The 56,137-nt window shown below is 72.0% G+C and carries 51 protein-coding genes (2 of these 51 cut by a window edge); 31 read left to right on the forward strand and 20 right to left on the reverse strand.

The features are described 5' to 3' along the window. The 3 genes in view from ACPXBU_RS27760 to ACPXBU_RS27770 are tightly spaced (at most 60 nt apart) and all read right to left on the reverse strand, a layout consistent with a single transcriptional unit that may run on beyond the window. Positions 1-274, reverse strand: partial view of a carbohydrate ABC transporter permease gene (locus tag ACPXBU_RS27760; protein ID WP_393369990.1) — the 5' portion only. 692 nt of this gene lie to the left of the window's left edge; the window shows 274 of its 966 coding nt (coding positions 1-274); it begins with the start codon at positions 272-274; its stop codon lies off the left edge, out of view. 6 nt (positions 275-280) lie between these two features. Then, a complete protein-coding gene (locus tag ACPXBU_RS27765) occupies positions 281-1,612 on the reverse strand; it encodes an ABC transporter substrate-binding protein (protein WP_393369993.1) in 1,332 nt (443 codons plus the stop codon). A gap of 60 nt (positions 1,613-1,672) precedes the next feature. Then, the gene (locus ACPXBU_RS27770; protein WP_425760322.1) at positions 1,673-3,187 is read right to left on the reverse strand and encodes an alpha-N-arabinofuranosidase; all 1,515 of its coding nucleotides are present in this window, start codon (positions 3,185-3,187) and stop codon (positions 1,673-1,675) included. A 147-nt stretch (positions 3,188-3,334) separates the two neighbouring features. On the opposite strand from ACPXBU_RS27770, the gene ACPXBU_RS27775 reads away from it, so the two are divergent. Next, complete coding sequence (locus ACPXBU_RS27775) at positions 3,335-4,342, forward strand: LacI family DNA-binding transcriptional regulator (protein WP_393369998.1); 1,008 nt, start codon at positions 3,335-3,337, stop codon at positions 4,340-4,342. A 163-nt stretch (positions 4,343-4,505) separates the two neighbouring features. Here the strand turns inward: ACPXBU_RS27775 and ACPXBU_RS27780 are convergent, their stop codons facing one another. From ACPXBU_RS27780 to ACPXBU_RS27790, 3 genes are all read right to left on the reverse strand, one after another. Further along, on the reverse strand, positions 4,506-5,231 hold the full coding sequence (locus ACPXBU_RS27780) for a methyltransferase domain-containing protein (RefSeq protein ID WP_425760323.1): 726 nt from the start codon (positions 5,229-5,231) through the stop codon (positions 4,506-4,508). A gap of 187 nt (positions 5,232-5,418) precedes the next feature. Next, a complete protein-coding gene (locus ACPXBU_RS27785) occupies positions 5,419-5,727 on the reverse strand; it encodes a hypothetical protein (RefSeq protein WP_347664392.1) in 309 nt (102 codons plus the stop codon). A gap of 38 nt (positions 5,728-5,765) precedes the next feature. After that, positions 5,766-7,403 (reverse strand): ABC-F family ATP-binding cassette domain-containing protein, encoded by a 1,638-nt coding sequence (locus ACPXBU_RS27790; protein ID WP_393370004.1) that lies wholly within the window; start codon positions 7,401-7,403, stop codon positions 5,766-5,768. A 62-nt stretch (positions 7,404-7,465) separates the two neighbouring features. Here ACPXBU_RS27790 and ACPXBU_RS27795 point away from each other — a divergent pair, with 62 nt between their 5' ends. The 3 genes from ACPXBU_RS27795 to ACPXBU_RS27805 all read left to right on the forward strand — a co-directional run bounded on the left by ACPXBU_RS27795 (position 7,466) and on the right by ACPXBU_RS27805 (position 9,168). Next, positions 7,466-8,236 (forward strand): ROK family protein, encoded by a 771-nt coding sequence (locus tag ACPXBU_RS27795; protein WP_425760325.1) that lies wholly within the window; start codon positions 7,466-7,468, stop codon positions 8,234-8,236. A gap of 131 nt (positions 8,237-8,367) precedes the next feature. After that, the gene (locus tag ACPXBU_RS27800; RefSeq protein ID WP_393370008.1) at positions 8,368-8,736 is read left to right on the forward strand and encodes a tetratricopeptide repeat protein; all 369 of its coding nucleotides are present in this window, start codon (positions 8,368-8,370) and stop codon (positions 8,734-8,736) included. 177 nt (positions 8,737-8,913) lie between these two features. Further along, entirely contained in the window at positions 8,914-9,168 is a 255-nt protein-coding gene (locus ACPXBU_RS27805; RefSeq protein WP_007465523.1) for a Smr/MutS family protein, read from the forward strand. A gap of 39 nt (positions 9,169-9,207) precedes the next feature. On the opposite strand, the gene ACPXBU_RS27810 is transcribed toward ACPXBU_RS27805, so the two are convergent. Continuing rightward, entirely contained in the window at positions 9,208-10,377 is a 1,170-nt protein-coding gene (locus tag ACPXBU_RS27810; protein WP_425760327.1) for a helix-turn-helix domain-containing protein, read from the reverse strand. Positions 10,378-10,517: 140 nt separating this feature from the next. On the opposite strand from ACPXBU_RS27810, the gene ACPXBU_RS27815 reads away from it, so the two are divergent. The 4 genes from ACPXBU_RS27815 to ACPXBU_RS27830 all read left to right on the forward strand — a co-directional run bounded on the left by ACPXBU_RS27815 (position 10,518) and on the right by ACPXBU_RS27830 (position 11,873). Beyond that, positions 10,518-10,661: a hypothetical protein gene (locus ACPXBU_RS27815; RefSeq protein WP_425760329.1), complete on the forward strand. Its 144-nt coding sequence runs from the start codon at positions 10,518-10,520 to the stop codon at positions 10,659-10,661. Continuing rightward, the gene (locus ACPXBU_RS27820) at positions 10,658-10,954 is read left to right on the forward strand and encodes a hypothetical protein (protein ID WP_425760330.1); all 297 of its coding nucleotides are present in this window, start codon (positions 10,658-10,660) and stop codon (positions 10,952-10,954) included. Before ACPXBU_RS27815 ends, ACPXBU_RS27820 begins: the two co-directional genes overlap by 4 nt. Continuing rightward, entirely contained in the window at positions 10,954-11,253 is a 300-nt protein-coding gene (locus ACPXBU_RS27825; RefSeq protein ID WP_425760331.1) for a flavin reductase, read from the forward strand. Before ACPXBU_RS27820 ends, ACPXBU_RS27825 begins: the two co-directional genes overlap by 1 nt. 98 nt (positions 11,254-11,351) lie before the next feature. Further along, a complete protein-coding gene (locus tag ACPXBU_RS27830; RefSeq protein ID WP_425760400.1) occupies positions 11,352-11,873 on the forward strand; it encodes a hypothetical protein in 522 nt (173 codons plus the stop codon). 900 nt (positions 11,874-12,773) lie between these two features. Here the strand turns inward: ACPXBU_RS27830 and ACPXBU_RS27835 are convergent. The 4 genes from ACPXBU_RS27835 to ACPXBU_RS27850 form a co-directional block, all read right to left on the reverse strand. After that, positions 12,774-13,274 carry a hypothetical protein gene (locus tag ACPXBU_RS27835; protein WP_425760332.1) on the reverse strand — a complete coding sequence of 167 codons (501 nt, stop codon included), beginning with the start codon at positions 13,272-13,274 and terminating at the stop codon, positions 12,774-12,776. Positions 13,275-13,399: 125 nt separating this feature from the next. After that, on the reverse strand, positions 13,400-13,891 hold the full coding sequence (locus tag ACPXBU_RS27840) for a hypothetical protein (protein WP_425760333.1): 492 nt from the start codon (positions 13,889-13,891) through the stop codon (positions 13,400-13,402). Positions 13,892-13,987: 96 nt separating this feature from the next. After that, positions 13,988-14,983 carry an aldo/keto reductase gene (locus tag ACPXBU_RS27845; RefSeq protein WP_425760334.1) on the reverse strand — a complete coding sequence of 332 codons (996 nt, stop codon included), beginning with the start codon at positions 14,981-14,983 and terminating at the stop codon, positions 13,988-13,990. Further along, positions 14,980-15,411 carry a VOC family protein gene (locus ACPXBU_RS27850; RefSeq protein ID WP_425760335.1) on the reverse strand — a complete coding sequence of 144 codons (432 nt, stop codon included), beginning with the start codon at positions 15,409-15,411 and terminating at the stop codon, positions 14,980-14,982. Before ACPXBU_RS27850 ends, ACPXBU_RS27845 begins: the two co-directional genes overlap by 4 nt. A gap of 66 nt (positions 15,412-15,477) precedes the next feature. Here ACPXBU_RS27850 and ACPXBU_RS27855 point away from each other — a divergent pair, with 66 nt between their 5' ends. Then, positions 15,478-16,092 (forward strand): TetR/AcrR family transcriptional regulator, encoded by a 615-nt coding sequence (locus tag ACPXBU_RS27855; RefSeq protein WP_425760402.1) that lies wholly within the window; start codon positions 15,478-15,480, stop codon positions 16,090-16,092. A 49-nt stretch (positions 16,093-16,141) separates the two neighbouring features. Here ACPXBU_RS27855 and ACPXBU_RS27860 read toward each other — a convergent pair whose 3' ends face one another. Beyond that, positions 16,142-18,589 (reverse strand): M28 family peptidase, encoded by a 2,448-nt coding sequence (locus ACPXBU_RS27860; protein WP_425760336.1) that lies wholly within the window; start codon positions 18,587-18,589, stop codon positions 16,142-16,144. A gap of 290 nt (positions 18,590-18,879) precedes the next feature. Here ACPXBU_RS27860 and ACPXBU_RS27865 point away from each other — a divergent pair, with 290 nt between their 5' ends. The 7 genes from ACPXBU_RS27865 (at position 18,880) to ACPXBU_RS27895 (ending at position 27,648) form a co-directional block, all read left to right on the forward strand. Further along, on the forward strand, positions 18,880-20,079 hold the full coding sequence (locus ACPXBU_RS27865) for a PP2C family protein-serine/threonine phosphatase (RefSeq protein ID WP_425760337.1): 1,200 nt from the start codon (positions 18,880-18,882) through the stop codon (positions 20,077-20,079). Continuing rightward, on the forward strand, positions 20,076-21,809 hold the full coding sequence (locus ACPXBU_RS27870) for a sensor histidine kinase (RefSeq protein WP_425760338.1): 1,734 nt from the start codon (positions 20,076-20,078) through the stop codon (positions 21,807-21,809). Before ACPXBU_RS27865 ends, ACPXBU_RS27870 begins: the two co-directional genes overlap by 4 nt. Continuing rightward, a complete protein-coding gene (locus ACPXBU_RS27875) occupies positions 21,806-22,258 on the forward strand; it encodes a response regulator (RefSeq protein ID WP_425760339.1) in 453 nt (150 codons plus the stop codon). The genes ACPXBU_RS27870 and ACPXBU_RS27875 overlap by 4 nt, the downstream gene beginning before the upstream one ends. Beyond that, the gene (locus ACPXBU_RS27880) at positions 22,251-23,060 is read left to right on the forward strand and encodes an inositol monophosphatase family protein (protein ID WP_425760340.1); all 810 of its coding nucleotides are present in this window, start codon (positions 22,251-22,253) and stop codon (positions 23,058-23,060) included. Before ACPXBU_RS27875 ends, ACPXBU_RS27880 begins: the two co-directional genes overlap by 8 nt. Positions 23,061-23,308: 248 nt before the next feature. Further along, positions 23,309-24,325, forward strand: a complete 1,017-nt coding sequence (locus ACPXBU_RS27885) for a coiled-coil domain-containing protein (RefSeq protein WP_425760341.1) — start codon at positions 23,309-23,311, stop codon at positions 24,323-24,325. A gap of 36 nt (positions 24,326-24,361) precedes the next feature. Further along, positions 24,362-25,924: a fused MFS/spermidine synthase gene (locus tag ACPXBU_RS27890; RefSeq protein WP_425760342.1), complete on the forward strand. Its 1,563-nt coding sequence runs from the start codon at positions 24,362-24,364 to the stop codon at positions 25,922-25,924. A 71-nt stretch (positions 25,925-25,995) separates the two neighbouring features. Then, a complete protein-coding gene (locus tag ACPXBU_RS27895) occupies positions 25,996-27,648 on the forward strand; it encodes a protein kinase domain-containing protein (RefSeq protein ID WP_425760343.1) in 1,653 nt (550 codons plus the stop codon). A 41-nt stretch (positions 27,649-27,689) separates the two neighbouring features. Here ACPXBU_RS27895 and ACPXBU_RS27900 read toward each other — a convergent pair whose 3' ends face one another. Further along, entirely contained in the window at positions 27,690-28,358 is a 669-nt protein-coding gene (locus ACPXBU_RS27900) for a potassium channel family protein (RefSeq protein ID WP_425760345.1), read from the reverse strand. Between the two features lie 18 nt (positions 28,359-28,376). After that, complete coding sequence (locus ACPXBU_RS27905) at positions 28,377-29,711, reverse strand: TrkH family potassium uptake protein (RefSeq protein ID WP_425760346.1); 1,335 nt, start codon at positions 29,709-29,711, stop codon at positions 28,377-28,379. 141 nt (positions 29,712-29,852) lie between these two features. Between ACPXBU_RS27905 and ACPXBU_RS27910 the strand changes: the two genes are divergently transcribed. The 7 genes from ACPXBU_RS27910 to ACPXBU_RS27940 all read left to right on the forward strand — a co-directional run bounded on the left by ACPXBU_RS27910 (position 29,853) and on the right by ACPXBU_RS27940 (position 37,700). Continuing rightward, entirely contained in the window at positions 29,853-30,965 is a 1,113-nt protein-coding gene (locus tag ACPXBU_RS27910; protein WP_425760348.1) for a glycerophosphodiester phosphodiesterase, read from the forward strand. A 1,233-nt stretch (positions 30,966-32,198) separates the two neighbouring features. Continuing rightward, positions 32,199-33,398 (forward strand): substrate-binding domain-containing protein, encoded by a 1,200-nt coding sequence (locus tag ACPXBU_RS27915; RefSeq protein WP_425760349.1) that lies wholly within the window; start codon positions 32,199-32,201, stop codon positions 33,396-33,398. 3 nt (positions 33,399-33,401) lie between these two features. Beyond that, positions 33,402-34,145, forward strand: coding sequence for an ABC transporter ATP-binding protein (locus tag ACPXBU_RS27920; RefSeq protein WP_425760350.1), 744 nt, complete (start codon positions 33,402-33,404; stop codon positions 34,143-34,145). Next, positions 34,145-34,870, forward strand: coding sequence for an ABC transporter ATP-binding protein (locus ACPXBU_RS27925; protein ID WP_393370065.1), 726 nt, complete (start codon positions 34,145-34,147; stop codon positions 34,868-34,870). Before ACPXBU_RS27920 ends, ACPXBU_RS27925 begins: the two co-directional genes overlap by 1 nt. Further along, positions 34,870-35,760 (forward strand): branched-chain amino acid ABC transporter permease, encoded by an 891-nt coding sequence (locus ACPXBU_RS27930; protein WP_088950297.1) that lies wholly within the window; start codon positions 34,870-34,872, stop codon positions 35,758-35,760. The genes ACPXBU_RS27925 and ACPXBU_RS27930 overlap by 1 nt, the downstream gene beginning before the upstream one ends. Then, positions 35,757-36,848, forward strand: a complete 1,092-nt coding sequence (locus ACPXBU_RS27935; protein ID WP_425760351.1) for a branched-chain amino acid ABC transporter permease — start codon at positions 35,757-35,759, stop codon at positions 36,846-36,848. The genes ACPXBU_RS27930 and ACPXBU_RS27935 overlap by 4 nt, the downstream gene beginning before the upstream one ends. A 105-nt stretch (positions 36,849-36,953) precedes the next feature. Further along, on the forward strand, positions 36,954-37,700 hold the full coding sequence (locus tag ACPXBU_RS27940) for an SDR family NAD(P)-dependent oxidoreductase (RefSeq protein ID WP_425760353.1): 747 nt from the start codon (positions 36,954-36,956) through the stop codon (positions 37,698-37,700). A gap of 69 nt (positions 37,701-37,769) precedes the next feature. Here the strand turns inward: ACPXBU_RS27940 and ACPXBU_RS27945 are convergent, their stop codons facing one another. After that, positions 37,770-38,591 carry a hypothetical protein gene (locus tag ACPXBU_RS27945; RefSeq protein WP_393370071.1) on the reverse strand — a complete coding sequence of 274 codons (822 nt, stop codon included), beginning with the start codon at positions 38,589-38,591 and terminating at the stop codon, positions 37,770-37,772. 142 nt (positions 38,592-38,733) lie between these two features. Here ACPXBU_RS27945 and ACPXBU_RS27950 point away from each other — a divergent pair, with 142 nt between their 5' ends. From ACPXBU_RS27950 to ACPXBU_RS27960, 3 genes are all read left to right on the forward strand, one after another. Then, positions 38,734-40,569, forward strand: coding sequence for a BTAD domain-containing putative transcriptional regulator (locus ACPXBU_RS27950; RefSeq protein ID WP_425760354.1), 1,836 nt, complete (start codon positions 38,734-38,736; stop codon positions 40,567-40,569). A 123-nt stretch (positions 40,570-40,692) separates the two neighbouring features. Continuing rightward, on the forward strand, positions 40,693-42,813 hold the full coding sequence (locus ACPXBU_RS27955; protein ID WP_425760355.1) for a RecQ family ATP-dependent DNA helicase: 2,121 nt from the start codon (positions 40,693-40,695) through the stop codon (positions 42,811-42,813). A 133-nt stretch (positions 42,814-42,946) separates the two neighbouring features. Next, the gene (locus tag ACPXBU_RS27960) at positions 42,947-44,140 is read left to right on the forward strand and encodes a hypothetical protein (protein WP_425760356.1); all 1,194 of its coding nucleotides are present in this window, start codon (positions 42,947-42,949) and stop codon (positions 44,138-44,140) included. A gap of 138 nt (positions 44,141-44,278) precedes the next feature. Here the strand turns inward: ACPXBU_RS27960 and ACPXBU_RS27965 are convergent, their stop codons facing one another. Further along, positions 44,279-44,695: a helix-turn-helix domain-containing protein gene (locus tag ACPXBU_RS27965; RefSeq protein WP_393370080.1), complete on the reverse strand. Its 417-nt coding sequence runs from the start codon at positions 44,693-44,695 to the stop codon at positions 44,279-44,281. 246 nt (positions 44,696-44,941) lie between these two features. On the opposite strand from ACPXBU_RS27965, the gene ACPXBU_RS27970 reads away from it, so the two are divergent. Beyond that, entirely contained in the window at positions 44,942-45,397 is a 456-nt protein-coding gene (locus ACPXBU_RS27970) for a hypothetical protein (RefSeq protein ID WP_425760357.1), read from the forward strand. A gap of 132 nt (positions 45,398-45,529) precedes the next feature. Here ACPXBU_RS27970 and ACPXBU_RS27975 read toward each other — a convergent pair whose 3' ends face one another. From ACPXBU_RS27975 to ACPXBU_RS27990, 4 genes are all read right to left on the reverse strand, one after another. After that, positions 45,530-46,705 (reverse strand): class I SAM-dependent methyltransferase, encoded by a 1,176-nt coding sequence (locus ACPXBU_RS27975; RefSeq protein ID WP_425760358.1) that lies wholly within the window; start codon positions 46,703-46,705, stop codon positions 45,530-45,532. An 88-nt stretch (positions 46,706-46,793) separates the two neighbouring features. After that, positions 46,794-48,497: a DEAD/DEAH box helicase gene (locus ACPXBU_RS27980; RefSeq protein WP_425760359.1), complete on the reverse strand. Its 1,704-nt coding sequence runs from the start codon at positions 48,495-48,497 to the stop codon at positions 46,794-46,796. 500 nt (positions 48,498-48,997) lie between these two features. Beyond that, the gene (locus ACPXBU_RS27985; RefSeq protein ID WP_393370091.1) at positions 48,998-49,225 is read right to left on the reverse strand and encodes a DUF3107 domain-containing protein; all 228 of its coding nucleotides are present in this window, start codon (positions 49,223-49,225) and stop codon (positions 48,998-49,000) included. A 64-nt stretch (positions 49,226-49,289) separates the two neighbouring features. Continuing rightward, the gene (locus ACPXBU_RS27990) at positions 49,290-49,928 is read right to left on the reverse strand and encodes a TetR/AcrR family transcriptional regulator (protein ID WP_110563158.1); all 639 of its coding nucleotides are present in this window, start codon (positions 49,926-49,928) and stop codon (positions 49,290-49,292) included. A gap of 149 nt (positions 49,929-50,077) precedes the next feature. Between ACPXBU_RS27990 and ACPXBU_RS27995 the strand changes: the two genes are divergently transcribed. The 4 genes from ACPXBU_RS27995 to ACPXBU_RS28010 all read left to right on the forward strand — a co-directional run. After that, a complete protein-coding gene (locus ACPXBU_RS27995) occupies positions 50,078-53,506 on the forward strand; it encodes a hypothetical protein (protein ID WP_425760360.1) in 3,429 nt (1,142 codons plus the stop codon). Between the two features lie 23 nt (positions 53,507-53,529). After that, complete coding sequence (locus ACPXBU_RS28000) at positions 53,530-54,504, forward strand: alpha/beta fold hydrolase (RefSeq protein WP_393370096.1); 975 nt, start codon at positions 53,530-53,532, stop codon at positions 54,502-54,504. A 5-nt stretch (positions 54,505-54,509) separates the two neighbouring features. Further along, complete coding sequence (locus tag ACPXBU_RS28005) at positions 54,510-55,364, forward strand: DUF3152 domain-containing protein (protein WP_393370099.1); 855 nt, start codon at positions 54,510-54,512, stop codon at positions 55,362-55,364. A gap of 89 nt (positions 55,365-55,453) precedes the next feature. After that, positions 55,454-56,137, forward strand: partial view of a DUF3152 domain-containing protein gene (locus tag ACPXBU_RS28010; RefSeq protein ID WP_425760362.1) — the 5' portion only. The gene runs 150 nt beyond the window's last position; the window shows 684 of its 834 coding nt (coding positions 1-684); its start codon is at positions 55,454-55,456; its stop codon lies beyond the right edge, outside the window.

Genomic DNA, 56,137 nt, shown 5'->3' on the forward strand with positions numbered 1-56,137 from the left:
ACACGGCGGAGTCGCTGGAGAAGAGCTGCTTGTAGTTGTCCAACCCGACGAACGGCCGGTTGGGTAGCTGGAAGTCCCACTGGTGCACGCTCAGCCAGAGCCCGAGGACGATCGGCAACAGGCCGAAGACCCCGAACAGGATCAGGTACGGGGCAAGGAACAGGTATGGCGTCGCCCGTCTGGTCCGACCCGCCGAAGCGGTCCGGCGGGCTGCGTTGGCCGCCGGGGGCGGCGCGTCACCGCGCGCCGCCCCGACCTCGATCACGTCCGCCACTGGTGATCAGCTCCCGTACTTCTTGCGGTTTTCCTCGAGCTGCTTGTTGGCCTTGGCCACGCCCTCGTCGAGCGCCTGCTGGGGCGTCTTCTTGCCGAGCGCGGCCACGTTGAACGAGTCGTAGAAGGTCTTGATGACCTCGCCGAGGCCCGGAGTCGCCGGCGGGAACGCCGCGTACTCCAGCTCGGGGGCGAGCGCCGAGATCTCCGGCAGCGCCTTGAACTCGGCGCTCTCCCGGACGTCCTTACGGGCCGGGATCTGGCCGCCCTTGGCCCAGTCCAGCGAGTGCTGGCTCAGCCAGTTGATGAAGACCTTCGCGCCGGAGACCTTGTTGGCGTTGTTGGCCCGCTGCTTCACGATCGTGAAGTTGTGCGAGTTGGCCCAGGCCGCCGGCTTGCTGCCGAGCTGGGGGAGCGGGGCGACACCCCACTGCACCTCGGGGCTCTTCTTCAGATCGTTGATCTGCCAGATGCCGTTGAAGGTGAAGGCGTTCTTGCCGCTCTTGAACGCCAGGTACTCGGCGTCCTGACCGACGTTCGCCGGCGAGTGGCCCTGCTTGATCATGTCGACGAGCCAGGTGCACGCCTCGACCGCCGGGCCGGAGTTGAACGTGGCCTTGGCCACCTCGGCGTCGAAGAGGCTGCCACCCCACTGGTTGAGCAGGGAGTAGAACGTCATGCCGCCGGTGAACTGGAACGGGCTGATCCAGAAGCCCTGCACGCCCGACTTCTTGAACTCGGCGAGTGCCGCCGTGAAGTCGTCCTTGGTGGTCGGCGGCTTGTTCGGGTCCAGGCCGGCCTTCTGCATGACGGCCTTGTTGTAGTAGAAGCCCAGCGGGTGCATGTCCAGCGGGATGCCGTACCGCTTGTTGTTGTAGAGCCCGCCCTGCCACACCGTGGGCGCGAAGTCCGCCTCGGAGAGTTCCAGGTTCTTGGCCACGTCGTCCAGCTCGCTGATCACGCCGCGGGCGGCGAAGGTGGCGAGCTGGTCCATGTGCATGACCGCGATGTCCGGGCCGTTGCCGCTGGAGGCCGCACCGGGGAGCTTGTTGTAGTAGTCCTCCCACTGGTACGTGGCCACCGACACGGCGATGTTCGGGTGCTCGGTGTTGAACTGGTTGACGAGCGCCTTGAAGATGTCCCCGTCGCCGCCGGTGAAGCCGTTCCACAGCTTCAGGTCGACCTTGGGACCGGTGTACTCCTTGCCGCCGTTGCCGGTGGCCGGCCCGGAGGCGTTGTCATCGCCGCCGCCGCAACCCGCGAGGGTCAGCGAGGCCGCGGCGCCGAGTCCGAGACCGAGGCCGAGCAGGCGCCGCCGGCTCATGTCGTTCTGGATCATGCTTTATCTCTCCTTGAGGGGGGACGGTATGAATTGTGCCTGCTCAGCCCGGTGCGACAGCTAGGCGCTGGCCGGGCCGAAGCGGAGCACGCTCCAGGACACGGCGGGCAGGAGCACGGAGCACCGGCCGCCGTCGGGGGTGGGGATCGGTAGGTTCCGAGGCGTCACCCGGTCGGGCTCGGCCTCGGTGTTCGTCGCTGACGGGTCGGAGCCGGCAGCGATGCATTCGAACGACAGGCCGGACATACCCGGCATGCCGCGCAGGTCGATCTCCAGCGGGAGATCGGTGGAGTCCCGGTTGACCGCGAACACGGTCAGCTCGCCGGTCTCCTCGTCGTGCACGGCGACGGTGTCGAGCACCGGCACGTCCCCGTACTTCTTCGTGTCGTAGCGCGGCGACACCGGCTCGGTGCGCAGCACGGTGCCCCGCGCGTAGCGGGCGGTGAGCGCGAACGGGTGGAAGATGCTCTGCCGCCACGCCGGGCCCCCGTTGCGGGTGCGGATCGGCGCGATCACGTTCGCCAGTTGCGCCTGCGCGGCCACCCCGACTCGGTCGGCGTGCCGGAGCAGGGTGATCAGCAGGTCGCCGACGACCACCGCGTCGACGGCGGTGAAGTCGTCCTCGATCAGCGCCGGGGCCTCGACCCAGCCGCGCCGGTCCAGGTCGGCCTGGAGGCGGGACTCGTACCAGACGTTCCACTCGTCGAAGGAGATCTTCAGCTTGCGCTTGTGCCGCTGCCTGGCGGCCACGTGGTCGGCGGTCGCGACGACCTCGGTGATGAAGTTGTCCATGTCGACGGCCGAGGCCAGGATGCTTGCCTGGTCGCCGTCGGACGGGTCGTAGTAGGTGTGCGCCGAGATGTAGTCGACGTGTTCGTAGGTGTGCTCCAGCACCGTCGCCTCCCAGGAGGCGAAGGTGGGCATCCGCCGGTTGGAGCTGCCGCAGGCGATCAGGCTGATCGACGGGTCGATCATCTTCATCGCGCGGGCGGCCTCGGCGGCGACGCGACCGTACTCGTCGGCGGTCTTGTGGCCGACCTGCCACGGGCCGTCCATCTCGTTGCCGAGGCACCACAGTCGCACCCCGTACGGATCCTCGGCGCCGTGCTTGCGCCGCAGGTCGGAGAGCTCCGTGCCGCCCGGGTGGTTGGCGTACTCCAGCAGGTCCAGGGCCTCCTGCACCCCGCGGGTGCCGAGGTTGACCGCCATCATCGGCTCGACCCCGGCCTCGGCGGCCCAGGTCATGAACTCGTCCAGCCCGAACGCGTTGGTCTCGATCGTCTTCCAGGCCAGGTCCAGCCGGCGCGGCCGGTTGCCGACCGGGCCGACCCCGTCCTCCCAGCGGTAGCCGGAGACGAAGTTGCCGCCCGGGTAGCGGACCACCGAGACGCCCAGTTCGCGGGTCAGGTCCAGCACGTCGCGACGCAGGCCACGGGAGTCGGCGCTGGGGTGGCCGGGCTCGTAGATGCCGCCGTAGACGCACCGCCCCATGTGCTCGACGAAGGAGCCGAAGAGGCGTCGGTCGGCCGGGCCGATGGAGAAGGCCGGGTCGACCGTCAGCTGCGCGGTCCGCAAGGGGGTGCCACCTTTCCTCGTGCTGTCGCCCGGGTGAGCGCAGTCACCGTTCACCCGGTGTCCACCGTTTCTACAACGTTGTAGGCAACGTTGTAAAGAGCAGGTGACAAGGTATGGTGCGCTGGGTTACCTCGGGGAGGTTGCGGAGTGCGACACAGGCTCAAAGACGTGGCCGAACGGGCCGGGGTGTCGGTGAAGACCGTCTCCAACGTCGTCAACGGCTACGTACACGTTCGGCCGGACACCCGTGCCCGCGTCGAGGAGGCGATCGCCGAACTCAACTACCGGCCCAACCTCTCGGCCCGCCACCTGCGCAAGGGCCGCACCGGCGTGATCGCGCTGGCCGTTCCGGAACTGGACATCCCCTACTTCGCCGAGCTGGCCCGCTACGTGGTCACCGCCGCCGCCGCGTACGGCTGGACGGTGCTCATCGACCAGACCGGCGGTCGGCGTGAACAGGAACGGGTGGTCGCCTCCGGCATCACCGACCACCTGATCGACGGGCTCATCTTCAGCCCGTTGGCGCTCACCGCCGAGGACCTGGCCAGCCTGGACGGCACCCCGATGGTGCTCCTCGGTGAACGGGTCGAGCACGGCCCCGCGGATCGCGTGGTGATCGACAACGTGGCCGCCGCCCGGGAGATCACCGAACACCTGATCAAACTCGGCCACCGCCGGATCGCGGCCATCGGCTCCCAGCGCACCGACGAGGGCGCCAGCGCCCGGCTGCGCCTGGCCGGCTACCGCGACGCGCTGCTCGCCGCCGGGCTCGCCTACGACGAAACCCTTGTCGCGCCCGCGCCGGCCTGGCATCGCGCCGACGGCGCCGCCGCCATGCGGGGCCTGCTCACCTCCGGCGTACGCCCCGACGCCGTCTTCTGCTTCAACGACACGCTTGCCCTGGGTGCCCTGCGCGCTCTGCACGAGGCCGGCCTGCGGGCGCCCGAGGACGTGGCGGTGGTCGGCTTCGACGACATCGAGGACGGCCGGTTCTCCATCCCCACGCTCAGCACCGTCGCCCCGGACAAGGAGCGGATCGCCCAACTGGCCGTCGAACTCCTGGCCAACCGCCTGGACGGCGACCGAACCGCCCCCACAAGAGAACTCTCCGCCCCCTACCGCCTAGAACTACGCGAATCAACCCAAACCCCCTAGCTCCCCCTACCCCCTACCCCCTCCCCCTCCCGGCCCCACCCACCCCCTTCCCGCGTTGATCATGGAGTTATTGCCATCCACGCCGGCGTGTCGCCGCTATAACCTCATGATCAACGCGGGGCCCGGGGGGTGGGACACGGGGGGTCCGGTGGGGTGGGGGGGGTTAGTCGAAGAAGCGGGCTAGGTGGGTTTGGGGGGCTGGGTCGGTGTTTGGGGGGAGGGGGGTTAGGTCGGCGAAGATCGAGGCGCCGTCGCAGCCCGCGTGTAGCGGGTACCACCGTGGCGCGCCCGGCGGTCGGAGCTGGCAGATCCCCTTGAACGTCTGGACGTCCATCAGCCGGACGTGAGTCGGGTCGGCCACCGCGTTCACATGCCCCCACCAGGGGCTTATCACGTGCAGCACGCCGCCCGGACGCAGTACCCGGTGGCACTCGTCCACCAGCGGCAGAAAGTCGATCAGGTGCTCCAGGATGTGCACCGCGAAGAGGACATCCACCGAGTCGTCGGCGAGCGGTAGCGCGCCGGACAGGTCCGCGACCGCGTCCACCCCCGGCGCGGGGTAGATGTCCAGCCCCAGGTTGCCCGACCACTGCTTGGTCGGACCGCACCCGAGGTCCACGACCACGGGTGCGCGCCCGCCGACGCCGACGCGGCACCAGACGCCGTAGACGCCGGCCAGCCGTCCCACCAGGTCGCGTACCAGCCGCAGTTCGGCGGGCTCGGCGACGTCCCCGCTGAGGTGGGCCACCCCCCGGTCGAACCGCACCTCGACGGCCAGGCCCCGCAGCCGGTCGTCGTGCCGAGCCTGGTCCGCCCATGCCTGGGTGAGGGATTCGTCGATTGCCCGCAGCCGGTCGGCCGAGGGTGGAGTCTGTGCCAAAGCGACCATTCGGGCCACCTCCCGCCGCGCGTTACCCGCATTCGCGCCCGGTATGCCCCGATCGTCGGCTCGGCTCGGCTCGGCTCGGCTCGGCGCGGCTCGGCTCCGCGCGGCTCGGCTCGGCTCGTCCGGGTCCGCACGCCGCCGACGGGCGTGTCGTAGCCACGAAGGCCAGGTCGACCCCGCGCGGCGAGGGTCAGCCCGAGAGGGTGCGCCGGCCTCCGCGCATCCGCTGGCGAGGCGGCGGGTCGGCGGGCTTCGGCCGCTTGAGGTGGTAGCGGTGCAACTCGTGGTGGCCGGGCAGGGACGGGTCCTCGCTCATCGCGACCAACTCCCAGCCCTGGTCACCGGCCCGGTTCAGGTGGGCCAGCGAGGTGTCGCCGTACGGCGTCACGTCGACCATCGAGCCGTCCGGGCCGTACCAGACGAAGACGACCTCCCAGCCGAGGTCGTTCGTCGCCGCCTGGCGGCGGCGAACCAGCAGGGCGTACTCCCACTTGAGCATGGCGTCATTCTCACCCCGCGCCGGCGCGCTGGCACGGATCAATCCTCGGCGATCCGCCCGCCGTCCACCCGCAGGCGCCGGTTGGTCTCGATGGCGGCCAGCATCCGTCGGTCGTGGGTGACGAGCAGCAGCGTTCCGGGGTAGCTGGCCAGCGCCGACTCAAGCTGCTCGATGGCGGGCAGGTCCAGGTGGTTCGTGGGTTCGTCGAGCACCAGCAGGTTGACCCCACGACCCTGGAGCAGCGCCAGCGCCGCCCGGGTCCGCTCACCGGGGGACAGGGTGGCCGCCGGTCGCGGCACGTGCGCCGACCGGAGCCCGAACTTGGCCAGCAGGGTCCGCGCGTCCGCCGGCGACATGTGCGGTACGGCCGCGTGGAACGCGTCGATCAGCGGCGCGTCACCGAGGAACAGCCCTCGTGCCTGGTCGACCTCACCCACCACCACCCCGGGTCCGAGCGAGGCGCTGCCGGCGTCCAACGGCAGCCGCCCGAGCAGCGCGGCCAGCAGGGTGGACTTGCCCGAGCCGTTCGCCCCGGTCACCGCCACCCGGTCCGCCCAGTCGATCTGGAGGTCGATCGGGCCGAGGGTGAACCCTCCCCGGCGTACCACCGCACCTCGCAGCGTGGCCACGACGGCGCCGGCGCGGGGCGCGGCGGCGATCTCCATCCGCAGCTCCCACTCCTTGCGGGGCTCCTCGACCACGTCGAGCCGTTCGATCAGCCGATCGGTCTGCTTGGCCTTGGCGGCCTGCTTTTCGCTCGCCTCGGCGCGGAACTTGCGGCCGATCTTGTCGTTGTCGGTGGCCTTGCGCCGGGCGTTCTTCACGCCCTTCTCCATCCACCCGCGCTGGGTGCGGGCCCGCGCCTCCAACCCAGCCTTGGTCTCGGCGTACTCCTCGAAGTCCGCGCGGGCGTGCCGGCGGGCCACCTCGCGCTCCTCCAGGTAGGCCGCGTAGCCGCCGCCGTAGTGGTTGACCTGCTGCTGCGCCAGGTCCAACTCCAGCACCCGGGTCACCGTGCGGAGGAGGAACTCGCGGTCGTGGCTGACCAGCACCGTGCCGGCCCGCAGCCCGGTGACGAACTCCTCCAGCCGCTCCAGACCGGCCAGGTCCAGGTCGTTCGTCGGCTCGTCGAGCAGGAACACGTCGTACCGGCTGAGCAGCAACGACGCCAGCCCGGCGCGGGCCGCCTGGCCGCCGGAGAGCCCGGTCGTCGGGTGGTCCAGGTCGACCGCGAGCCCCAGGTCCGCGCTCACCTGCTCGGCGCGTTCGTCCAGGTCCGCGCCGCCGAGGGCGAGCCAGCGCTCCAGCGCGTCGCCGTACGCGTCGTCGGCGCCCACCGCCCCGGCCGTCAGCGCCTCGGTCGCCGCGTCCAACGCCGCCTGCGCGGCGGTCACCCCGGTCCGGCGGGCCAGGAAGTCCCGCACGGTCTCGCCCGGCCGCCGTTCCGGCTCCTGCGGCAGGTGCCCGACGCTCGCCGTGGGCGGGCTCAGTCGCACGCTGCCGGCCTCGACCGGCAACAACCCGGCGAGGGTACGCAGCAGCGTCGACTTGCCGGCCCCGTTCGGCCCCACCAGGCCGACCACGTCACCGGGGGCCACCACCAGGTCCAGCCCGGCGAAGAGGGGGCGGTCACCGTGCCCGGCGGCCAGGTCCTTCACGATCATCGTGGCGCTCATCAGTTCGGGAGCCTATCCGGCCGCCCGCATACGACCAGCCCCCAGCGGGCAGACTCAACGGCGTGGTGACCACACTGGCGATCGACTGCGGCGGCGGAGGCATCAAGGCGTCCGTGCTCGACGAGGCGGGGACGATGCGGGCCCGGCCGCTGCGGGTGCCGACCCCGTACCCGCTGCCGCCCTCGCTCTTCGTCCGGACCCTGCTGGATCTGGGCGGGCGCCTGCCAGCGGCGGACCGGCTCACGGTCGGCGTACCCGGGATGATCCGGCACGGGGTGGTGGTGACCACACCGCACTACGTGACCCGCAGCGGCCCGCGCGGCCGGGTCGACCCGGACCTGGTCGCCGAGTGGTCCGGCTGGGACGCGCGCGGCGCGCTGGCCGACGCGTTCGGGGTGCCGGCGCTGGTGCTCAACGACGCCGAGGTACACGGCGCCGGCGTGGTCGCCGGCACCGGTTGCGAACTGGTGTTGACCCTGGGGACGGGGCTGGGCAGCGCGCTCTACGACGGCGGGGTGCTCGCACCGCACCTGGAGCTGTCGCACGCGCCGGTGCGGTGGGGCACCACCTACGACACGTACGTGGGTGAGCCGGAACGGCGGCGGCTCGGCGACGCCTTCTGGTCCCGGCGGATCCGGCAGGTGGTCGACGGGCTTCGCCCGGTGTTCCGCTGGGACCGGCTCTATCTGGGCGGGGGCAACTCCCGACTGATCCGGCCCGAACAGTTGGCCCGGATGGGCGACGACGTGGTGGTGGTGCCGAACACGGCGGGGATCGTCGGTGGCGTCCGCGCCTGGGAGTTGGCCGCCAGCCGCCGCGACGCGCGAACCTGACCCTGCTGCGGATCGCGCGCGGGCAGGGCGTCCAGCACCCTGCGCAGTTTCGACAGCGGGAACAGTCGCCAAACGCCAGGCGTTGTGCCAGCGTCGGAACAGGTGACGGTGCGACCCGAGGAGGTGGGCAGATGGATCTTCTGGCGGACTACCGGCGGGCGACCATGTTCTTCGAAACCGGTGACCCGAGCGGCGCGGCCCGACTGCTGGAGCCGATCGTCGACGCCGAACCCGGCAACGCGGCGGTCCGGCAGTTGCTGGCTCGGGCGTACTTCCAGTCGGCCCAGCTCAACCGGGCCGAGGAGCACCTGCGCGAGCTTGTCGAACGGGACCCGAGCGACCACTACGCGCACCACGTGCTCGGTCGGACGCTGGAACGGCTCAACCGGCACACCGACGCGCTGCGGCACCTACGGATCGCCGCCGCCATGTACGCGACCAACGACGACTACCGGATCGCGCTGCAGCGGGTGGAAACCCGGGTGGGCGGCACGCGCTGAGCGTGGACCGGTGACGATGCGAGGGGCGGTCCTTCGGGGCCGCCCCTTCGTCGTCCGGCTCGTCGTCCTTTCGTGCCCTTTGTCGTCCGACGGCCGGGCTCTTCCTCGCCCGGCGGGTGGGCCACCCGGCGTGCCTAGGATGGCGGGCATGGGACCTGACCGGGCGGGGGCCGTGGCATGAAGCTCAAGCTGGACCTGCACGAGATCTTCAACAAGGGGCAGGACATCGACCGCGCGTTGCGCGGGATCATGGACGAGGCGGTGGCGAAGAAGGCCACCCTCGTCGAGATCATCCCCGGCAAGGGGTCGGGTCAGCTCAAGAAGCGGGTGCTGCGGTTCCTCGACCAGAAGGACGTCAAGCAGCTCTACCACCGCGTGGAAAAGGACTCGAAGAACTTCGGCCGTCTCTTCGTGCACTTTCGGTGGAAGTAGTGACGACGCGGCCCGCTTCGCAGGCCGCGTGGGAGAGTCCTACCTGAGCGCGTTCAACGCTTCCCGGAAGTCTTGGGTGGGGTGTTCCCGTGGATACCGGCTGTGCAACTCGGCGTCGACCTCACCAGCGACCAGCAGCAGGGACGGCAGGGACCGTCGAGCCGCGGTGAATGCGGCCAGCCCCGAGTCGACGGCGCGTTCCAGGTCGCCGGAACGCACGGCGGTGGCGGCGAGGGTGAGGCGGGCCTCGGCTACCCGCATCGGTGACCGCTCGACGCCGTTGGGGCTGGTGCCGGCGCGGATGACTTCAGTGGCGTAGTGCTCTGCGAGGGCGTCGTCGCCGGCGAGCCGGTAGGCGTCCATGGCGTAGAACAGCCACTTGTCGGGATCGACTTCGAAGTGGTTGTCGGGCCGGTCCGGTGCCGGCAGGGCGTCGAGTAACTGGAGGCCACGGTCTAGCGCCTCGCGTACTGCGGAAGCGTCGCCGAGTCGAGCCAGCGCTTTGGCTTCCTGGGCGATCAGTTGCACCGTCACCCCTTGCCGTCCGGCGGCCCGTTGCCCGGCACGAGAGGCGGCCAGCACCGCGCCGTGGCGTGACTGGGTGAGGGCAAACCATGCGGCCATCTCCCACGACCAGCCGGTGATGCCGGTGTGGCCGGCTTCGTCGCCGAGCTGACGGGCGGCAGTGCGGGTGGCTTCCGCTCCGGCTCGCATCCCGAGGTCGTACTCGACGCAGCCAACCAGAAGCGCCAGCCATCCGGCGCAGACTAGTAGCTCTTGGTGCTGCCGCAGCCCGGTCGGGCGGTGTAGCAGCCGGACGACCTCGCGGATCCAGCCCTGGCCTTCGGCGCGGAGTTCCCGGGCATCTCGCCACCCGTACTGGCAGGACAGCTCTGTGACGGTCGCCTGCAAGGTTTCAATGGTGGCGGGAGAGGCGTCGTTGGCGCGCATCCGGTGCAGTAGGTCGGCGGTTTCCCAAGGTCGGGCATCCAGGGCGGCGGACACGTCCAGGGCGGCGCACGTGATCAGCTCGCCGCGGGTGCCGAGGACTTCGTCGACTCGACGGGCCAGGTCTTCACCGGGGCGACGGTGGCCATTCTCGATCCGGGACAGGTGACCCTTGTCGGCGGGAAGCAGCTCGGCGAGGCCGGCCAGGCTGAGTCCTCGGGCTTCCCGTGCTGCCCGCATCTGGGTGCCGAACGATGGCATGTCTCGGCCTTCCGCCGGGGTTGCCGGGTTGCTGATGCTCCCCGGCAACGCGCAACCCATCGACTCCACTGAGCGTACCGCCGCAGGGTAGATCGCATGGATACGAGCAGTAACGAGAATGCCGCGTGGAGGTTGTCGTGATGATCCGACCGTTCCGCTGGCGCCGCCAGCCAGTGCAACTCGACCGGGGCGAGCCCGGTGACACCCACCCCAAACCCGAGTGCGCCGACCTGCCCACGCTGCCGCCGGGCTCGATTCCTCGCACCTGCGGGGACATGCGGTGAGCCAGAGCCAGGCCATCATCCGGTGGGAGACTCCGCCGCCGGTGACCCGTCGACCGGCCACCCGCGACGGGATGACCCCGGTGGAGCGGGTCCGGCGGATGGCCGCCGAGCTGCGTGCGCGGCCCGGTGAGTGGGGTGTCGTCGCCGAGGGCGCCAACACCCGCGCCCACTGCACGCGCATCCGCGAGGGCGCCGAGCTGGCGTGGCGGCCGGCTGGTGCGTTCGAGGCGGCAGCCCGCACCGTCGACGGGCGGATCACCATCTACGCCCGCTACGTCGGAGCAGCCCAGTGATGGGCGAGGAACCCACGACGGTCCGGGCGGCCCGCGCCGACCTGGCGCAGCGGTCGGCCAGAGCGCTCGGCGACCGACTGCAGGGTCAGCACCTGCCCGGCCGGCCGACGTGGGACTGCGGAACCTGCGAGACCCCGTGGCCCTGCGATCCCGCGCGCGTTCGTCTCGCCGAGACGTACGGCGAGAACCGGGTCAGCCTGTCCATGTACCTGGCGTCGCTGCTGGACGCCGCCCTCGTCGAGATGCCGGACACCCCGGCCGCGGAGTTGCACGAGCGGTTCGTGTCCTGGACCCGATGACCGCCACCACGTCCAGGAACAGAGGGCCGCCCACTGCCGCGGCTAGACTGACCCGGCCCGTGAGCTGGCCAGATCCCGCCATCAGATCGGAAAGCACCGTGCAGGTATCCCAGGCACTGGACGTGATGGAGGCCCTACTGCGGGCCTCTGAACATCCGGACATCACCGCGATCGAGCGGTACGGACGGGACGCTCAGGTAGGGGGCCAGTCCCCTCCCGGAATCTCGGTGCTGCACAAGTCATCGGACACGCGGGCGTTGCTCACGGCCCTCCCCGCACCGCGTGACGCCACGCCGGTGCAGCTGCCCACGGAGCCGCTGTCGATGCAGCATCGGGCAGCTCGAATGCTCGCGTTCGCGCACCAACTGCTGGACGCCACGCGCCCCGAGGTCTTCGCGTCGTGGGAACTCTGCGGTGAGCCAGGCACGAAGGGGCCGGTCGCTGCGGCGATCCGGATCGCCGCACGTGATGGCTCGGTGATCTACCTGCGGGGCCTCGCGGCGTCGGGCTCGATGCGCGAACCCGAGACCGATCCTCACCCGGACTACCAAATCCCCCAGGGAGTCCAGTCATGGCACCGCAGTCCCAGTGCGGCACGTGCGGAGCCCGTGTCGGCGTAGCTCCCTGCAAGAGGTGGCACCGCTGACCTTCGTGTGCGACCAGGGCGGGGCAGCCAGGTGGGAGCACAACGGCGTCGGCCAGTCCGAGGAACGTGACGAGCATGTCGAGAACGGCGCCGCCAGAGAACCCGCTGATCATCAGACTGCGGAGCGTGTCGTCGGCAGGGGTGGCGTAGACGTCTGCGGTGCTGCCGTCGTCTGCGCTGATGTGCCAGTAGCTGTACTGAGGTTCCGATGGTCGGCCCTGGGCGCGAAGACGGCCAGGAAGGCATCACCCGGCATCGGGGCGGCATCGCCCTGCTCGAACCGCTGAACGACCATGTCGTAGCTCACCGCAGGAAGTTAGCGCCTCGACCAGAACGAGCCGGCCTTAGCGGTGGCAGATCCGCGGCTTCGATCCTGTGCTGGGCGTGGTTAACCACATAGCTGCTGGTCGCTTAATCTCAGGCGATGGAGGACGTCATTGGTGGAATCGGCACGTGGGTCTGCAGCGGCATGGCTGTGCTGGCCACCACGTGGGGCGTGGTCGTGCTCGTTACCGGTCGGGCTCCACGGCGAGAACTGAGCAATTTCCAATCCGTCGCGCAGTATGGATGGTTTTGTGTAGGCCTTGGCGTGGCATCTGGGCTTCTGGCGCTGAGCGGTCTCGGCGGGTGGTTCGGAGCGCTGGCCATCGTCGGCCTCGGCTTGCTCGGTTGGATAACCCTTCGCACTTATCGTCTACAGCGAAGGGCCCCTCGCCAGTGAGGCACTACCACCGACATGCCTTGAGGACTCTCCGCCGACCCCGCCGGTGGAGAGCCAGCCGCCCCTGCCCTGGAGCAATGCCGCCGAGAGTAGCGCCAGCGGGGTTTAGGTAGATGGAGCCGAAGTTAGATTGCATCTAGCTTCGCCCCGACGTCACTGCGGTGCCCGGGTGGCCGGAACCCCGGATGGGCTCTCGATCACCACGGGAGTGATCTCGCGGGGCCCACTGGTTCGCCGGCGGACGTCGAACCGTACGCAGATGTTGTAGGACGTGTCCTCGTCGGCCAGCCAGCCCTCGGATGCAAGGCCCACCATCACGACCTCCACCCTGGACAGCAGGCCAACCCCATGCTCGTCCGGATCGTGGACCGAGGAGGTGAGCAGTTCGCCTCCGGTTTCGGCGACGAGCCGATCGAGTACGGACTGGTTGCTCTTCCAGCCCTTCAGGCTGAGCGAGTCGGTTGCCCACGCCTCGGTTTCGTGGGCGATCTGTTTCGCCTCCTTCAAGACCTGGTCCCCAGCCCTGTCGTGAGCGGAAAAGGAGCACCCAGCGGACGGCAGCACGACGAGGCAGGCCATCAGCGCGCCGAGGGCGGTCCGCCCCCAGCGCGCCGGATCGAGTGCCCGTCGACTGCCGATGGTGTGTCGCGACATGCTGCTAGAACATCGTCGATCCCGTCGGCGCGCATCCGTCCCGGTACTCAGGAAAGGGACGGCCTGCCGGGGCACCCCAGGGGCAGCGAGAAGGCAGCACCGGGGTCGGTCTGCGGCGGTCTGGTCTAGGTGAGGAGTTGGAGGCGAGGCGCGTCGTGGCTGTGCGCGATGGGCGCTGCGCAGTGCTCGCAGGTGTGGGTCTGAGGGCGGACCAGGTTGGTCTGCGTGGAGAAGGTGCCCGACTGGACCGGTTCCGGGCAGAGATAGCCAAGATGCAGCCGGACCCAGGGGTCGCCGGTCAGCGCGAGCGAGGGCCGGTCCCGTTTGGCGTCGTGGAATGGCGCCCACCAATATTCCACCACCGCGCGCAGGATCGTCAGTTCCCGTTCGGAGGTGCTGTCGAACGCGGAGATCCGCGCGGCCGCCGGGTGCCGGCCGGTCTTGCTGTCACCGGAGCAGGTGCCGTGTTCCGCGCCGTGCGTCAAGCCGGTGGTGCGGCCGGTCCTCTGGCAGATGAAGCAGTCCAGGCTGAGTTCCACATCGCTCTTCCAGTGCAGGTTGTGGAAGGACGATCCGCCGAGGGTCAGGGCGGCCGTTATCTCGACGGATCGCAGCATGGCCCGATCCTCGCAGGGGTGACGCTCAGCCGCACAGGGCGTACGGCTGAGCCGCGCCTCTCCTCGTCTCGATCCGGCCCGGTGCGTTGCGGAGGGTCAGAGTGCGCCCGCGCCGAACACCCAGGGTGTGGTCTGGGCGATGAAGTCGGCCGGGAAACCGAGGTCGAAGCCGGTCGCCGATTCCAGCCGCGTAACCAGTTCCGGCGGCAGCGTGACCGTCGTACAGCCCAGGTTGTCCTGTAGCTGGTCGAGGGTCCGCGCTCCGATGATCGGCAGCACGCCGTCTCGTCGGCGGGTCCAGGCGAGGGCAACCTGAGCGGGGGTGACGCCCAGTTCGTCAGCTACCTCCTGCACGACCCGGGCCACACCGAGGTCCCGGTCACTTATCGCGTCCCGGTCGAGGCGCGTCTTCCCGGTCGACGGCGCGGCGGTGTACTTCCCGGACAGCACGCCGCCGCCGAGCGGGCTCCAGGCGGTCACCGTGAGGCCGTACGCCTCGGCCATCGGCAGCAGCTCCCGCTCGGCGTCGCGGTTGATCAGGCTGTACGGCACCTGTAGTCCGGCGAACGGAGTCCAGCCACGCCACTCGGCCAACGTGTTCGCACGGGAGACGACCCAGGCCGGTGTGTCCGACACACCGATGTAGAGAACCTTTCCGGCGGTGACGGCGTCGTCGAGCGCCCGCATGGTCTCCTCGATCGGCGTGTGCCGGTCCCAGATGTGCACCCAGTAGATGTCGACGTGGTCGGTGCGCAGGCGGCGCAGGCTGGTTTCCAGCGACAGCCGGAGATTCTTGCGGTGGTTGCCGCCACCGTTGGGGTCAGCCGGGTCACGGGTCACCGTGTACTTCGTGCCCACGACGAACCGGTCGCGCCGGCCGGCCAGCAGCTCGCCGAGGATCTCCTCGCTAGTGTCGCCGCGGTAGTTGATGGCGGTGTCGACGACATTTCCGCCGGCCTCGGCGTAGGCGTCGAGGATGCGCCGGCACTCCTCGATCGGCGCGCCGACGCCACCCTGCTCACCGAACGTCATGGCGCCGAGCACCAGCTCGGACACCCGCAGACCGGTACGCCCCAAGGTCGTGTACCTCATGCGAACATCGCCGCCACGTGCTCGGCCATCTCGTCGGCGGGGACGTCGCGCAGGTGCCGGTTGATCGCCCAGCGGTGCCCGGACGGGTCGAGGAACTGTGCGGTGCGGTCGCCCCAGAACGCGTCGTGCGGCGGCTCGAACGCGGTGGCTCCGGCGGCGATCGCGCGGTCGTAGGCGGCATCGACGTCGGAGACCGGCAGGTGGAAGGCGGTCGGGCTGCCGCCCAGAGCCGCCGGCGTACGGAGGCCACGGTCCGGCCATTCGCCCGCCACGGCGAGCACTGTGTCACCGACCCGCAGCTCCACAGTGAGCGGGCGGCCGTCGGGCAGCGGCACACGACTGGTCTCCTGCGCGCCGAGCACCTGCGCGTACCAGGCGGCCGCAGCGTCGGGATCGTTCACCACGATATGGACGGCGATCTGTGTCATGCATCGACCATACATGCTGTCTGGTCAAGTCGTCCAGATGCTTCGTACGCTATGCTCGGGACTGTGATGGCCCGACGTGACGAACCTCCGCGCGGTGACGTCGAGCTGCGCGAGCGCATCCTCGACGCCCTGCGTGAGCTGCTGCGTGAGCGCACCTTCGACACGCTCAGCGTCGCCGAGATCATTGCTGCGGCAGGGGTTTCCCGGGCGAGCTTCTACTTCTACTTCGCGGGCAAGCAGGCGGCGCTGGCCGAGCTGGTGCGTCGGGCGGTCGGCGCCGGCCACGCGGCCGCGCAGCCGTGGGTGCGGGGGAGCGCCAGCCCTGGTGACGCTCTGCGGGCTGGCATCGACGCGGGCGCCGACCTGTGGCTGTCCAACGCGGCGGTGTTGCGCGCCATCGTGGAGAGCTGGGCGTCCGACCCGCAGCTACGCGAGCTGTGGCTGGCCCAGATGGCGACGTTCACCGATGCGGCGGTCACCCGGATCGAGGCCGAGCGCCAGGCCAAGCCGGCCGTCGCGGCTCGGCTCGACGGCGTCGACGTCGACGCGCTCGCCGCATCGCTGACGTGGACCGGCGAGCGGCTCTACTACCTGGCCGCGTGCGGCGTGCCGCCGTTCGACGACCGGAAACTGTTGGTCGACACGATGACCCACCTGTGGGTGTCGGCCCTCTACGACTAGTGCGGTGGTCCGGCGGGAAGCGGTCTCCGCCGGACCACCGTCCGACCCGTCAGAAGGGATACGTGCGGGCGACCGCCAGCATCTCGGAGCTGTGCGACCCGACGACACCCACGCCCGGCGGTCGGGGGCGGAAACCGGGCAGCGCGTCCAACCCGTCACTGGCGTCCATCGCCCGCAGCGACACCAGAGGTGCCCGCGGCAGCACGGTCAGCGTCACCTCGATCCCCTCGGGCGGCGGAGCGTGGAAGACCACCCCGAAGCCCCACCGGTCCAGACCCGCCTCCTCGACTGTGGGCTGCCGCTCCACCGGAACGGCCCGACCGGAGACCTCCGCCCGCTTCACCTCGGCGGTCTTCGCGTCCACGTGTAGCGACACGAGGCGTACCTGTCGCTGCGGCACGACCTTCACCCGCAGCGTGCGCTCACCGCCGACGGTGCTGTCCGACAGCAGTTGCACGGTCGGCGCTGGCAGGTTGGCGTTCGGAGCCGTGCCGACCCGCAGCGACTCGTCGCCCAGGGTGGGGAACCGCCAGCGCAGCGACTCCCGCGCGACCGGGTCGATGTGCTGGGCCGTCCACGGTTGCAGTTCGTCCTCGTGGCTGACCCACTGCGCCTGGCCCGTGTCGGTGTCCAGGGCGTACATCAGGTGGGTCGGCGCGGGATGGGCGGCGTCGAACCGGTCGACGCCCAGCCCGACCCCGGCGAGCACCACGGTCGCCACGGCGGCGGCTGCCGCCGGCAGCACACCGAGCCGGCGGGCCCGCAACGCCCGTAGGCCGCGCTGGCCGCCGGCCTGCGGGTGCAGCAGGTCGACCACCGGCAGGGCGGTCAGGCCGAGCAGCACCGCGACAAGCGCCGCCACCCCGCCCATGCCCATCCCCAGCGCGGGGAACAGCAGCACCACGGTGGGCAGCAGGATGACCACACCGACCGCTGCCCCGGCGGTCACCGCCACCACCGGCCACGGCCCGGTCTGCCGGGTACGCAGCGCGACCAGCCCGCTGAGGGCGCCGGCCAGCGCCGGCACTGTGGTGAGGTACGCCCCGCCCGGCACCGCCACGGCGAGCAGCACCCCGAGCAGGGCCAGCCAGGCCAGCCCGCCCACGGCCAGCGCGGCCGGGCCGATCCGGCGGCGCAGCAGCGCGTACCAGGTGAACAGGGTGGCGGCGGCGAGCGCCACGACGGCCAACCGGTACCAGATCGGCCGGTACGGGTCGAGCAGTTCCGCGTACCCCGGTCGGATCTTGGTGATCGCCAGCCAGAGCAGTTGCGCGGCGACCGGCGCGACCACGATCGGCACCAGGGCCAGCCCGAAGCCGGCGGCCAACCGGCCGGTGCTGGCCCGGCCCCGCCGACGGACCAGCCAGCCCAGCGCGGCCACCGCCGCCACCGCGAGCAGGGCCAGCGGCAGGGTGAGCGTGCCCGGGTAGCGGACCAGGCCGCCGGGGACCGGGAAGTAGGTCGCGTCGTGCCCCGAGCGCAGGTCGGTCAGGTCGGTGCGGCCGAACTCCCGGGCCAGGCCCAGGGCGTTGTCCCCGTGCTGCTGGAGGCTGCTCCGGTCCATGGCCGCCGGCGTGTCGAGCGGCGTGTGGTAGATCGCGCCGCCGTCGATGTACGCCGAGTTCAACCCGACGAACTTCCGGTCCAGGAACGCGGTGAAGTCGGTGTCGTTGGGCAGCGCCCGGTAGATCTCCACCGCGAACGAGGTGCCGACCGGATGCGGGGCGGCCCGACCGAAGACGTCCACCAGTTTCGCGTTGTTCCGGGACGTCTCGAACATGATCACCGGGCCGGTGGAGCCGCGCGCCTCCAGGTTGAGCACCACCCCGCCGTCGGCGGCCAGCGGGTGGCTGGCGGCGAACGCGGACGCGCCGCAGAGGCACGCCTCCTCCGCGTCGGTCAACACGAAGACGATGTCGTTGCGGGGCCGCGGGCCGGTGGTCAGCGCGCGGGCCACCTCCAGGATGGTCGACGTGCCGGCCGCGTCGTCGTTGCCGCCCGGCCCGGTCTGCACCGAGTCGTAGTGGGCGACCAGGAAGACCCGGCCGGTCGAGTCGGTGCCGGGCAGCCGGGCCACCACGTTGCGGACGCGGGCCAGGGTCGCCCCGCCCGCCGCGCCGCTGAGCTGCCCGGCCTCCGGGGCCACGGTGTCCTGCACCTCGGTCTCCAGGCCCAACCCGCGCAACTCCTGCTCGAGGTGCGCGCGGACCTGGTCGTTGGCCGGGCTGCCGGCGACGTGCGACCGGGCGGCGATCACCCGCACGTCCTCGTACGCCCGAGCGGCGCTGAACTCGCCCACCGGGGCGTCTGCCGGTTTCGGCGTCGGCGTGCGCAGGTCGAGCAGGCTGCCGGCGCCGACGGCGACCAGCGCCACGAGCGCCGCGGCGGCGGCCACGAGCCGGCGGTGCGGCCTGGTCAGCGCACGATCCGCAGGGGGTACGCCCGGAGTCGGACGAGCCGGTGTGCCCGTCGTGGCCGGGGTGGGGGGTGCGCCCACGGAAACTCCTCGGGGGGTGGTGGGGCCTGGGGTGGCACCATCCTGCCCTCCGGCGCTCCCGGATGGCATGGCCGGTCGGCCGGGCACCGATCACCCGCGTGGTTTGTCCGTCGGCGGGCAGTGATGCGGCCCATCCCCGCCCGTGCCACGGGCATCGTGTTGTGTGCGACCGTTGTCTAATACAGGATCAGCAGGGCACTCGGAAGGAGCCCGACATCACCAGCGAACTCCCGCGTCTCGCGGCGGTGACCCGGCCGCACCGGGGGTCCGGCTCGGCCGGGTCCCCAGTTGTGCCGTACCCGCACGGTGGCCTGGCGCGGCACGCGAACCTGCCGCCGGGCGAACGGCTGCGGGTGCTGCTGGTGGAGGACGACGAGGGCGACGCCTTCCTCGTCGGGGAACTGCTCGCCGAGACCAACTCGATGATCGACCTGATGGTCGCCACCAGCCTGCGCGAGGCGCGGCAGCGGATCAACGACGTCGACTGCGTCCTGCTCGACCTGGGCCTGCCCGACGCGCAGGGGCTGGACGGGCTGCGTCAGGTGCTGGAGATGTCCAGCGGCGCCGCGGTCTGCGTGCTGACCGGCCGCTCGGACGAGCACCTCGGCGTCGTGGCGGTCGCCGAGGGCGCACAGGACTACCTGGTCAAGGGTCAGGTCGACGGGGTGCTGCTGACCCGGGCGCTGCGCTATGCCGTGGAGCGCAAACGCGCCGACGAGAACGCCCGCCGGCTGCGGGAGGTCGAGCTGCGGCAGGCCGAGTCGGCCCGCCTCGAACGCGGTCTGCTGCCCCAGCCGCTGATGACGACCGACCAGGTGGCGGTGCACACCTTCTACCGGCCCGGCCGGCACGCCGCGCTTATCGGCGGCGACTTCTTCGACGTGGTGCAGACCCGCCCGGACCGTCTCGACCTGATCGTCGGCGACGTCTGCGGGCACGGGGTGGACGAGGCCGCGCTCGGCGTCGAGCTGCGGGTGGCCTGGCGGGCCCTGGTGCTCGCCGGAGTGCCGGACGACGAGGTGCTGCCCGCGCTGGAGCAGGTGCTGATGAGTGAGCGCCGCCTTCAGGAGATCTTCGCGACGGTGGCCACCACCAGGCTGGACCTGGACGCCAACCGCGCTACCGTCCGACTCGCCGGACACCCGCCGCCGCTGCTGCTCTCCGGCGGCCGGGTCGCCCCGGTGCCCGCGCCCGGCGGCCGACTGCTGGGCGTACGACCCCGCCGGCCGATCGCCTACGACCTGGAGTTCGACACCGATGACTGGTCCCTGCTGATGTACACCGACGGCCTCATCGAGGGGCGGGTGGGAGCGGGCAACGATCGCCTCGACGTGTTGGGGCTGAGCGGGCTGCTCGACGAGCCGGCCAACCGTTCGGTGTCGCTGCCCGAGCTGCCGGCCTGGCTGGTCGGCCGGGCCGAGCGGCTGAACGGCGGCGCGCTCGCCGACGACGTGGCAATGCTGCTGGTGAGCCGTGGTGGTGGCCGGTGAAGCCGGTGGTCGGCGGCTGGAGTCTGCGCCGCCGGGTCATCACGCTGCTCACCGTCGTGGGGGTGCTGCTGATCGCCCTGGCCGGCGCGGAGGCGGCGATGGCCGCCCGCAACCGCACCCAGATCGACGCCGTCCTCAACGAGACCGGCCCACTGCGGGTGCAGTCCCAGGAGCTGCTCAACGCGCTGCTCGACCAGGAGACGGCGATCCGTGGGTACGCGGTCAGCGGTGATCCGGACGACCTGAACCCCTATCGGGAGGGGCTCGCCCAAGAGCAGAGCGTCACCGTCTCGATGCGGGCGCTGCTCGACGACTATCCGCAGATCAGCCAGGAGTTGCGGACCGTCGAGGAGCGCACCGCGCAGTGGCGGCAGTCGGTGGCCGAGCCGGTGATCACCACCACCGAGCGCAGCGGCACCAGCGCGGGTCAGGCACTCGTCACCGAGCGGGCCCGGCAGCAGTTCGACGAGGTGCGCACGGCGGTGAACGACCTCCAGGAGGAGGTGCTGGCCGCCCGGGAGCAGACCGCCGACAACGTGCGTACCAGCAGCAACGTGCTTGTCGTGCTGCTGATCGTCGCAGCCCTGGTGGTGGTCGTGGCCGGCGCGGTGCTGCTGCTCTCGCTGGACCGGATGGTGATCCGGCCACTGACCGGCCTGGCCACCCAGGTCCGTGAGGTCGCCGAGGGCGACTACCAGCACCGCATCGCCACCACCGGCCCACCTGAGTTCATCCGGCTCGGCGACGACGTGGACGCGATGCGGCAGAAGATCGCCGCCGACCTGGCCGAGGTGCGGGGTGCCCGCGAGCGGATCGAGTGGGTCAACAGCCAGCTCCAGAAGCAGGCGGAGGAGTTGACCCGGTCCAACCGTGACCTGGAGCAGTTCGCGTACGTGGCCTCGCACGACCTGCAGGAGCCGCTGCGCAAGGTGGCCAGTTTCTGCCAGTTGCTCCAGCGTCGCTACGCCGGGCAGCTCGACGAGCGGGCCGACCAGTACATCGCGTTCGCGGTGGACGGCGCACAGCGGATGCAGCGTCTGATCAACGACCTGCTCGCGTTCTCCCGGATCGGCCGGCTCACCACCGGCTTCGTCGAGGTCGACCTCAACAAGGTGATGGGCGACGTGGCCGGCCAGACCGAGGCCGCGCGGCAGTACGCCGACGCCGAGCTGACCTGGGGCGACCTGCCGGTGATCTCCGGTGAGGAACCGTTGCTCACCAACCTGCTGGCCAACCTGGTCAGCAACTCGATCAAGTTCCGTCGGGCGGACGTGCCGCCCAAGGTGCACGTCTCGGCCCGGTTGGTGGACTCCGAGTGGGAGATCACCTGCCAGGACAACGGCATCGGGATCGAGCCGGAGTTCGCCGACAAGATCTTCGTGATCTTCCAGCGGCTGCACTCGAAGGACGCGTACCCGGGCACCGGCATCGGGTTGGCCATCGTCAAGAAGATCGTCGAATATCACGGCGGCCGGGTCTGGGTGGACACCGACGTGCCGGAGGGCACGGCGATCCGGTTCACCCTGCCGGCGCTTCCGGTGGACCTGGAGGCGGCCGCCGCCGTCGACTCGTCGGAGCAGCCGCAGGCCCTGCCGGCGGGCGACGCCACGCCCTCGAACGAGACTCCGGCAGCGCCGACCGAGCAGTCCGAGGGGTCGGACCGGCCGGACCGGGCCGACAGGTCGCCGGAAGGCGGTAGAACGGGTGACATGAGGGAGACGGTGGGATGACCGCGCCTGCGGATGGCAAGAGCCCGATCGAGGTCCTGCTGGTCGAGGACGATCCGGGCGATGTGCTGATGACCCAGGAGGCGTTCGAGGAGCACAAGCTGCGCAACCGGCTCACCGTCGTCTCCGACGGCGCCGAGGCGCTGGCCTACCTGCGCCGGGAGGGCCAGTACACCGACGCGGTGGCGCCCGACCTGATCCTGCTCGACCTCAACCTGCCCCGGCGCGACGGCCGGGAGGTGCTGGAAGAGATCAAGAACGACCCGGAACTGCGTCGGATCCCGGTGGTGGTGCTCACCACCTCGCAGGCCGACGAGGACATCCTGCGCAGCTACCAGCTGCACGCCAACGCCTACGTGACCAAACCGGTGGACTTCGAGCGCTTCATCTCGGTGGTCCGCCAGATCGACGAGTTCTTCGTCAGCGTGGTCAAGTTGCCGCCGCGTGGCTGACACCCTGCTCGACGACGTCGGCGACCTCCTGCGGGAGGCCGCCGACCAGGTCGTGCTGCCGTTGTTCCGCAAGCTCGACGACGCCGACGTGTCGGAGAAGGCGCCCGGCGAGGTGGTCACCGTCGCCGACCGCCGGGCCGAGGAGTTGCTGTCGGCGGGGTTGCGCCGGCTGCGGCCCGGCTCGACGGTTGTCGGTGAGGAGGGTGTCGCCGACGACCCGGGGTTGCTGGGGCACCTGCGCGACGCCGGTGATGTCTGGCTCGTCGACCCGGTCGACGGCACCGCCAACTTCGCCGCCGGTCGCCGGCCGTTCGCGCTGATGGTGTCGTTGCTGACCGACGGACGGCCGGTCGCCGGCTGGATCCTCGACCCGCTCGCCGGCACCCTCGCCGTCGGTTCGGCGGACGACGGCACCCTGCTCAACGGCCGACCTGTCGACACCACCGCCGCGCTGCCGCCGCTCGGCGAGCTGCGCGGCGCGGCGATGACCAAGTTCCTGCCGCCGGACATCCGGGACCGGGTCCGCGCCGGCGGTCGCCACCTCGGTGAGCTGCTGCCCGGCCAGCACTGTGCCGGCCGCGAATACCTGGACATCCTCACCGGTGAGCAGCAGTTCGTCCTCTTCTGGCGCACCCTGCCCTGGGACCACGCTCCGGGCACCCTGCTGGTCCGCGCGGCCGGTGGCGTCGCCCGCAGGTTCGACGGCGCCGACTACCACCCCTCCGACGACGGCCGCGGTCTGCTCGTCGCGGCCAACGAGCAGATCTGGAACGACGTACGCGACGCCCTCCTCGCCCCCTGATCCGGACACCGCAGGAGGCGTCTGGGGAGCGTCTGGACGCTCTGCGCGAGGCTTCTGGACGCTCTGCGCGATGGCGCTGGAACGCTCTGTCGACATCGGGGCGTCCGGGGCGTCAGGGGGCTGGTCACCGGCCCGCGGTCCGGTATCGTGACCGGCGGTCTCCGCCAGCAGGCCGCCGACCGGCGCCGGCGGGGACGCCGCCGCGCAGTTGTTCACCGGGGGCCGGCGGTCGACGGAAGGACGCTTTCGTGCCCAGGACCAGGCTCCACCCGCGGCTCGGTCGCCGCACCCTGCTCACCGTGCTCGCCGCCGTCGCCCTGGTACTCGGCGGTGCCGCCGTTCCCGCGTACGCCGAGCCCGGTGAGGGCGGCAGCAAGAAGCTGCGGGACGCGTTGGAGCTGACCGCCAAGGGGCACATCGAGGCCAAGGCCAAGCTCGACAACTCCAAGCGCCGCCAGACGGCGTTGACCGGCGAGCTGACGGCGATCGAGAGCCGCATGGGTGGCCTCACCGCCCAGGTCGGCGAGGTCGCCGCACAGTCCTACCGGATCGGTCGGCTCGGCCCGGCGTCGATGTTGCTCAACACCGCCACGCCGCAGGCGTTCCTGGAACGTGCCAGCGATCTCGACCTGATGGCCCAGCGGGACAGCAAGCGGCTGCGTGATCTCGTCGAAGCCCGGCAGGAGGCGCAGCAGGCCAAGGTCGCCATCGACGCCGAGGTCCGTGAGCAGCAGAAGCAGCTCGCCGTGATGGCGAAGAAGAAGAAGGAGGCCGAGGAGGCGCTCGCCGAGGTCAGCTCGGGCAGCAGCAACGGTTTCAGCGGCGGCAGCTCCGCCTCGGCGAAGCCCGCCCCGCGTAACTCCGACGGATCCTGGCCGTCGGAGTCCTGCTCGGTGAAGGACCCGACCACCTCCGGCTGCATCACCCCGCGCACCCTGAACGCGCTCAACCAGACCCAGGCGGCCGGCTACAAGCGGCACGTCTCCTGCAAGCGTGAAGGTGGCGGCGGCGAGCACCCGAAGGGGCGTGCCTGCGACTTCGCGGCGGCCACAAACGGCTTCGAGGATCGCAACGCGACAGGCGGCGACAAGGCGTACGGCGACAGCCTGGCCGCCTGGCACGTGCGCAACGCCGACCGACTGGGCGTGCTCTACGTGATCTGGTACCGGCAGATCTGGCATCCCGGCACCGGGTGGCGTTCGTACAGCGGCAGCGGCAGTCCCGCCGCGTCCCACACGAACCACGTTCATCTATCGCTGTACTGACCCTGAACGCCAGCTTCGCTGCGTACCATCGCGACGATGAGTTCCCCAACGCCCGACGTCGCGGCCCCGCCGGCCGCCGCGGCCCCGTCCGTGCCGGTCACCGGCCGGGCGCTGCCCAACGGCCTGGCCGCCTTCCTGGTCTTCTTCTCCAGCGGTGCCGTGCTGGTGTTGGAGACCGTCGCGCTGCGCCTGGTCGGCCCGTACGTCGGGGTGACCCTCCAGGTGACCAGCTCGGTGATCGGCGTCGCGCTGGCCGCGATCGCCTACGGGGCGTGGACCGGCGGCTGGCTGGCCGACCGGCGCAACCCGCGTGGCCTGCTGGCCCCGGCGCTGGTCCTGGCCGGCATCGCCACCGCCGTCACCCTGCCCGTGGTCCGGTACGCCGGGGAGGTGCTGCGCGGTGGCGCGGCCAGCGGCATCCTGCTCCTGGTCTCGCTTGCCGTGTTCGTGCCGGCCGCGCTGTTGGCCGCGGTCACCCCGTTGGTCGTGAAGCTCCAGTTGGCCGACCTGCGCCGCACCGGCCAGGTGGTCGGTCGACTCTCCGGGATCGGCACCCTGGGCGGCATCACCGCGACCCTGCTCACCGGCTTCGTGCTGGTCGCCGCCCTGCGCAGCACCGTCATCCTGCTGACCCTGGCGGTCGCGCTCGGGTTGGTCGGCATCGGCCTCGGCTGGTATCTGCGCCGGCAGGAGCCCACCGACGTGCCCGGTCCGGCGCGGACCCGGGCCGCGCTCGCCGTGCTCGGCCTGGTCGGGGCGGGCCTCAGCACCGTGGCACCGAACCCGTGCGACATCGAGACCGCGTACCACTGCGCCCGGGTCACCACCGACCCGGCCCGGCCCACCGGCCGGACGCTGCTGCTCAACTCGGCCCACCACTCGTACGTGGACCTCGCCGACCCCACACACCTGGAGTACGCGTACACGAAGTGGATCGGCGCGGTCGCCGACGTCACCGCGCCGGCCGGTCAGCGGCTGGACGCGCTGCACCTGGGCGGCGGCGGGTTCACCGTGCCGCGCTACCTGACCGCCACCCGGCCGGGCACCGAGAACGTGGTGTTCGAGATCGACGGCGGGCTGGTCGAGCTGGGCGAGCAGGAGCTGGGCGTACGGACCGGGCCGGAACTGCGGGCGGTGGTGGGCGACGCCCGGATGCTCGTCGGCGGCGAGCCGACGGACAGCCGTGACCTGGTGGTCGGCGACGCGTTCGGTCACCTGGTGGTGCCCTGGCACCTGGCCACCCGGGAGATGGCTGCCGAGATCCGCCGGGTGACCCGCCCCGGCGGAATGTACGTGCAGAACGTCATCGACTACCCGCCGCTGCGGTTCATCCGCGCCGAGCTGGCCACGGTGGCCGCCGAGTTCCGGCACGTCGCGTTGATCGCGCCGCCGGAGGCGCTCGCCGAGGAGCAGGGTTCCAACTTCCTCATCGTCGGCTCCGACGCGCCGCTGCCGCTGGCAGCCGTGCGGACCCGGCTGGACCAGGTGGATCCGAAGGTCAGCCTGCTGTCCGGCGCGGCCCTCACGGACTTCGTCGGCGGGGCCCTGGTGTTGACCGACGACTACGCCCCGGTGGATCAACTGTTGGCGACCGCCTGATCGGGTGACAACTCTGACCGATTCCGACACTCCAGGTGTAGGGCGGTTGATCCTGGGCAACATCGGTCACCATGGGTGGTGGGGACCGAAACGGCGCGCAGCTCCTCGATGAGCGGTACCGACTGATCGAGCAACTCGGCGCGGGCGGCATGTCGGTGGTGTGGCGCGGCTACGACGAGGTGCTCGGCCGTCAGGTCGCGGTGAAGGTGCTGGCCTCCAGGCTGGCCAGCGACCGGGCGTTCCGCCACCGGATCCGGATCGAGGCGCAGGCCGCCGCGCGCCTCTGCCACCCCAACATCACGAACGTGTACGACTACGGCGAGTCCGAGCAGGTCGGCCTGACCGTGCCGTACGTCGTGATGGAGCTTGTCGACGGCACGTCGCTGGCCAGTCGACTGGGCCGGGAGAGTCAGCTCCCCTGGCGCGAGGCGGTCACGATCGGCGCGGAGGTCAGCTCGGCGCTGACCACCGCCCACGCCCGGGGTGTGGTGCACCGCGACGTCACCCCGGGCAACGTCATGCTCACGTCGACCGGGGTCAAGGTGGTCGACTTCGGCATCTCCGCGCTCGTGGGGGAGAGCGAGAAGGGGCCGGACGGCGCGCTGTTGGGCACCCCCGCGTACCTCGCTCCGGAACGGCTGGACAACGGCCAGGTGTCCCCGGCCACCGACGTGTACGCCGTCGGGCTGCTGCTCTACCGGATGCTCACCGGACGGCTGCCGTGGCGAGCCACCACGACCACCCAGATGTTGCGCGCCCACATGTACAACGACCCGGAGCCGATGCCCGCCGTCGACGGCCTGCCCGCCGAGGTGACCGACCTGGTGGGGCGCTGCCTGGCCAAGCGGCCGGCCGACCGACCGGCCACCGCCGAGGTGACCCGGATCCTCGCCGACGCGGCCGGGATGCTCGCGGCCGTGCCGGTCTCCCCGGCCGCCGGCCCCCTGGACCCGGTCCTGCTGGGCAGTGCGCGTACCACGATCCTGCCCTGGTCGGCGGCGACCGACGCGTTGCCGCTGTCGCGTACCCGCAATCGGGACCGGCGCGCCCGGCAGCGGGTGACCAGGCGTCGGCGGGTGGAGGCCGGGGTGGCTGCCGTCGGGCTGATCGCGGTCACCGGGGCGATGTGGGGATTCACCTCACGCAGTCCGGCCAGCGGCGAGGGCCGGCCGACGACCGAGGCCCGCATGGGCCTGCCGACGAAGGTGCCGTGCGAGGTGGCGTACGCGCTGCGCACGGACTCCGGCACCGACTTCGCCGCGGACCTGACGCTCACCAACACCGGTGACCGGGACCTGCGGGACTGGGCGATGAGCTTCAGCTTCCCCGGTCAGCAGACGGTGACGAAGTCGGAACCCGCGCCCGTGCACCAGCAGGGGAGCACCGTGGTGGTCCGGCCCGCGGACCAGCGCGCCGCACTGGCACCCGGCGCCGCCGAGAAGCTGACCCTCACCGGCACCTACAGCGGGGCGAACCCGCTGCCTGTGGAGTTCCGGCTCGGCGAGGTGGCCTGCGGGGTGCGCGTCTCCGGGGTCGCCGGCAGTACGCCTTCCACGGCCCCGCCGATCAAGGCGGCCACCACGCCGAAGGCCCCGCCGAAGAAGGCGACGGCACCCGGCGGCGCGGGCGGTGGCGCGCCGAAGGCGAAGCCCCCGACGGGTCCCGAGAAGGGTCCCGCGAAGCCCGGTCACGGCAAGGGGCCGGGTGGTCCGGGAAAAGGGTGAAAGCCCCGGAGGGGCGCCACGGTAGGCCCGGCACATGACCGTCAACGTCGTTCCGCGAACCGTTGCACCTGGTCGATGCCACCCTCCACCACCAGCAGCCCACCCTGGGCCAGCGCCGTGTCGTCCGCGGCGTACCGGAAACGCTCACCGGGCGCCTTCGCGCCGATCACCCGGACCCCGGAACGTTCCTCCGGACGCAGGTCGAGCAGGGTGCGCCCGACGAGCGACTCCGGCACCCGGACGGTGGCGATCGCGAAGTCGTCGTCGAACTCGATGAAGTCGAGCAGCCGGCTGACGATCAGGTGCGCCACGCGCTCGCCGGTCTCCGCCTCCGGAAAGATCACGTGATGCGCGCCCACCGACGACAGGATCTTGGCGTGTTTCTGCGAGGTGGCACGTGCCCAGATCTGCGGCACACCCAGCTCGACCAACGCCAGCACGGTGAGGACGCTGGCCTCCACCGACGCCCCGATGGCCACCACCGCCCGCCCGAAGCTGGTAACGCCGAGCTGCCGTAACGCCCCGTCCTCGGTCGCGTCGGCCTGGACCACCCGGTCGAGCTGGTCCGAGAAGCGCTGCACCTTCTCCGGGTTACGGTCGACGGCCAACACCTCGCGGTCCATCCGGGTGAGCGACGCGGCCAGGTGGCAGCCGAAACGACCCAACCCGATCACCACGATGCCGCCGCCGTCCGATCGTCTCGCCGACACCTCGACCCTCCTCGCTTCCTAGCCGACAATTGGTTGTTCCTGCGGATAGCGGTAGAGCCTGCGCCTGGTGTTCAGGGCGATCGCCGACCCGAGGGTGAGCGGCCCGACCCGGCCGATGAACATCAACACCGTCAACACCAGTTGACCACTGGCCGGCAACTCGCCGGCCAGACCGATGGTGAGCCCGGTGGTGCTGAACGCGGAGGTGACCTCGAACAGGGCCGCCACGAACCGCACGCCCTCGGTGAGCAGCAGCAGGAGCATGGTTCCGGCCGTGACAAGCGCGACGCTGAGCAGGGCCACGGTCACCGCCTGCCGCTGGCTCGCGGTGGCCACCCGGCGGTGCCCGACCGTCACGTCGGGCTCGCCGCGCAACTCCGCCCAGATGGTGAACGCGAGCAGGAAGAACGTGGACACCTTGATGCCGCCGGCCGTGCTGGCGCTGCCGCCGCCGATGAACATCAGCACGATCAGCAGCGGGTAGCTCTCCTCCTGGAGGTCGGCGATGTTCAGCACGGTGAAACCGCCGGTGCGGCTCAATGCGATCTGGGTGAAGGACGCGAGCACCTTGCCTCCGGCGTCGTACGAGCCGATGGTGCTGGCGTTCGTCCACTCGGCGGCGAGCAGGCCGACGAAGCCGAGCAGCAGCAGGGCGATGCTGCCCCAGATGGTCAGCTTGGTCGCTACCGCCCACCCCGCCGGCTTACGCCACTCCCGGACCGCCTCGAACAGGGCGGGGAACCCCAACCCGCCGACGATGGCCCCGAACGCCAGCGGCAGCGACACCCACGGATCGCGGTCGAAGGCCAGCAGGCCGTCGGTGTAGAGCGCGAAGCCGCCGTTGTTGAACGCCTGGACCGCATGGAACACGCCCGACCAGAGCGCCCGTCCGGGCGGATAGTCGTACGCCCACCAGAGCCGGCCGGCGACCAGAGCGGTCATCACGGCCTCGCAGGCGAAGACGGTGATCGCGATCCGGCGCAGCAGCCGGCCCACGTCACCGATGCCGAACTCCGCCGTCTCGGCCTGCACCAGCAACCGGTTGCGCACGCCGAGCTGGCGGGCGACCACCAGGATGACGAGCGCCGCCGCGGTGAGGATGCCGAGACCGCCGAGCTGGGTGAGCAGGGTGATCACCACGAGTCCCCAGCCGGACCAGTAGTTGGGGGTGTCGGTGATGGCCATGCCGGTGACCGACACCGCCGAGGTGGCGGTGAAGAGGGCGGTGACCAGCGGCGGACGCTGGTGATCGACGGTCGCCCACCGTGCCATCAGCAGCCCGGCGCCGAGCAGGATCGGCACCAGGAAGGCGAACGGCACCAGCCGCACGGGGTTGCGGAAGAACCGGCGCACCAGACAATCTTCCTTTTCCACCCGTCGCCCGGCGGGGGAACGCGCATTCCGGAGATTCACCTTCCGGCCAGCCATCGACCAACTGCCGGTCAACCCGGGGCGATCTGCTGAAGCCGCTTCCCCCGACGACAGGAGACGGCGATGCGACGTACCCTTCCGACCCTCGGCCTGGCCGGCGTGCTGCTCGCCGCCGCCGTGGCCGTGCCCACCATGGCCGAGGCCGGTCCGGCGACCGACGCGGACCGCTCCCGGCCGAACGCCCGGCCGATTGTGATCGCTCACCGGGGCGCCAGCGGCTACCGACCGGAGCACACGTTGGAGGCGTACCGGTTGGCGATCCGGATGGGCGCCGACTACATCGAGCCGGACCTCGTCGCCACCTCCGACGGGGTGCTCGTCGCCCGGCACGAGAACGAGATCTCCGGCACCACCGACGTGTCGACGCACCCGGAGTTCGCGGCCCGTAGGGCGACGAAGACCATCGACGGCGTCGCCGTGACCGGCTGGTTCACCGAGGACTTCACCCTGGCCGAACTGAAGACGCTGCGGGCCAAGGAGCGACTGCCGCAGGTCCGCGTGGCGAACACCGCGTTCGACGGCCGCTTCGAGGTGCCCACCCTCCAGGAGGTCATCGACCTGGCCCGGACCGAGGGGCGGGCACGGGGCCGCACCATCGGCATCTACCCGGAGACCAAGCACCCGACCTACTTCACCTCGATCGGCCTGCCGCTGGAGGAGCCGCTGCTGCGGGTGCTGCGGCAGAACAAGCTGGACCGGAAGAACTCGCCGGTCTTCATCCAGTCGTTCGAGACGGCCAACCTGCGCCGGCTCAGCAAGCTGACCGAGGTCAAACTGGTCCAACTGCTCGACGCCACCGGCCGCCCGTACGACTTCACCGCCGCCGGCGACACCCGCGGCTACCAGGACCTGGCCACGCCGGCCGGGTTGAAGTGGATCGCCGGGTACGCCGACGGCATCGGCGCGAACAAGAACCTGATCGTGCCCCGGGACGCCGCCGGCGCCCTGCTCGCCCCCACAAACGTGGTGCGCGACGCGCACCGGGAGCGGCTGCTCGTGCACTCCTGGACGTTCCGCGCGGAGAACCAGTTCCTCCCCGTCGACTTCCGGATCGGCGCCGACCCCAACGCGCGCGGCGACATCACCGCCGAGTACGAACTCTTCCTCGGCCTGGGCCTCGACGGCGTCTTCAGCGACCACCCGGACACCGCCGTCGCCGCCCGCGCCGGCGCCTGATCCGCCCCCCTTCTCATCGTCGGCCCGGAGCTGATCCGCCCAGGCCGGCACCCGACCCCTTCGGATCGTCGGCCCGGAGCTGATCCGCCCAGGCCGGCACCCCGACCCCTTCGGATCGTCGGCCCGGAGCTGATCCGCCCAGGCCGGCACCCGGCCCCTTCGGATCGTCGGCCCGGAGCTGATCCGCCGAGGCCGGCACCCGGCCCCTTCGGATCGTCGGCCCGGAGCTGATCCGCCGAGGCCGGCACCTGGCCCCTTCGGACCGTCGGCCCGGAGCTGATCCGCCGAGGCCGGCACCCGGCCCCTTCGGACCGTCGGCCCGGAGCTGATCCGCCCAGGCCGGCACCTGGCCCCTTCGGACCGTCGGCCCGGAGCTGATCCGCCCAGGCCGGCACCTGCCCCCTTCTCAACGTCGGCCCGGAGCTGATCCGCTGCGAGCCGACCGCCGGGCCGATCACGCCTGGCCCATCCGCTGGCCCGTCGTCCGCCACCCGGACGACGGGCCAGCGGCACGTCCGGGCCACCGCTCGCAAGATCGCGTTGCGTCGGGGGCGTCGGGGCGGGCTGAGGCAGCAACTTCACCGATGTTGCTGTCTCGCCGCCGATTGAGGCAGCACCATCGGGGAAGTTGCGCAGATCTTGACCGCTGGGCGTGGCGGGTGGGTTGGTTTGGACGGGTAGGTGCTGCTGCCGCCGGAGGAGTCGGCGACGTACGTGCCGCGACCGGGCTGACCGTTGACCAGCTCGCCGTCGTGCAGCAGTGACAGCGCCCGCGATGCGGCTTTCCTGTGCCCGGCGTAGCTCTCGGCGAGCGTTCGCGCGCTTGCCCGTCCAAGGTCACGCTCGATCCAGGATCGAGTGGTATCCCCGCGCGTCCGAGGCCACTACGTCCATGATCGAGCACGATCTTGGACGGGTGAGCTGGACTTCGGGCGCGACTTCGCCGATGGTGCTGCCGCACGCACGCACGCACGCACGCACGTACCCGGCCGACCACGACGGGTCCTGCGGTTGACCGGGCGGGGCCTGTGGCGCGAGGCGACACACGCGTCGGGAGGTCCGTGGGGGTTTGGGCCATCGGACGGGGAGGGCTCCCGGGTGGTGATGCGGCCCGTTGTAACCTCCGGCCACCTCATTCCCGTTACTTGTGTGTTTCCGCCACATAGCCCGTGGGTGACGTCACTTCTAGCGTGAGCCGACAACACAGCATCCTGTCCTCACCCTGGAGTCGCGATGACGGTCCGGCACACGCGGCGGGCGTTCCTCTCCGCCGCCACGATGATGGCTGCGGCACTTGCCGCCACGGCCTGTGGTAGCCCGCAGGACACCGCCACCGGCGGCGGCGACAACGCCGCGCCGGTCAAGGTCGGCCTGGTGTACTCCCAGTCGGGAGCCCTGGCCAGCTACGGAAAGCAGTACATCGAGGGGTTCAAGGCGGGGCTGGACTTCGCCACCAAGGGCACCGGCAAGGTCGGTGACCGGAAGATCGAGCTGACCGAGGTCGACGACGCGGGTGACCCGGCCAAGGCGGTCTCCGCCGCGAAGGACCTGATCGGCAAGGGCACGAAGATCATTGCCGGTTCCACCGCCTCCGGGGTGGCACTTCAGGTCGCGCCGATCGCCGCGCAGAACAAGGTCATGTTCATCTCCGGCCCGGCTGCCACCGACGCGGTGACCGGCGCGAACAAGTACACGTTCCGATCCGGGCGGCAGTCCTACCAGGACGTGGTGACCGCCAAGTCGTTCATCGGCGACCCGACCGGCAAGAAGGTGGTGGTCTTCGCCCAGGACGGCGCCTTCGGCGACGCCAACGAGGCGGCCGTCAAGGCCGTCATCGGCGGTGCGGGCGCCAGCGTGAGCAGCGTCCGGGCACCGGCCAGCGCCACCGAGTTCACCCCGTTCGCCAGCCAGATCAAGGCGGCCAAGCCGGACCTGCTCTTCGTGGCCTGGGCCGGCACCACCGCCCCGGCCATGTGGCAGAGCCTCGACCAGCAGGGCGTGCTCTCGTCCACCACCGTCGTCACCGGCCTGGACATCCGCTCGTCCTGGCCCACCTTCGGCACGGCCGGCACCAAGATCTCCTTCCTGTCGCACTACTTCGACGGTGCCAGCGACACCGAGGCCAGCAAGGCGCTGAAGGCCAAGGTCAGCACCATCGACCTGTTCCACCCGGACGGCTTCGCCGCCGCCCAGATGGTGGTCCGCGCGGTGCAGGAGGGTGGGGACGACGTCGACAAGATGGTCACCGCCCTGGAGGGGTGGAGCTTCGACGGGGTCAAGGGCAAGATGACCATCCGCGCCGCCGACCACGCGCTGCTCCAGCCGATGTTCCAGGCCAAGCTGACCGGCAGCGGCACCGCGTTCACGGCGACCGCGCAGAAGAGCCTCACCGGTGACGAGACCGCGCCGCCGGCCGTGGCCATGAAGGGCTGAGCCATGCTCGCCACCCGCGGTCTGACCTGGCGGATCGGTGAGGTCGCCATCGTCGACAGCGTCTACCTCGACCTCGCGCCCGGGGAGTTCCTGGGCGTGATCGGGCCGAACGGCGCCGGCAAGACCTCACTGTTCAACCTGATCACCGGCCTGCGCCGGGCCACGGAGGGCCGGATCGTCCTGGACGGGCAGGACATCGGTGCGCTTCCGCCGCACCGGCGGGCCCGCCTCGGGCTGGGCCGTACCTTCCAGGCGTCCTCGGTCTTCGGCTCGCTCAGCGTGCGGGAGAACGTCCGGCTCGCCGTGCAGGCGCACCGCGGGGGCTCGATGGCACTGTGGCGGCGGGCAGCGGCCGACCGGGAGGTCGCCGCCGCCGCCGACGCGGCGCTCGACCGGGTCGGCCTCGCCCACCGGGGTACGGCACTCGCCGGCACCCTGGCCCACGGCGAGAAGCGCAAGCTGGAGATCGCCCTGCTGCTCGCCGGTGAACCGCGGGTGATGCTGCTGGACGAACCGATGGCCGGCGTCAGCGCCGAGGACCTCCCCGAACTGGTGGCCGTCATCAAGTCTCTGACCGGCGACAGCGGGCGAGCGGTGCTGATGGTCGAGCACCACATGGACGTCATCCTGGAGCTGGCCGACCGGATCGCCGTCATGCACCACGGCGCGTTGCTGGCCTGCGACACCCCGGAGACGGTGATGGCCAACCCCACGGTGCAAGAGGCCTACCTGGGGGAGTCGCTCTGATGGAACCAGTTCTCACGGTGGAGGACCTGTCGGTCCGGATCTCCGGGCTGCACATCCTCCAGGGGGTGTCCTTCACGGTCGCCCCGACCGGCGTGACAGTCCTGCTCGGCCGCAACGGCGTCGGCAAGACCACCACGCTGCGCGCGATCGTCGGCCTCACCCCACCCGCCGGAGAGGTCCGCGGCACCATCCGGATGGGCGCGCAGAGCCTCCTGGCCCAGCCCACCCACCGGCTGGTCCGCGGTGGGCTCGGCTACGTGCCCGAAGACCGCTGCGTGTTCGCCGGCCTCACCGTCGCCGAGAACCTGCGGCTCGCCGAGCGGCGCGGCACCAGCCCGGCGTACGACAAGGTCTTCGCGCTCTTCCCGGAGCTGGACCGGCGCGGACGGCAACGGGCCGGCTCGCTCTCCGGCGGGCAGCAGCAGATGCTCGCGATCGGGCGGGTGCTGCTCAACGACAACCGGCTGCTGCTGGTCGACGAGCCGACCAAGGGGTTGGCGCCGAAGGTGGTGACCGAGGTGGCCGAGGTGTTGGAACGGGTCGCGGAGTCGGTGCCGGTGCTGCTCGTCGAGCAGAACCTGGCGGTCGTACGCCGGCTGGCCCGCGACGCGGTGGTGCTGGCCGCCGGCAAGGTGGCCTGGACCGGCGACGCCCACGAGTTGCTGTTGGAGACGGCGCTGACCAAGTCGCTGCTCGGGGTGGGCTCGGCGGAGGTGAACCACTGATGGGCACCGTGATCCTGTTGGCGTTGACCGGGCTCGGCCTGGCGGCGCTGTACTTCCTCGTCGCGTCCGGCCTGTCCCTGGTCTTCGGCCTGGCCGACGTGCTCAACTTCGCGCACGGGCTGTTCCTCGGTGTCGGCGCGTACGGCACCTGGTGGGCGGCGGGCAACCTGCCGGGCGCGGGCTCCGACGGGTTCGGCTTCGTGCTCGCGGTCGCCTTCGGGGTGGCCGCCGGCACGCTGGTGGCGATCCTGGTCGAGCTGGTGCTGATCCGCCCGCTCTACTCCCGCACCATCGAGCAGGTGCTTGTCACCGTCGGCCTCTCCCTGGCCGGGGTGGCGCTGTTGCAGGCCACCTGGGGTGCGGACGCCAGGCCGTTCCCGCGTCCGGACTGGACCCGGCAGGTGACCGGCATCCTCGGCGCGCAGGTGCCCAACGGGGGCCTGCTGCTGATCATCGCGGCGGTGCTGGTGCTCGGCGCGATCCTGGCGTTCCTACGCTGGACCCGGTACGGCCTGGTGATCCGGGCCGGGGTGGAGAACCGGGAGATGGTGACCGCGCTCGGCATCGACGTGCGCAAGGCGTTCACGCTCGTCTTCGCGATCGGTGGGGCGGCCGCCGCGCTCGCCGGGGCCCTCGGCGGCGTCTACTTCGGCACCGTCTCGCCCGGCCAGGGCAGTTCGCTGCTGATCTTCGCGTTCATCGTGGTGGTGATCGGGGGGATGGGCTCGGTGGTCGGCTCCGCGTACGCGGCGGTCGTCGTCGGGCTGGTGCAGCAGTTCGTCAACTACTACGGCACGTCCGGGCTCGGCGACATCTGCGTGGTCGGGCTGCTGGCCGTGGTGCTGCTGCTGCGCCCGCAGGGCATCGCCGGAAAGGTGGCAACGGCATGACGCTTCTCGACGTGACCCCGGCACCGGCACCCACGTCGCCGCGACCAGGCCGGGTGCACCGCATCCGCCCGTTCCTGCCGCTTGTCGCGGTGGTGGTGTTGGCGATCCTGCCGTACTCGACGATCTCCCTGCCGGGGATCTTCGAGGGGCCGGTCAACTCGCCCGGCACCCTGCAACTGCTCGCCATCTGCCTGATCTTCGGCGGCCTGGCCGCCGGGTACGACCTGCTCTTCGGCCGGACCGGCATGCTCTCCTTCGGGCACGCGCTGTACTTCGCCGCCGGGGTCTACGGCACCGACATCCTCGTCACCAGGGCCGGGCTGCCGCTGTGGCAGGCGGCGCTGCTGACGATCACCGGCGGCACCATCCTCGCGGCGCTGCTCGGCGCGGTGGCGTTGCGGACCGTGGGCATCGCGTTCGCCATGGTCACGTTGGCCTTCGCGCAGGTCGGAGCGATCCTGGTGGCGCGGGACTTCGGCGGGCTCACCGGTGGCGAGGAGGGCCTGCCACTTGACGTGTCCGGGCTGCCCGCCGGGCTGGTCGGGGTGACGAACACGGTGAACCTGTACTGGCTGGCACTCGCGTACCTGACGCTCGTGGTCTTCGTGGTGCACCGGGTGAGCGGTTCGCCTACCGGCCGGGTGCTGGCCGGGCTGCGCGACGACGAGCGGCGGATCGGTGTGCTCGGACTGGACCCGTACCGCTACAAGCTTGTGGCGTTCACCCTGGCCGGCGGGCTGGCGTCGGCGGGCGGGGTGGTCTACGTCCTGATCGTCGGTGGCGCCTCACCGCACATCACGTCCTCCGAGCTGACCCTGTCGTTGCTGGTCATGGTGGTGCTCGGCGGGCCGGGCACCCGGTGGGGACCGGTGCTCGGCGGCGTCCTCTACATGTACCTCGACCACCGGCTCACCGCGTTCGGCACGAGCGACGCGGTGGACAACCTGCCGGCCGTCCTCAGCCGCCCGCTGAGCCAGCCCCTGTTCGTCCTGGGCACGGTCTTCATCCTGGCCGTCTACTTCTTCCCCGGAGGCCTGACCAGCCTCGCCCCCCGCCTAACCAAAACCCTCCGCCGCCCCCCACCCTGACCCTCTTTTGACCCCGTCGATCATGGCGTTATAGCCACGACACGCCGTCGCGAATGGCGATAACGTCATGATCGACGGGGTTCTCTGTCTGGGGAGGTTGGGACGATGGGCGCGCGGGTTGCTGTTGTTAGTGGGGGCGGGACCGGGATTGGTGCGGCTGTTGCGGGTTCGCTCGCGCGGGACGGGTACGACGTTCTGATCGTTGGGCGGCGGGACGATGTGGTGACTGCTGCCGCCGAGCGGATCTCTTCCGAGTGTGGGCGGCCGGACGCCGTGACGGCCGTGACCGCGGACCTGACCGAAGCGGCGCAGCTCGACCGGGTGCTCGCGGCGGTCGACGGTCGGCCGGTCGACGTGGTGGTCAACAACGCCGGTGGCTACCTGGGCGGGGACACCGGCACGCTGGAGGGGACCGCCGCGCACTGGCGGGCTAACCTGGACGCCAACGTGCTCACCGCCGTGCTGCTGACCGAGGCGTTGCGGCCGGTCCTGCGTCGGCCCGGCGGGCGGGTGATCCTGGTCAGCTCGATCGCCGCCCAGCGTGGCGGCGGTGGGGCGTACTCGGCCGCGAAGGCAGCCCTGCACGGCTGGGCGTACGACCTGGCGGCCAAACTCGGTCCGGACCAGATCACGGTGAACGTGGTGAGCCCCGGCTATGTCGCGGAAACCGAGTTCTTCGGCGACCGGATGACCGCCGAGGGGCACGCGCAGCGGGTGGCGGCGACCCTGGTCGGGCGGGCCGGGCTACCCGATGACATCGCCGAGGCAGTCCGCTATCTCGCGAGCCCGTCCGCCGGCTACGTCACCGGTCAGGTCCTCGGCGTCAACGGAGGATCGGTCCTCGGCCGCTGACCACGCGAGCACAGACGGACGCGGAGAACGGCGACCCCCCGTGTGGTCGCCGCCCTCCTACGTGGTCGGTCAGCCGTTCAAGATCTCGTACGCCATCTTCGGCGCGACCGTCGCGGCGGCGCCGGTCGGCACGCTGATCTTCGGCGCGGCGCCGTAGTCGGCGTAGTTGACGACGTAGTCGTACGCCTTCGCCTTGCCGGCCGCCGGGATCTTCAGCGTCAGCGAGGACAGGCGCTTGTCCGCGCCGACGACAGCGGTGAAGGGCACCGTCTTGCCGGCCTCACCAAGCGCCGCCGCCTCACCCTCCTCCAGCACCTCGGCGGCGTTACCGGTGCTGACGTCGATGACCCCGGCGTACTGCCCGGGGCTCTTCTCCTGCACCGAGGTGGCCGCCTGGATGAGCGGACCCGCGTTGCCCTGGTCGACACCGTCGTAGGCCGGAATGGTCTCGCTGTCGGCGAGCTTGGTGCGGTCCAGCTTCATCCACTTGTCCGGGAACTTCGGCAGGCCCGCCTGGCCGGTCAACTTCATCTTCATCCAGGCCTCCTCCGCAATGATCAGCACCGACATCTTGACGGAGATGCCATCGGCGCCGGCCGGAATCGTGGTGTTCAACTCGACGCCCTTCGCGTCCGGGTCGACTCGTCCGCTGATCGTGCTGGACGCGTCCCTGCCACTGAACCGGAACGTCCCCTCGGCCCCGTCCGGAACGGCATCGAGGAGCGCCTGCTTCGGGTCGGCGGTCGGGCTGGCGCTCGGGCTGCTCTGCGGTGCCGAGGCCGGTTCGGTCTTGGGCCCGCACCCCCCGAGCAGGGTGGTCGTGGCCAGCATGGCGGCGATCACGCCGACCGTGCGTCGGGTGGTGCTCGCGCTGCCCGTTGCCTGTGTCATCACATTTCTCTTTCTCGCTGCGTGGCTGGTGCCGATGACCATGGTGGCGGCAGGCACGGCGGTGCGGCTGCCGATATGCTGCCGTCCGGCTGCCGGGCACTGCCGTCCGGCGCTGCCGGAGGTGTCAGGAGCGGAAATTCGCATGTCAGGAACGCTGCGTTTCGAGATCCTCGGGCCTCAGCGGGCCTGGTACGCCGGCCGCGAGATCGACCTCGGTCCCGGCAAACAGCGTGCGGTGCTGACCGTGCTGCTGCTCTCGGCGGGCCGTCCGGTGTCCACCGGGCAGATCGTCGAGGCGGTCTGGCCGGAGGATCCGCCCGCGAACGGCCCCAACGTGGTGCAGAAGTACGTCGCCGGTCTGCGTCGGGTGTTGGAGCCGGACCGGTCGCCTCGTACGCCGGGGCAGGTGTTGAGCCTCACCGATGCCGGATATCTGCTCCGCGTCGATCCGAACGCGCTCGACGCGGTCCGTTTCCAGCGGGGAATCCACAGCGCCCGGCAGCGACGGGCCGAGGGTCGTACCGCCGAGGCGCTCACCGAGTTGGCCGCCGCCCTGGCGCTCTGGCAGGGAGAACCGTTCACCGGCTTCACCGGGCCGTTCTTGGAAGCGGCGCGGCAACGGTTGGTCGAGCTGCGGGCCGTGGCGTTGGAGACCCGGGCCGATCTGATGCTGGACCTCGGCCGGCACCGGGAGATGGTCGGGGAACTGGTCGAGCTGGTGGCCGAGTTCCCGGTCCGGGAACGACTGCGGCAGCAGCTCATGCTGGCGCTCTATCGCAGCGGGCGGCAGGCGGAGGCGCTCGCGGCCTACCGTGAGTTCGGCGGCCTGCTCCGGGAGGAGTACGGCATCGGGCCGGGCGAGGCGCTTCAGGAACTGCACCGGCGCATCCTCTGCTCCGACCCGACCCTCGCCGTGGCGAAGCCGTCGAACGAGCCGCAAACGCCACACCCCGCGACCGCTCCCAGCCCTCGCCAACCAGCCGACCCGCCCGCGCCACCGCCTGCGCCAATGCCGACGGCACCGCCTGCGCCGCCGGCGCCCGGGACAACGCCGACCACGCTTCCCGTGCCGCCCGCGACAACGCCGACCGCGCCGCCGGCGACCGCGCCGCCCGCGCCGCCGACAGCACCGCCGGCAACGCCGACCGCGCCGCCGCCGCCCAGCCCGCCCGGGCCGCCGGCTGTCGCGGTCACCCCGCAGCCCGTTCCGTTTCCGGTCGCGATGCCCCCGGACGGGCGTTCGTCCCGGGACACCCGGGGGCAGTCGGCACCGAGTTGGCTGAGTGTCAGCGTGACGGTCATCGGCACGCTGACCGCCGTGTTCTCCTTCGGTCTGCTCACCTGGCTGGTGGTGCTGCTCTACGCCAGTTGGCGGCGAAGCTGGCGCAACGGGCTCACCGGTGTGGGTTACCTGTCGCTGACCGCCACGATCATCGTGATATTCGGCAACAGCGACTCGGAGGAGATGAGCGACTCCGAAGGTCTCCTGATCGTGGCCTGGATGCTCGTCTGGCTAGTCGGGGTCGTGCACACGATCCTGCTCAACGGCGCGCTCTGGTCGGCCCTCACCAATCGGATCGCGGGCTCGCCCCCACCGGTGGTCGACGACCGTCGGGTCCGCCGTGAGCAGGCCCGCTACCTCATGTACCACTACCCGGCAGCGCGGCAGGAACTGCACATCGGCCGGCCCGACCTGCCCCGCAGCTTCGACGACGGTGGCCTGGTGGACGTCAACGCGGTCCAGGAGGGGACGATCGCCGAGCTGCCCGGAATCACCGCCGGGCAGGCGCGGCAGGTGGTGATGGACCGTTGGCTCCGTGGCCCGTTCGGCTCGATGGAGGACCTGGCCGCCCGGTGCCTCCTCCCGCCGGTGCTCACCGACTCCCTGCGCGACCTGCTCGTCTTCCTCCCCCCGCCGGCCGTGCCCGGCCCGCCCACGGCCGCGCCCGGACCCGTCGCGCCGGGCCGGGGCGAGTGAGGTGCCCCGCCCCGCCCGGCCGGGGCGAGTGAGGTGCCCCGCCCCGCCCGGCCGGGGCGAGTGAGGCGACCCGCACAGGGCGCGACGGGGAGGGATGTCTCCCGTTGCTGGTAGAAATGCCGGATGGGCGACGAGCGGGCAGCGGTACGGGAGCGGGCCGAGGCGGTGCTGCGTCGGCTGGCCGGCGACCACGCCCGGCTGCGCGAGGATCAGTGGCGGGCGATCGAAGCCCTGGTCGTCGACCGGCGGCGGGTGCTCTGTGTGCAGCGCACCGGTTGGGGCAAGTCGGCTGTCTACTTCGTGGCCACCGCCCTACTCCGGGAGGGCGGCGAGCACGGCCCGACTGTCATCGTGTCTCCGCTGCTGGCGTTGATGCGCAACCAGGTCGAGGCGGCCGCGCGGGCCGGCATCCGGGCGCGCACGATCAATTCGGCAAACCTCGACGAGTGGGACGAGATCACCGCCGAGATCCAGACCGGTGCGGTGGACGTGCTCCTGATCAGCCCGGAGCGGCTCAACAACCCGGACTTCCGCGACGGTGTGCTGCCGAAGCTGGCCGCGACCACCGGGCTGCTGGTGGTCGACGAGGCGCACTGCGTCTCCGACTGGGGGCACGACTTCCGGCCCGACTACCGGCGGCTGCGCACGTTCCTCGCCGAGCTGCCCGAGCGCACGCCCGTGCTGGCCACCACCGCTACCGCCAACACCCGGGTCACCCAGGACGTGGCGGAGCAGTTGGGTGACGCCCTCGTCCTGCGCGGCACCCTGGACCGCGAGTCGCTGCGCCTCGGCGTGCTCGACCTGCCCAGCCCGGCGCACCGGTTGGCGTGGCTCGCCGACCACCTGGACCAGCTGCCCGGCTCGGGCATCGTCTACACGCTGACCGTGGCGGCGGCCGGGGAGACGGCCGAGTTCCTGCGCTCCCGCGGCTATCCGGTCTCCTCGTACACGGGACAGGTCGAGGACGCCGACCGGCGGGCCGCCGAGCAGGACCTGCTCGACAACAAGATCAAGGCGTTGGTCGCGACAAGCGCCCTCGGCATGGGCTTCGACAAACCCGATCTGGGCTTCGTCGTACACCTGGGCGCGCCGCCCTCGCCGATCGCGTACTACCAGCAGGTCGGCCGCGCCGGTCGCGCCGTCGAGCACGCCGAGGTGTTACTGCTGCCCGGCGTCGAGGATGCCGCGATCTGGCGCTACTTCGCCTCGCTGGCGTTCCCTCCGGAGCAGCAGGTGCGTGCCGTGCTGGCCGCCCTGCACACCGACCGCCCGCTCAGCACCCAGGCCCTCGAACCCCTCGTCGACCTGCGCCGGGCCCGGCTTGAGCTGATGCTCAAGGTGCTCGACGTGGACGGCGCGGTCCGCCGGGTGCGCGGTGGTTGGCTCGCCACCGGCGAGCCCTGGGTCTACGACGAGGCCCGGTTGCGGCGCGTCGCCGAGGCGCGCACCGTCGAGCAACAGGCCATGCGGGAGTACGCGACCACACCCGACTGCCGAATGCGGTATCTACGGGAGTGCCTGGACGACACCGGGGCGGCCGACTGCGGGCGGTGCGACAGGTGCGCCGACCCGCTCTTCGCCGCCGACGTGTCGACGGCCGCGCTCGCCGCCGCGCAGACGTTCCTGGGCCGACCCGGCGTGGAGATCGCCCCCAAGAAGCTCTGGCCGACCGGCCTGGACGCGGTGGGCGTACCCCTCAAGGGCCGGATCGCCCCCACGGAGCAGGCGCTTCCCGGCCGGGCCGTCGGGCGCCTCTCCGACCTGGGCTGGGGTGGCCGGCTTCGTGATCTCGTCGGCCCGGAGGCGCCGGACGCGCCGGTGCCCGACGACGTCGCCGGCGCTGTGCTGGAGGTGTTGAAGGCGTGGGCGCACGGCGACGACCCGTGGCCGCGCCGGCCGGTGGGGGTGGTCGCGGTCGGTTCCCGGCGACGGCCCCGGCTGGTCGGCTCGCTGGCCGAGCGGATCGCCGCCGTGGGCCGGCTGCCGCTGCTCGGCGAGGTCACCCCGGCCGGTCCGGGCGGCCCGGCCGGGCCGCGCGGCAACAGCGCCCAACGGGTACGCGCGCTGCACGACACGTTCACCGTGCCGGCCGACCTGGCCGACGCCGTGGCCGGCCTGGACGGCCCGGTGCTGCTCGTCGACGACCTGGTCGACTCGGGCTGGACGATGACCCTGGTGGCCCGAGCCCTGCGCCGGGCGGGCGCACCCGACGTGCTCCCGCTCGCCCTCGCCGTGGCCGGTTGACCCGCCAGCACCCCGGCGGACCGCTCCGCACACGTCGGTGCGGGAAAGTTCCCGGGCCGCGGCGAATGCGACAGTCGCCACGCCGTCCGGGCGTCAGCCTGGGGTGGTCCGACTCGGCGGTACGGTGGGCGGCATGACCGACCAGCACCCCGCCGCCGTGCCGGTGGTGCCTGACCAGGTCCCCGACGAGGCGGCGGCTGCCCCGGTCTCCGACGCGGCGGTGGCGGCTGCCCCGGTCTCCGACGCGGCGGTGGCGGCTGACCCGGTCTCCGGCGGGGCGGTGGCTGCCCCGGTCTCCGACGCGGCGGTGGCGGCTGACCCGGTCCCCGGCGGGGCGACGGTCTCTGATCCGGTCCCCGGCGGGGCAGTGGTGTCCGACCAGGGGCACGGCGGGGTCGTGGTGTCTGGCCCGGTCTCTGCCGCGCCGGACCGGAGCACGCTGCGGCTGGCGTTGGTGGTCGGCGGGCTGGTGCTCGCGGTGCTGCTCGGCTTCGGCCTCGGCCGGGTGAACCCGACCGGGACCACCACCGGCGGCCCGTCCCTGGCCGCCGAGCACACCGACCCCCCGGGCGCCGGGCCGCACAGCCACGGCACCACCACGAGCACCGATCAGGGCGCGGCCACCGAGCCGGGCGGGCTGGCGGTCAGTTCGGCCGGGTTCACCCTGGCCCCGCTGGGTGCCGATTTCGCCGCCGGTCGCCCCGGTCAGCTCCGCTTCCAGGTGCGGGACGCGCAGCGCCGGCCGGTGACCCGCTTCGCGGTCGTACACGACAAGCCGATGCATCTCATCGTCGTCCGCCGCGACCTGACCGGCTACCAGCACCTGCACCCGACGATGGCGGCCGACGGCACCTGGTCGGTGCCGTTGACCCTCGCGCAGCCCGGTGTCTGGCGGGCGTACGCCGATTTCACAGTGGTCGCCGACAACGGCGCGCAGACAGCGGTGACCCTCGGCGCGGACCTGGTCGCGCCCGGCGACTACCAGCCCCGGTCGCTGCCCGCGCCGGCCACCTCGACGACTGTGGACGGGTTCACCGTCGGCTACCAGGGCACCCCGCGGGCCGGGACGACCGTGCCGTTGACCTTCCGGATCGACGGGGCCGGCGGTGCCGCCCCGCTGGAGCGTTACCTCGGGGCGTACGGGCACCTGGTGGCGTTACGCGAGGGCGACCTCGGCTACCTGCACGTGCACCCGGAGCCGGAGCTGGTGAACGGCCAGGTCCAGTTCTGGTTGACCACCCCCGGCCCCGGCCGTTACCGCCTCTACCTCGACTTCCAGGTCAACGCCGAGGTCAAAACAGCCGAATTCACCCTATCTGTCCCCTAGCCCCACCCGCGCCTCTCCCGTTGATCATGAGGTTATTGCCCCGACACGCCGCAGCCGGTGGCAATAACCTCATGATCAACGGGAGAGGGCGGGGCGAGGGCGGGGCGCGGTGGGGCGAGGGTGGGGGTGGGGTGGGGGTTAGCCGGCGCGGCGGATTGGGCGGCGGGCCAGGTAGCGGAGGAGGTCGCGGATGTGGTGCTTCTCCTCGGCGGGGACCGTGGGGTCGGCCAGGCGGTCCAGGATGGCGCGGACGTCGGCCTCGACCGGGCCTTCGTCGTGGCGTCGGCGGGGCGTGGGGCCGGCGTCGGGCAGGCCGAGCGCGCGGAACGCGGCGGCGACCGGCAGATCCAGTGCGGCGCAGAAGCCGCGCACCTTGGCCAACTCGGGATAGTCCTGCCAGTCACCGGCCAGCCAGCGGAACACGGTGGAACGACCCACACCTGTGTGCGCGGCTAGATCGGTCACGGTCCAGCCACGTTCGTCGCGAGCGTCGTCGATGGCGCGCCGGACGAAGCGGGCGAAGGCCATCTGCGGTGTTGCGTCGGCTGATCCCATCCCTGCGTGTCTTTCCCCCTGCCGGAACACCGGGACAATGCGCCTTCGAGGGTAGTACGCCGGGGGCCCGAAACAATTGACTGAGCGCACAAACTGTCCCGTGGACGAGACTTTCTCTGCAGCGTCTGTGCAGAATGAAAATTGCACCGAGCGATCATCATCGTTCTTCTACTAGGCTCGGTGCCCGTCCCCGGCGTGGCGTCCGCATGCCAGCCGTGTTCGACCGGACCACCGCCGAGGAGCACCATGGCCGAATCGAGCCGCCCCCAGCCGTACCAGCCCGGTGCGGTCAGCCTCTTCTTCGTCGCCAAGGCCGGCGTCTTCGCCGCCGGGTTCTGGGGCTGGTTGCTGGTCCTGGTGCTCCGCACCGACTCCGCGACCGGCCAACACGTGCTGGCGGCCACCGGCGCGATCACCACCACGCTTGTCGGCGTGGTGCTGGGCGCCCGGATGGCCTTGCAGCACAACGCGGCCATCCGGCACGCGGAGATGAAGAAGCTGCTTGTGGACATCTCCTGGAACGCCTTCGCGGCCGCCGGCAACGCCGAGAGCGTGGGCAAGGTGGTGCCGTTCCCCACCGCGCCGGCCGACGGCGGACGGGCCGGCCAGCGCAGCGGTGGTGAGCGGGTGACAGTCCTCGACCGTGGCGCCGGCGAGCGCACCGGCCGGGATCGCGGCGGCAGCGGCGAACGGCGTCGCTAGCCGCCGCCCAGGCGCCGACTACGTCGCCGGCTGCCGACTACGTCGCCGGCTGCCGACTACGTCGCCGGCTGCCGACTACGTCGCCGGCTGCCGATCCCGTTGCCGGCTGCCGATCCCGTTGCCGGCTGCCGACTACGTCGCCGGCTGCCGATCCGTCGGCTGTCCGTCGGCGGCCAGCAGGGTCGCCAGCCGGGGGGTGACCCGCCACTGGTCCACCAGCTCGCGGTACTCCTCGTGTTGTGGCCCGGTCGCCTCGGCGCCGGTGCGGCGGGCGCGGATCAGCAGGTTCCGGGGCGTGTGCTGGGAGTCCACGAACTCCACCACCTCGGTCCGGTAGCCGTGCGCCCGCAGCAGTCCGGCCCGCAGCGCGTCGGTGAGTACGTCGGCGAAGCGCTCGCGCAGGATGCCCTGCCGGGTCAGCAACTCGTACGGGGCCGGGGCGGGATGGGCGCGGAGTTGCTTGGCCAGGTCGTGGTGGCAGCACGGTGCGGCCAACACCCAGCGGGCCTCCCAGCGCACCGCGCGGGCCAGCGCCTCGTCGGTGGCGGTGTCGCAGGCGTGCAGCGCCAGCACCAGGTCGGGGGCGGGGTCGACGACGGCGTCGGCGATCGTGCCGGCCACGAAGCTGATCCGGTCGGCCCAGCCCAGCCGCTGCGCCAGCTCGGTGTTGCGCCGCCGCTGGTCCTCGCGGACGTCCACGCCGACCAACTGGACGTCGAGCCCACGACCCGTCAGGTAGCGGTAGGCGGCGAACGTCAGGTAGGCGTTGCCGCAGCCCAGGTCGACCACCCGAAGCGAACCGGTCAGCTCGTCGGGCAGGGTCGCGGCCAGAGCGCGCAGGAATGCGTCCACCTGGCGGCGCTTGGCCGCCGAGCCGCCGATCTCGGCGAAGATCGGGTCACCGGGATCGAGCAGATATTCCTTGGCCCGGTCATTGCCAGCGGGTGTCGCCGCCGGACGGGCGGTCGCGGCCCGGTGCACCTGCGCCTCACCGGACTTGGTCACCCGTAGTTGCAGCGTCGCGGCGGTCGTCTCGACGTGCCAGTTGCCGAACGGCTCGGCCAGCAGTTCGTCGACCGCCGCAGCGGCGTCGGGACCGGAGGCGATGTTGCGGGTGTACGGGCGAGCGCCGTCAGACGTGGTGATCTGCATGCGGGACCCGGCCTTGAGCGTCACCGGCCGCAGTTCGGCCCGCGCGACGGTGGGGCGGCGACCGCGGCGACGTCCGGCGGCAACCGCCCGGGTCAGCGCGGGGTCGAGCAGCAACGCCCGGACCTCGGTCAGGGCGGCTTCCAGTGATTCCGGCATCGTTCCATTCCCGGCAGGTGGGGTGGGAGAAGGGAACATCCCCCGTACCGCTTGAGGCGGTGCGGGGGATGTCAGGTGTGGCTGGTGGTCAGTCGGCGGTCGCCTCGGCCGGCGTACCGGCGTCGGAACCGCCACCACGGCGGCGACGGCGGCGGCGCGGCTTCGACGGCTCGCCGTCGGACGCTGCGGCCGGCTCGGTGGGGCCGGCGTCAGCGGCGATCACCGCGGTCGGCTCGCCCACGACCGCCTCGCCGGCACGGCGGCGACGCCGGCGCCGGGGGGTACGGGTGCCTTCTTCGGTCGCGTCGGCGACGGGCGCCTCGGCGACGGCCGGGGTGCCGGAGTCGGACCGGTCCCGACGACCGTCACCTCGCCCACGGCGCTCGCCGCGGCCCTCGCCTCGGCCGCCTTCGCCGCGGCTCTCCCCGCGTCGGCCACCCCGGCCACCGCTGTCGCCCCGGCGGGAGCGGGTCGTGCCACCCAGATCCTCTTCGATCTCGGCGGACAGCCCGGCCCGGGTGCGCTCGGCGGTGGGCAGCGTGCCGCTGACCTCGGTGGAGATGTGCAGGTCGGTGTAGAGGTGCGGCGACGTGTGGTACGTCTCCGGCGGCTCCGGCATCTCCAGACCGAGGGTCTTGTCGATGATCCGCCAGCGCGGCATGTCGTCCCAGTCGACGAATGTCACCGCGACGCCCGTCGCGCCGGCCCGGCCGGTACGACCGATCCGGTGGGTGTAGGTGTCCTGGTCTTCCGGGCAGTCGTAGTTGATGACGTGGGTGACGCCTGTGACGTCCAGTCCACGGGCCGCCACGTCGGTGGCGACCAGGATGTCGATCTTGCCGGCCCGGAAGGCGCGCAGTGCCCGCTCGCGGGCGCCCTGGCCGAGGTCACCGTGCACCGCGGCGACCGCGAAGCCGCGGAAGTCGAGGTCCTCGGCGACCCGGTCGGCGGCCCGCTTGGTCCGCGTGAAGATCATGGTCAGGCTGCGCCCCTCCGCCTGGAGGATGCGCGCCACCACCTCGACCTTGTTCATCGAGTGGGTGCGGTAGACCAACTGCTGGGTCTGCGGCGACGGCCCGGTCTCGGCGGTGTGCCCGGCGTGGATCGTCATCGGCTGGCGCAGGAAGCGCCGGGACAGCGTGACGATCGGGTCCGGCATGGTGGCCGAGAAGAGCATCGTCTGGCGGTCTTCCGGGAGCATCGCCAGGATCTTCTCGACGTCGTCGAGGAAGCCCAGGTCGAGCATCCGGTCGGCCTCGTCCAGGACGAGCGCGTGCACCCGGTCCAGCCGGAGGTGCTTCTGCTTCTGCAGGTCCATCAGTCGGCCCGGGGTGCCGACCAGGATCTCCACGCCCTTGCGCAGCGCGTCGATCTGCGGCTCGTACGCGACGCCGCCGTAGATCGGCAGCACCCGGACGCCCCGCGTGCGGCCGGCGGCGGCCAGGTCCTTGGCGACCTGGATGCCCAGCTCACGGGTGGGGACGACGACAAGCGCCTGGGGGACGCCGTCGCTGCCCTCGCCGGGCGCGAAGACCCGGTCCAGCAGCGGTACGCCGAAGCCGAGGGTCTTGCCGGTGCCGGTGGGCGCCTGACCGATAAGGTCGACGCCGCGCAGCGCGATCGGGATCGCGTACTCCTGGATGGCGAAGGCGCGGGTGATGCCGGCCGAGGCCAGGGCCTCGACGGTCTCGGCGCGGGCGCCGAGTGCGGCGAACGTGGGGGCCTCCGGTCGGACCGGGGCGGTGGGGGCCAGTTCCTGGCCGTCCAGCAAATCTTGAGTCAGGTCGCTCATGTGGATGTGGGGGTGCCCTCTCGTGGGTGCGCCCGTCATGTCCTCAGGGCGCGTTCGGTATGACGCGGGCCACACGGTCGGCGGCAGATTGCCGAGCCGGACCGGGCCGCACGCGCGCCGCGGGCTGAGCTTCGATCAGATCGGCGCCCACGGCAACTGCTCCATGCTACCTGAACAGGCATGGCTTCGTCCCGATTCCCGGTCGGCCAGGCGACACGCGGGGGCGGGGATTGTGACCTGTGTCACAGATATGCCGCTGGGGCGTACCCCGCGCGAGTCACCGGCGCGCGCTGAACAGCGCGGCGGGCGTCCCGGCCGGACGGGGGTGGTGCGACGTCATCCGAGCGGTGCGCGGGAACCGGACGGGCCGTGCCGGGCGCGGTGTCGGCCGTTCGTGGACGCAACGCCGCGCGGAGGGTCGGTGCCCGCCGGAACCGTCGAGCACGGCACCGGCCCGCGGCAGGTGGTCGAAGGACTGCCTGCCGCGATGGCCGGACCGGTCAGCGGACGGTGAAGCCGACCGCCCGGGACGACGCCTCGGCGATCTCGACGTAGGCGACCTTCTCGACCGGAACGATGATCCGCCGGCCCTTCTCGTCGGTCAGGGAGAGCGTGCCGCCGTCACCGGCGAAGGCGTCGGTCACGATCTGCTCGATCTCGGCCGGCGACTGCGCGCTGTCCACTACCAGCTCACGCGGCGCGTACTGCACGCCGATCTTGACCTCCACTGTGCCTCCTCAACTGGGGCGAAAGAACCGCCCTGGGAAGGCTATCCGATCACGGGGTCGGCGGTCAGGCTGACTCACCTTGCAGCGGGAAGCTCGCGATGCCCCGCCAGGACAGCGCGGCCACCAGTGCCTCGGCCTCGGCCTTCGGCACCTGGCGTCCACCGGCCAGCCAGAACTGCGCGGCCGTCTCCGCCGCGCCGACCAGCCCGGAGGCGAGCAACTCGGCGTGGGCCCGACTAACCCCGGTGTCCGAGATGATGGTGTCGGTGATCGCCGCGATGCAGCCCTGCTCGACCCGCTCCACCCGCTGCCGCACCGCCGGGTCGTTGCGCAGATCCGACTCGAAGACGAGCCGGAACGCCTCGCTCTCGTGGTCGACGAAGTCGAAGTACGCCCGCACCGACGCGCCGACCCGCTCCTTGTTGTCGCTGGTGCCGCGCATCGCATCTTGCACCTGAGCGACGATGGCGTCACAGTGCGTGTCCAACAGTGCCAGGTAGAGATCCATCTTCCCGGGAAAGTGTTGGTAGAGCACCGGCTTGGAGACCCCGGCCCGCTCGGCGATGTCGTCCATCGCGGCGGCGTGGTAGCCCTGCGCGACGAACACCTCCTGCGCCGCAGCCAGAAGCTGCTTACGGCGCGCGGAGCGGGGCAGGCGGGTGGGCCGGCCAGCGGTCTGTGCACCGTTCCCCGCAGCGGTCATGGGATCCTCCGAGTTCTCCGTACGAGCCGGCATTTTCCCCCCAGACCGGGCGAGGCCCGTGACCCCCGTCGTGGAAATGGCCCGCCGCTGTAACTTATCGCCACTCTCGGCACACGGTAGCCTCAGCGGGGGCGACCAAGGAGCGCGCGGTGAGTGAAACAGGGCAACCCGGAGCCGCCACCCCGGGAGAGCACGGTGACGGAGCGGGTCAGCACGACGACCCGGGCCGTTCCGTCAGCGGGTGGGCGCCCCCGGCGGGTGGGTGGCCCCGAGCCACCGATCGCGAGGATGCCCGGGACGAGGCGCCGCGCTGGCAACCCGACCCCGCGGCCGGCTGGCGCACCTCGTCCACCCGACACGGCGACCTGCCGGCGCCCCTGGTCGGGCTGCCGGGTGACCTCGATCCGCCGACCCGCGCCAACGGCCACCACACGAACGGCGTGCACCACCCGGACGACGCCAACGGCGTCCGCCATCCCGGCCTCGCACCGCCCGCCGGCCGCGCCGCGCCGGTGAGCGCACCGCCGGGGCTGCCCGCCGAGGGTCGACCCGAGGCGTCCGGTGACCGGCTGGTGGTGCCCGCGCAACGTCCCGTGCCGCCGCAGGAGCAGGGCGTCGGCGAGCCCGACCGGGGCGGTGCCCCACGCTCCACCGTCGATCCGGCCGCCGCGCACCGCGCTCGCTGGGCCGAGCCCGGCCTGCCCACCTCCGCGCCACCGGCCGTGCAGGTGCCGCCCGTCGGCACCGCCGCGTCGGGCTTCGAGGTGCCGCCCGGCTTCCGCGCGCCGACAAGCGAGCGGCTGGCCGCCGACGACCCGGCCGCGCCGCGTGACTGGCGGGACCCGCTCGCACCCGAGCAGCCGGCAGCGCCCGGCCGCCCACCGGGGCCGGCCGGGCACGCCGACGCCACCGAGCCGCAGCGCGCCCCGGACACCTCCCGACCAGTTGATGCACAGCGGGCGGGGGAGTCGCCGGCCATCGAGCCGGACTGGTCGGGGCCGAACTGGAACCGCCCGAGTTCCGGCGGGTGGGCGCCGCCCTGGTCCCGCCCGGACGACGAGCCGGCCGGCCCTCCGTCCCGGGACGAGCCCGCGCCGGGCTGGGTCGCCGAGCCACAGCAGCCGTACGAGCCGGTGCGCGCCGAGTCGCCCCGCCCGTACGAGCCGGTGCGTGCCGATCCGCCCCGCGGGTACGACGTCAACCGGGGTGAGTCCGGGTCCGAGGCCGCGCCCGTGCGTCCCACCGAGCAGATCAGCTCGCCGCCGTCGGATCGCCCGTCCTGGGCCGCCCCGCCGGCTGTCGCGCCCCGGGCTGTCGACGCGGACGCGTCCCCCACCAGTGGGCCGCCCGCGCCGTCGTCAGGCCTGACACCACCGGTTGCCGAGCGCCCCTCCTGGGCCGGTGGTCCGACGCCGACAAGTGGTCCGCCGGCCGATCGTCCGTCCTGGGCCGGTGGTCCGACGCCGACAAGCGGCCCGCCGGCCGACCGTCCGTCCTGGGCCGGGTCCGGTGCGCCCCGACTCGACCGTCCGCCCTGGGCCGGGGGGTCGGACCCCGGGCCCACCAGCTCGGCGCCGCCGCTGCCGTCCTGGGCCGGGGGAGCCGATCCGACGCCGACAAGTGCGCCGCCGGTGCGGCCGTCCTGGGCCGGCGGGTCCGACCCGACGCCGACAAGTGCCCCATCGGTACGCCCGTCCTGGGCCGGTGGGTCCGAGGCGGCGACGAGCACCCCGCCGGTACGCCCCTCCTGGGCCGGTGGGTCCGCCCCCGGGCCGAGCAGCCCGACGCCAGGGCGGCCGTCCTGGGCCGGCGGGTCCGACCCGACGCCGACGAGCGCCCCGCCGACGCGGCCCTCCTGGGTCTCCGGAGCCACACCTGCCGACGCGCCACCTCCGGCACCGGCCGGGCCGCCTCCCACGCTGGCCGACGCGCCCCCGGCCCCGGCGGGCCCGCCCCTGGTGGCGGAGCGCCCCTCGTGGGTCGGCGGTTCGACGGCGAGCAACTCCCCGGCCGAGCGGCCGGACTGGTCCGAGGGTCGGATCCCCGCCGCCTCTGCCGAGCGCCCGTCCTGGCCGGCCAGCCAGTCGACGAGCGCGGCCGGCGGCGGTGAGACGGGCGAGACGTCCGGGCCGCCCCGTCCGATCGGACCATTCCGGCTCCGGCCGGCGACACCCGAACCGCCCGGGCCGCCTATCGTCGAGGCACCCCGCACGACGGCGCGGACGAACGCCGAGACGGCGTTCTCCTCCACCGGGGCGGTCCCGCCCTCCGCCACGAGCGGGTCCGGGCGCCTGGACCGGCCGGCAGCCGCTTCCACCTCGCCCTACGCGGCTCGCCGATCCGCCCCCGACCCGACGTCGTCGGCCGAGCCGGCCGACGACGGCAGGCAACCAGACCCGAGGGCGGTGGTGCTGCCGCAGCGCGTCCCCGCGGAACCGGACGTGCCCATCGTGCCGGAGCCGCCAGCCGTGGAGCCACCCGCCGAAACCCCGGAACTCGCCCGCATCGCGACCCACCTTCGCCGTGACGACGAACCAGCCCCACTGCGGGAGCGCCCCGAGGGGTTCGACGTCAACGCCATCCTGGACGCCGTTCGGGAGGTCGCCGGTGTCCGTGACGCGGCGCTGCGCCGTACCCCGGCGGGGGCGCACAGCCTGCGCCTGGACCTGGCCGACGGCGCCGACCCGGCCGAGGTGAGCCGACAGGTGGCCCGGCTGCTGCAGGAACGGATGGGGCTGGCCGCCGCCCCGCAGAACGTGCCCGGCCTGCCCAGCACGCCACCCCCGCCGGTGCGCCGACGCCTGGCCGAGCCCCGACCTGCCGAGCGGCGTACGGCGGAGTCACCCGGCGCGGCTCCGCGCGACGGTGGTCCGGATTCCCGTACCGGTGAGATCCGGGCAGCCGAGCCGACGGCGTCGGGTCGTCCGTCGGGCGCCCCGGCGGAGGCCACACCGGCAGGCCCGGAGCAGTGGACCGGCACGGACGCCTCGCGCCGCCGCCGGCCGAACGCGCCGCACCGGGGTCGCGCCACCGTCGAGGAGCCGGGATCGGTCTCGGCCGCGCCGGCCGGCGCCGCGACCGGCAGCCCGGCCACGCTCGGCACGTCGTACTCCGGTGGTCAGGTGACCACGACGGAGTCGGCACCGTCCCGACCGCTGGACACCGGCGGCGTGCCGGGCCCGCGGGTGGTGATCGACCACGTGCAGGTGAGTACGTTCGGGCTGGACGCGAACGTGGAGGTCCGGCTGCTGGCCGACGGTGACAGCGCCTCCGGGTACGCCACCGGGCCGGCGGTGGACGGCTACGTGCTGCGGCTCTGCGCGGTGGCGGCGGCCGCCGCGGTGGACGAGTTGCTGCGGGGCACCGACAACGCCGAGCGGGGGCGCTGCTTCGTCGAGCACGCGGCGGTGGTGCCGTTCGGCAACTGCGAGGTGGCCACCGTGGTGGTGCTGCTCGTCTGTGCGGGCTGGGTCGAGCAACTCGCCGGCTCGGCTCTGGTCGCCGGCGATCCCCGGCAGGCGGTGGTCCGGGCGACCCTGGCCGCCGTGAACCGTCGGCTGGAGGCGCTGCTGTCCTGAGTGGTCCGAGGCAGACTGGACCGATGAGAAGCGCCACCCTCTGGCCCGACCATCTGCTCCCCGATCATCAGGTCCCACCGCCCTGGCCGGGCCGGGAGGTCCGCCTCGACGGCCTGGGCACGTACGTGCGGGACACCCCGGCCACCGCCGCCGGCGCGGAACCCGCGCTGTACGTGCACGGGTTGGGCGGGTCGTCACAGAACTGGACCGACCTGGCCGGGCTGCTCGCCGACCGGCTGGACGGTCAGGCCATCGACCTGCCCGGCTTCGGTCGCAGTGAGCCGGGGCCCCGCTACACCATTCCGGCCTTCGCGGATCTTGTCGTCCGCTGGATCGAGCACTCCGGTCGGGGCCCGGTGCACCTGTTCGGCAACTCGCTGGGCGGTGCGGTCGCCGTGCAGGTCGCCGGGCTCCGGCCGGACCTGGTCCGTACCCTCACCCTGATCTCCCCGGCCCTGCCGTTCCTCGACTTCCGCCGCTCGTTGCAGGGGCGCATGCTGCCGGTGCTCGCCATCCCGCGAGGTGAGCGGCTGGTCGCCCGGCACCTCACCCAGCTCGCCCCCGAGGTGATGGCCCAGCAGGTGCTGGAGGCGTGCGTCGCCGACCTGAGCCGGATCTGCGACCAGCGTCGGGCCGAGGCGCTGGAGGAGATCCGGGTGCGGTACGAGGCCGAGCACTATGCCGCCGCGTACGTCCGGACGTTCCGCGGACTGGTCTCCAGCTTCCTGCGGGCGTACCTGCCGGGGTCGGGTTCGCTGTGGCGGCTCGCCGCGGCGGTACGCGCGCCGACCCTGGTGGTGGGCGGCCGTCAGGATCGCCTTGTCGACGTGCGGGTCGCCCCGCAGACCGCCCGCGTCATCCCGGACAGCCGGTTGATGATGCTCGACGGCGTCGGTCACGTGGCGCAGTTGGAGGTGCCCCGCCTGGTCGCCCGGGCGGTGGTCGGCCTGCTCGCCGAAACGGAGGACACCGCCAGGCGGTCCGATCTGGCAGGCTGACCTGGATGCCCAGCTCAGTCCACCTTCCCGGTCGCCGTCAGCGACGCCTCGCTCTGCTCGCCCAACTGGTGGCGGTGGTGGTGGCGGTCGGCGCGGCGGTGATCGTGATCGCCGAGGGGCCGGGCGGGGATCCCGGCGCCGACCGGTTGGCCGCCGACGAGGTCGGCACGCTGGCGCCGCTGGTGGCCGCGCCGCTGCCGCCGTCGGTCGGCCCGTCGCCCTCCGCCTCGGTCGGGCCCAGCCCGTCGCCGGTGCTGCGGGCGCCCGGTGCGGTCCCGAGCGCCGGCACCGGGAGATTTGGCTACGACGCCCGTTCCGGCCCCGTGCTGGGTCGCGCGGGTGAGCTGCGGCGGTACCGGGTCGCGGTGGAGTCGGGCAGCGACGAGGTCGCCGCGGACTTCGCGCAGGCGGTCCAGGTGGCGCTCGCCGGGCCGGGCAGTTGGGTCGACAGCGGCAGGCTGCGGCTGCAGCAGGTGCCGGGGGACGCGCCTCGCGACTTCACCGTCTACCTGGCGACCGCCCGCACGGCGGGTCGGATGTGTGCCGACGGAGGGGTGGACATCCGGATCGATGGACGGCCGTACACCTCCTGCCGGGCACCCGGCCAGGTGATCATCAATCTGGACCGGTGGCGGCTGTCCGTGCCGCATCTCGTCTCGGCTCGCGTGCCGCTTGACGTCTACCGGACGTACGTGGTCAACCACGAGGTCGGTCACCAACTCGGGCACCGGCACGAGCGCTGCCCGGGCGCGGGCCGGCCGGCGCCGGTGATGATGCAGCAGACGCTCTTCCTCAACGGGTGCCGGGTCAACCCGTGGCCGTACCTCGACGGACGCCGCTACGCCGGCCCCGCCCTCTGAACGGCACCCTGTTCATTCACCATTGGGCGGCTTGCCGGAATAACGGCAAAGACGGAGAAATGCCCGAATAATCTGGCAGGCTCGACGTCATGACGCCGTCGTCCCCTTACGGCCCGCCCTCGCCGCCCGACCAGCCGGGTCGGTCGGCGTACGAAGGCGCGCGTCCCACGCTCGTCCGGATGCGCCGACGGCGTCGCCGCGCCCTGCTGCTCGGCGCGCTCGTCGTCGTACTCGCCGCCGGCATCGGCGTGACGCTCGACCGGGGCGGCGAACCGCCGACCGACACTCCCGCCACCAGCCAGGGCGAGATGGGCCACGGGGGCGGGGCGCCCGCGCACCCGGCACCCACCAGCTACCCCTCGGTCGGCGCCGGACGCTTCACGGCGGCCGACGGTGCGACGCATGTGCACGGCACGGACGGGCCGCTGCGCCGTTACCGGGTCGTCGTCGAACGCGGCACCGGCCAGGACGCCGCCGCGTTCGCCGCCAAGGTGGACGAGGTGCTGACCGACAAGCGCAGTTGGATCGCCTCGGACGAGCTGCGGGTGCAGCGGGTGGCGGACGCCGGGGCGGCGGACTTCACCATCTACCTGGCCACCCCTGTCACGTCCGAGCGGATGTGCGCCGAGGGCGGGTTGACCACCGAGCGCTACACCTCCTGCCGCCTGCCCGGCCAGGTCATCATCAACCTGGCCCGCTGGATGGAGGCGGTCCCCGACTACGGCGCTCCGCTGGACACCTACCGCACCTACGTGATCAACCACGAGGTGGGC

Origin of the sequence: Micromonospora sp. DT231, assembly GCF_049847025.1 — a bacterium.
Classification (GTDB): Bacteria; Actinomycetota; Actinomycetes; order Mycobacteriales; family Micromonosporaceae; genus Micromonospora.

Bases quoted from the DNA above. Each gene is read 5' to 3' on its own strand.
- ACPXBU_RS27815 (WP_425760329.1), top strand. From the start codon at position 10,518: ATGATCCGACCGTTCCGCTGGCGCCGCCAGCCAGTGCAACTCGACCGG.
- ACPXBU_RS27790 (WP_393370004.1), bottom strand. From the start codon at position 7,403: ATGAGCGCCACGATGATCGTGAAGGACCTGGCCGCCGGGCACGGTGAC.
- ACPXBU_RS27840 (WP_425760333.1), bottom strand. From the start codon at position 13,891: ATGCTGCGATCCGTCGAGATAACGGCCGCCCTGACCCTCGGCGGATCG.
- ACPXBU_RS27945 (WP_393370071.1), bottom strand. From the start codon at position 38,591: ATGACACAGGCAACGGGCAGCGCGAGCACCACCCGACGCACGGTCGGC.
- ACPXBU_RS27800 (WP_393370008.1), top strand. From the start codon at position 8,368: ATGGATCTTCTGGCGGACTACCGGCGGGCGACCATGTTCTTCGAAACC.
- ACPXBU_RS27965 (WP_393370080.1), bottom strand. From the start codon at position 44,695: ATGGGATCAGCCGACGCAACACCGCAGATGGCCTTCGCCCGCTTCGTC.
- ACPXBU_RS27975 (WP_425760358.1), bottom strand. From the start codon at position 46,705: ATGCCGGAATCACTGGAAGCCGCCCTGACCGAGGTCCGGGCGTTGCTG.
- ACPXBU_RS27780 (WP_425760323.1), bottom strand. From the start codon at position 5,231: ATGGTCGCTTTGGCACAGACTCCACCCTCGGCCGACCGGCTGCGGGCA.
- ACPXBU_RS27915 (WP_425760349.1), top strand. From the start codon at position 32,199: ATGACGGTCCGGCACACGCGGCGGGCGTTCCTCTCCGCCGCCACGATG.
- ACPXBU_RS27935 (WP_425760351.1), top strand. From the start codon at position 35,757: ATGACGCTTCTCGACGTGACCCCGGCACCGGCACCCACGTCGCCGCGA.
- ACPXBU_RS27960 (WP_425760356.1), top strand. From the start codon at position 42,947: ATGACCGACCAGCACCCCGCCGCCGTGCCGGTGGTGCCTGACCAGGTC.
- ACPXBU_RS27930 (WP_088950297.1), top strand. From the start codon at position 34,870: ATGGGCACCGTGATCCTGTTGGCGTTGACCGGGCTCGGCCTGGCGGCG.
- ACPXBU_RS27970 (WP_425760357.1), top strand. From the start codon at position 44,942: ATGGCCGAATCGAGCCGCCCCCAGCCGTACCAGCCCGGTGCGGTCAGC.
- ACPXBU_RS27785 (WP_347664392.1), bottom strand. From the start codon at position 5,727: ATGCTCAAGTGGGAGTACGCCCTGCTGGTTCGCCGCCGCCAGGCGGCG.
- ACPXBU_RS27855 (WP_425760402.1), top strand. From the start codon at position 15,478: ATGGCCCGACGTGACGAACCTCCGCGCGGTGACGTCGAGCTGCGCGAG.
- ACPXBU_RS27850 (WP_425760335.1), bottom strand. From the start codon at position 15,411: ATGACACAGATCGCCGTCCATATCGTGGTGAACGATCCCGACGCTGCG.
- ACPXBU_RS27925 (WP_393370065.1), top strand. From the start codon at position 34,145: ATGGAACCAGTTCTCACGGTGGAGGACCTGTCGGTCCGGATCTCCGGG.
- ACPXBU_RS27940 (WP_425760353.1), top strand. From the start codon at position 36,954: ATGGGCGCGCGGGTTGCTGTTGTTAGTGGGGGCGGGACCGGGATTGGT.
- ACPXBU_RS27910 (WP_425760348.1), top strand. From the start codon at position 29,853: ATGCGACGTACCCTTCCGACCCTCGGCCTGGCCGGCGTGCTGCTCGCC.
- ACPXBU_RS27810 (WP_425760327.1), bottom strand. From the start codon at position 10,377: ATGCCATCGTTCGGCACCCAGATGCGGGCAGCACGGGAAGCCCGAGGA.
- ACPXBU_RS27890 (WP_425760342.1), top strand. From the start codon at position 24,362: ATGAGTTCCCCAACGCCCGACGTCGCGGCCCCGCCGGCCGCCGCGGCC.
- ACPXBU_RS27955 (WP_425760355.1), top strand. From the start codon at position 40,693: ATGGGCGACGAGCGGGCAGCGGTACGGGAGCGGGCCGAGGCGGTGCTG.
- ACPXBU_RS27765 (WP_393369993.1), bottom strand. From the start codon at position 1,612: ATGATCCAGAACGACATGAGCCGGCGGCGCCTGCTCGGCCTCGGTCTC.
- ACPXBU_RS27805 (WP_007465523.1), top strand. From the start codon at position 8,914: ATGAAGCTCAAGCTGGACCTGCACGAGATCTTCAACAAGGGGCAGGAC.
- ACPXBU_RS27895 (WP_425760343.1), top strand. From the start codon at position 25,996: ATGGGTGGTGGGGACCGAAACGGCGCGCAGCTCCTCGATGAGCGGTAC.
- ACPXBU_RS27825 (WP_425760331.1), top strand. From the start codon at position 10,954: ATGGGCGAGGAACCCACGACGGTCCGGGCGGCCCGCGCCGACCTGGCG.
- ACPXBU_RS27845 (WP_425760334.1), bottom strand. From the start codon at position 14,983: ATGAGGTACACGACCTTGGGGCGTACCGGTCTGCGGGTGTCCGAGCTG.
- ACPXBU_RS27980 (WP_425760359.1), bottom strand. From the start codon at position 48,497: ATGAGCGACCTGACTCAAGATTTGCTGGACGGCCAGGAACTGGCCCCC.
- ACPXBU_RS27950 (WP_425760354.1), top strand. From the start codon at position 38,734: ATGTCAGGAACGCTGCGTTTCGAGATCCTCGGGCCTCAGCGGGCCTGG.
- ACPXBU_RS27920 (WP_425760350.1), top strand. From the start codon at position 33,402: ATGCTCGCCACCCGCGGTCTGACCTGGCGGATCGGTGAGGTCGCCATC.
- ACPXBU_RS28005 (WP_393370099.1), top strand. From the start codon at position 54,510: ATGCCCAGCTCAGTCCACCTTCCCGGTCGCCGTCAGCGACGCCTCGCT.
- ACPXBU_RS28000 (WP_393370096.1), top strand. From the start codon at position 53,530: ATGAGAAGCGCCACCCTCTGGCCCGACCATCTGCTCCCCGATCATCAG.
- ACPXBU_RS27990 (WP_110563158.1), bottom strand. From the start codon at position 49,928: ATGACCGCTGCGGGGAACGGTGCACAGACCGCTGGCCGGCCCACCCGC.
- ACPXBU_RS27875 (WP_425760339.1), top strand. From the start codon at position 21,806: ATGACCGCGCCTGCGGATGGCAAGAGCCCGATCGAGGTCCTGCTGGTC.
- ACPXBU_RS27835 (WP_425760332.1), bottom strand. From the start codon at position 13,274: ATGTCGCGACACACCATCGGCAGTCGACGGGCACTCGATCCGGCGCGC.